At 69.9% G+C, this 56957-nt stretch carries 52 protein-coding genes (2 of these 52 only partly in view); 23 read left to right on the top strand and 29 right to left on the bottom strand.

Going from position 1 to position 56957, the window contains the following annotated elements:
- The 9 genes from carA to AC0IW9_RS01340 all read left to right on the top strand — a co-directional run.
- Positions 1–955: the 3' portion of a glutamine-hydrolyzing carbamoyl-phosphate synthase small subunit gene (gene carA / locus AC0IW9_RS01380; RefSeq protein ID WP_471646469.1), read on the top strand. Its footprint begins 476 nt before the window's first position; 955 of the gene's 1431 nt are visible here — the last part of the coding sequence; its start codon lies beyond the left edge, outside the window; it ends in the stop codon at positions 953–955.
- Positions 952–2061 carry a hypothetical protein gene (locus AC0IW9_RS01375; protein ID WP_471646407.1) on the top strand — a complete coding sequence of 370 codons (1110 nt, stop codon included), beginning with the start codon at positions 952–954 and terminating at the stop codon, positions 2059–2061. The genes carA and AC0IW9_RS01375 overlap by 4 nt, the downstream gene beginning before the upstream one ends.
- A gap of 32 nt (positions 2062–2093) precedes the next feature.
- Positions 2094–2861 carry an SDR family NAD(P)-dependent oxidoreductase gene (locus tag AC0IW9_RS01370; protein ID WP_471646406.1) on the top strand — a complete coding sequence of 256 codons (768 nt, stop codon included), beginning with the start codon at positions 2094–2096 and terminating at the stop codon, positions 2859–2861.
- Between the two features lie 3 nt (positions 2862–2864).
- Entirely contained in the window at positions 2865–3497 is a 633-nt protein-coding gene (locus AC0IW9_RS01365; RefSeq protein ID WP_471646405.1) for a LysE family translocator, read from the top strand.
- Positions 3497–3757, top strand: coding sequence for a hypothetical protein (locus AC0IW9_RS01360; RefSeq protein ID WP_471646404.1), 261 nt, complete (start codon positions 3497–3499; stop codon positions 3755–3757). Before AC0IW9_RS01365 ends, AC0IW9_RS01360 begins: the two co-directional genes overlap by 1 nt.
- On the top strand, positions 3754–4044 hold the full coding sequence (locus AC0IW9_RS01355) for a hypothetical protein (RefSeq protein ID WP_471646403.1): 291 nt from the start codon (positions 3754–3756) through the stop codon (positions 4042–4044). Before AC0IW9_RS01360 ends, AC0IW9_RS01355 begins: the two co-directional genes overlap by 4 nt.
- A gap of 13 nt (positions 4045–4057) precedes the next feature.
- Complete coding sequence (gene carB / locus AC0IW9_RS01350; protein WP_471646402.1) at positions 4058–7303, top strand: carbamoyl-phosphate synthase large subunit; 3246 nt, start codon at positions 4058–4060, stop codon at positions 7301–7303.
- 212 nt (positions 7304–7515) lie between these two features.
- Positions 7516–7989 (top strand): transcription elongation factor GreA, encoded by a 474-nt coding sequence (gene greA, locus AC0IW9_RS01345; RefSeq protein ID WP_290318916.1) that lies wholly within the window; start codon positions 7516–7518, stop codon positions 7987–7989.
- A 125-nt stretch (positions 7990–8114) separates the two neighbouring features.
- Complete coding sequence (locus AC0IW9_RS01340; RefSeq protein WP_471646401.1) at positions 8115–9347, top strand: threonine ammonia-lyase; 1233 nt, start codon at positions 8115–8117, stop codon at positions 9345–9347.
- A 1968-nt stretch (positions 9348–11315) separates the two neighbouring features.
- On the opposite strand, the gene AC0IW9_RS01335 is transcribed toward AC0IW9_RS01340, so the two are convergent.
- Entirely contained in the window at positions 11316–11795 is a 480-nt protein-coding gene (locus AC0IW9_RS01335; RefSeq protein ID WP_471646400.1) for an Lrp/AsnC family transcriptional regulator, read from the bottom strand.
- 168 nt (positions 11796–11963) lie between these two features.
- Here AC0IW9_RS01335 and trxB point away from each other — a divergent pair, with 168 nt between their 5' ends.
- Together trxB and AC0IW9_RS01325 are read left to right on the top strand one after the other, a co-directional pair.
- Positions 11964–12941 (top strand): thioredoxin-disulfide reductase, encoded by a 978-nt coding sequence (trxB, locus tag AC0IW9_RS01330; RefSeq protein WP_471646399.1) that lies wholly within the window; start codon positions 11964–11966, stop codon positions 12939–12941.
- Between the two features lie 8 nt (positions 12942–12949).
- On the top strand, positions 12950–13831 hold the full coding sequence (locus AC0IW9_RS01325) for a LysR family transcriptional regulator (RefSeq protein WP_471646468.1): 882 nt from the start codon (positions 12950–12952) through the stop codon (positions 13829–13831).
- Positions 13832–14052: 221 nt separating this feature from the next.
- Here AC0IW9_RS01325 and AC0IW9_RS01320 read toward each other — a convergent pair whose 3' ends face one another.
- On the bottom strand, positions 14053–15033 hold the full coding sequence (locus AC0IW9_RS01320) for a Bug family tripartite tricarboxylate transporter substrate binding protein (protein WP_471646398.1): 981 nt from the start codon (positions 15031–15033) through the stop codon (positions 14053–14055).
- A gap of 217 nt (positions 15034–15250) precedes the next feature.
- Between AC0IW9_RS01320 and AC0IW9_RS01315 the strand changes: the two genes are divergently transcribed.
- From AC0IW9_RS01315 to AC0IW9_RS01305, 3 genes are all read left to right on the top strand, one after another.
- The gene (locus AC0IW9_RS01315) at positions 15251–16243 is read left to right on the top strand and encodes an SH3 domain-containing protein (RefSeq protein WP_471646397.1); all 993 of its coding nucleotides are present in this window, start codon (positions 15251–15253) and stop codon (positions 16241–16243) included.
- Positions 16243–19197: a caspase family protein gene (locus AC0IW9_RS01310; protein ID WP_471646396.1), complete on the top strand. Its 2955-nt coding sequence runs from the start codon at positions 16243–16245 to the stop codon at positions 19195–19197. Before AC0IW9_RS01315 ends, AC0IW9_RS01310 begins: the two co-directional genes overlap by 1 nt.
- Before the next feature lie 410 nt (positions 19198–19607).
- Positions 19608–20582 (top strand): tripartite tricarboxylate transporter substrate-binding protein, encoded by a 975-nt coding sequence (locus AC0IW9_RS01305; protein ID WP_471646395.1) that lies wholly within the window; start codon positions 19608–19610, stop codon positions 20580–20582.
- 9 nt (positions 20583–20591) lie between these two features.
- On the opposite strand, the gene AC0IW9_RS01300 is transcribed toward AC0IW9_RS01305, so the two are convergent.
- From AC0IW9_RS01300 to AC0IW9_RS01260, 9 genes are all read right to left on the bottom strand, one after another.
- Positions 20592–21410, bottom strand: a complete 819-nt coding sequence (locus AC0IW9_RS01300) for an amidohydrolase family protein (RefSeq protein ID WP_471646394.1) — start codon at positions 21408–21410, stop codon at positions 20592–20594.
- A 32-nt stretch (positions 21411–21442) separates the two neighbouring features.
- Positions 21443–23119 (bottom strand): M3 family oligoendopeptidase, encoded by a 1677-nt coding sequence (locus tag AC0IW9_RS01295; protein ID WP_471646393.1) that lies wholly within the window; start codon positions 23117–23119, stop codon positions 21443–21445.
- The gene (locus AC0IW9_RS01290; protein WP_471646392.1) at positions 23116–23634 is read right to left on the bottom strand and encodes a HutD/Ves family protein; all 519 of its coding nucleotides are present in this window, start codon (positions 23632–23634) and stop codon (positions 23116–23118) included. Before AC0IW9_RS01290 ends, AC0IW9_RS01295 begins: the two co-directional genes overlap by 4 nt.
- Before the next feature lie 5 nt (positions 23635–23639).
- Positions 23640–24233 (bottom strand): glutathione S-transferase family protein, encoded by a 594-nt coding sequence (locus tag AC0IW9_RS01285; protein ID WP_471646391.1) that lies wholly within the window; start codon positions 24231–24233, stop codon positions 23640–23642.
- A gap of 42 nt (positions 24234–24275) precedes the next feature.
- Entirely contained in the window at positions 24276–25991 is a 1716-nt protein-coding gene (locus AC0IW9_RS01280; RefSeq protein WP_471646390.1) for a DEAD/DEAH box helicase, read from the bottom strand.
- A 58-nt stretch (positions 25992–26049) separates the two neighbouring features.
- Positions 26050–28377, bottom strand: a complete 2328-nt coding sequence (locus AC0IW9_RS01275; RefSeq protein ID WP_471646467.1) for a helicase-related protein — start codon at positions 28375–28377, stop codon at positions 26050–26052.
- A 276-nt stretch (positions 28378–28653) separates the two neighbouring features.
- Positions 28654–30963 carry an ATP-binding protein gene (locus tag AC0IW9_RS01270; protein ID WP_471646389.1) on the bottom strand — a complete coding sequence of 770 codons (2310 nt, stop codon included), beginning with the start codon at positions 30961–30963 and terminating at the stop codon, positions 28654–28656.
- A gap of 239 nt (positions 30964–31202) precedes the next feature.
- The gene (locus AC0IW9_RS01265; RefSeq protein WP_471646388.1) at positions 31203–31916 is read right to left on the bottom strand and encodes a metallophosphoesterase; all 714 of its coding nucleotides are present in this window, start codon (positions 31914–31916) and stop codon (positions 31203–31205) included.
- 11 nt (positions 31917–31927) lie between these two features.
- Positions 31928–33505, bottom strand: coding sequence for an ABC transporter substrate-binding protein (locus tag AC0IW9_RS01260; RefSeq protein ID WP_471646387.1), 1578 nt, complete (start codon positions 33503–33505; stop codon positions 31928–31930).
- Positions 33506–33597: 92 nt separating this feature from the next.
- Here AC0IW9_RS01260 and AC0IW9_RS01255 point away from each other — a divergent pair, with 92 nt between their 5' ends.
- The 3 genes from AC0IW9_RS01255 to AC0IW9_RS01245 all read left to right on the top strand — a co-directional run bounded on the left by AC0IW9_RS01255 (position 33598) and on the right by AC0IW9_RS01245 (position 36066).
- Positions 33598–34053 carry a MaoC family dehydratase gene (locus tag AC0IW9_RS01255; RefSeq protein WP_471646386.1) on the top strand — a complete coding sequence of 152 codons (456 nt, stop codon included), beginning with the start codon at positions 33598–33600 and terminating at the stop codon, positions 34051–34053.
- Positions 34054–34061: 8 nt separating this feature from the next.
- A complete protein-coding gene (gene argH, locus AC0IW9_RS01250) occupies positions 34062–35591 on the top strand; it encodes an argininosuccinate lyase (RefSeq protein WP_471646385.1) in 1530 nt (509 codons plus the stop codon).
- A 67-nt stretch (positions 35592–35658) separates the two neighbouring features.
- A complete protein-coding gene (locus tag AC0IW9_RS01245; protein ID WP_471646384.1) occupies positions 35659–36066 on the top strand; it encodes a hypothetical protein in 408 nt (135 codons plus the stop codon).
- 61 nt (positions 36067–36127) lie between these two features.
- On the opposite strand, the gene AC0IW9_RS01240 is transcribed toward AC0IW9_RS01245, so the two are convergent.
- The 17 genes from AC0IW9_RS01240 to rpmB all read right to left on the bottom strand — a co-directional run bounded on the left by AC0IW9_RS01240 (position 36128) and on the right by rpmB (position 50497).
- Positions 36128–36454, bottom strand: a complete 327-nt coding sequence (locus tag AC0IW9_RS01240) for an NIPSNAP family protein (protein WP_471646383.1) — start codon at positions 36452–36454, stop codon at positions 36128–36130.
- Positions 36455–36557: 103 nt separating this feature from the next.
- A complete protein-coding gene (locus tag AC0IW9_RS01235) occupies positions 36558–36962 on the bottom strand; it encodes a hypothetical protein (RefSeq protein ID WP_471646382.1) in 405 nt (134 codons plus the stop codon).
- Positions 36962–37330 (bottom strand): nuclear transport factor 2 family protein, encoded by a 369-nt coding sequence (locus AC0IW9_RS01230; protein ID WP_471646381.1) that lies wholly within the window; start codon positions 37328–37330, stop codon positions 36962–36964. Before AC0IW9_RS01230 ends, AC0IW9_RS01235 begins: the two co-directional genes overlap by 1 nt.
- Positions 37331–37381: 51 nt before the next feature.
- Complete coding sequence (locus AC0IW9_RS01225; protein WP_471646380.1) at positions 37382–38521, bottom strand: CaiB/BaiF CoA transferase family protein; 1140 nt, start codon at positions 38519–38521, stop codon at positions 37382–37384.
- The gene (gene hmgA / locus AC0IW9_RS01220; protein ID WP_471646379.1) at positions 38518–39822 is read right to left on the bottom strand and encodes a homogentisate 1,2-dioxygenase; all 1305 of its coding nucleotides are present in this window, start codon (positions 39820–39822) and stop codon (positions 38518–38520) included. Before hmgA ends, AC0IW9_RS01225 begins: the two co-directional genes overlap by 4 nt.
- Positions 39823–39882: 60 nt before the next feature.
- Positions 39883–40746, bottom strand: coding sequence for an HpcH/HpaI aldolase/citrate lyase family protein (locus AC0IW9_RS01215; RefSeq protein WP_471646378.1), 864 nt, complete (start codon positions 40744–40746; stop codon positions 39883–39885).
- 8 nt (positions 40747–40754) lie between these two features.
- Positions 40755–41948, bottom strand: coding sequence for a CaiB/BaiF CoA transferase family protein (locus tag AC0IW9_RS01210; protein ID WP_471646377.1), 1194 nt, complete (start codon positions 41946–41948; stop codon positions 40755–40757).
- Positions 41948–42805 (bottom strand): HTD2 family dehydratase, encoded by an 858-nt coding sequence (locus tag AC0IW9_RS01205; RefSeq protein WP_471646376.1) that lies wholly within the window; start codon positions 42803–42805, stop codon positions 41948–41950. Before AC0IW9_RS01205 ends, AC0IW9_RS01210 begins: the two co-directional genes overlap by 1 nt.
- 10 nt (positions 42806–42815) lie before the next feature.
- The gene (locus AC0IW9_RS01200; RefSeq protein ID WP_471646375.1) at positions 42816–43778 is read right to left on the bottom strand and encodes a Bug family tripartite tricarboxylate transporter substrate binding protein; all 963 of its coding nucleotides are present in this window, start codon (positions 43776–43778) and stop codon (positions 42816–42818) included.
- Positions 43775–44890 (bottom strand): aminotransferase class V-fold PLP-dependent enzyme, encoded by a 1116-nt coding sequence (locus tag AC0IW9_RS01195; RefSeq protein ID WP_471646374.1) that lies wholly within the window; start codon positions 44888–44890, stop codon positions 43775–43777. The genes AC0IW9_RS01200 and AC0IW9_RS01195 overlap by 4 nt, the downstream gene beginning before the upstream one ends.
- 2 nt (positions 44891–44892) lie before the next feature.
- On the bottom strand, positions 44893–46173 hold the full coding sequence (locus AC0IW9_RS01190; RefSeq protein WP_471646373.1) for a TRAP transporter large permease: 1281 nt from the start codon (positions 46171–46173) through the stop codon (positions 44893–44895).
- Positions 46170–46649 (bottom strand): TRAP transporter small permease, encoded by a 480-nt coding sequence (locus tag AC0IW9_RS01185; protein WP_471646372.1) that lies wholly within the window; start codon positions 46647–46649, stop codon positions 46170–46172. The genes AC0IW9_RS01190 and AC0IW9_RS01185 overlap by 4 nt, the downstream gene beginning before the upstream one ends.
- Complete coding sequence (locus tag AC0IW9_RS01180; protein WP_471646371.1) at positions 46649–47641, bottom strand: TRAP transporter substrate-binding protein; 993 nt, start codon at positions 47639–47641, stop codon at positions 46649–46651. Before AC0IW9_RS01180 ends, AC0IW9_RS01185 begins: the two co-directional genes overlap by 1 nt.
- 60 nt (positions 47642–47701) lie before the next feature.
- On the bottom strand, positions 47702–48415 hold the full coding sequence (locus AC0IW9_RS01175) for a maleate cis-trans isomerase family protein (protein WP_471646370.1): 714 nt from the start codon (positions 48413–48415) through the stop codon (positions 47702–47704).
- Positions 48412–49314 carry an ABC transporter substrate-binding protein gene (locus AC0IW9_RS01170; RefSeq protein WP_471646369.1) on the bottom strand — a complete coding sequence of 301 codons (903 nt, stop codon included), beginning with the start codon at positions 49312–49314 and terminating at the stop codon, positions 48412–48414. The genes AC0IW9_RS01175 and AC0IW9_RS01170 overlap by 4 nt, the downstream gene beginning before the upstream one ends.
- A 99-nt stretch (positions 49315–49413) precedes the next feature.
- Entirely contained in the window at positions 49414–50154 is a 741-nt protein-coding gene (locus tag AC0IW9_RS01165; protein WP_471646368.1) for a sensor histidine kinase, read from the bottom strand.
- 37 nt (positions 50155–50191) lie between these two features.
- The gene (gene rpmB, locus AC0IW9_RS01160; RefSeq protein ID WP_471646367.1) at positions 50192–50497 is read right to left on the bottom strand and encodes a 50S ribosomal protein L28; all 306 of its coding nucleotides are present in this window, start codon (positions 50495–50497) and stop codon (positions 50192–50194) included.
- Positions 50498–50646: 149 nt separating this feature from the next.
- Here rpmB and AC0IW9_RS01155 point away from each other — a divergent pair, with 149 nt between their 5' ends.
- From AC0IW9_RS01155 to AC0IW9_RS01130, 6 genes are all read left to right on the top strand, one after another.
- Positions 50647–51399: an SDR family NAD(P)-dependent oxidoreductase gene (locus tag AC0IW9_RS01155; RefSeq protein WP_471646366.1), complete on the top strand. Its 753-nt coding sequence runs from the start codon at positions 50647–50649 to the stop codon at positions 51397–51399.
- 104 nt (positions 51400–51503) lie between these two features.
- The gene (locus tag AC0IW9_RS01150) at positions 51504–52508 is read left to right on the top strand and encodes an ABC transporter substrate-binding protein (protein WP_471646365.1); all 1005 of its coding nucleotides are present in this window, start codon (positions 51504–51506) and stop codon (positions 52506–52508) included.
- Positions 52505–53272 carry an ABC transporter ATP-binding protein gene (locus tag AC0IW9_RS01145; protein WP_471646364.1) on the top strand — a complete coding sequence of 256 codons (768 nt, stop codon included), beginning with the start codon at positions 52505–52507 and terminating at the stop codon, positions 53270–53272. The genes AC0IW9_RS01150 and AC0IW9_RS01145 overlap by 4 nt, the downstream gene beginning before the upstream one ends.
- Positions 53262–54032 (top strand): ABC transporter permease, encoded by a 771-nt coding sequence (locus AC0IW9_RS01140; RefSeq protein WP_471646363.1) that lies wholly within the window; start codon positions 53262–53264, stop codon positions 54030–54032. The genes AC0IW9_RS01145 and AC0IW9_RS01140 overlap by 11 nt, the downstream gene beginning before the upstream one ends.
- Before the next feature lie 67 nt (positions 54033–54099).
- The gene (locus AC0IW9_RS01135) at positions 54100–55608 is read left to right on the top strand and encodes an amidohydrolase family protein (RefSeq protein ID WP_471646362.1); all 1509 of its coding nucleotides are present in this window, start codon (positions 54100–54102) and stop codon (positions 55606–55608) included.
- Positions 55609–55670: 62 nt separating this feature from the next.
- Positions 55671–56030 (top strand): SnoaL-like domain-containing protein, encoded by a 360-nt coding sequence (locus tag AC0IW9_RS01130; protein ID WP_471646361.1) that lies wholly within the window; start codon positions 55671–55673, stop codon positions 56028–56030.
- Positions 56031–56129: 99 nt separating this feature from the next.
- Here the strand turns inward: AC0IW9_RS01130 and ilvD are convergent, their stop codons facing one another.
- Positions 56130–56957: the 3' portion of a dihydroxy-acid dehydratase gene (ilvD, locus tag AC0IW9_RS01125; protein WP_471646360.1), read on the bottom strand. It continues 1029 nt past the right edge of the window; only the last 828 of its 1857 coding nucleotides appear in the window; the start codon falls outside the window, past its right edge; it ends in the stop codon at positions 56130–56132.

Below are 56957 nucleotides of genomic sequence, written 5' to 3'. Positions count from 1 at the left end.
CGTCGGCGCCAATGCTGAGGACCTCGAGGCGACGACACCCGCGGCGCGCGGGCTGGTGGTGAAGCAGGACCTGACGGAGCCGGCGAATTACCGGGCCACGCGGCATCTGGACGATTGGCTGAAATCACACGCGATCCCCGGCATCTCGGGCCTCGATACCCGCGCGCTGACGCTTCGCATCCGTGACGGCGGGGCGCCGAATGGCGTGCTGTGCTTCCCTGCCGACGGCACCTTCGACCTCGTGGCGCTGCGTGCCCAGGCCGCCGGCTGGTCCGGGCTGGAAGGCATGGATCTGGCCAAGGAGGTGTCCTGCCGCCAGGCCTATGGCTGGAACGAGACCACCTGGGCCTGGCCCGAAGGCTTCGGCCGGCAGACGGCGCCGAAGCACAAGGTGGTCGCGGTCGATTACGGCGCGAAGCGGAATATCCTGCGCTGCCTCGCGGCGGCCGGCCTCGACGTGACAGTGGTCCCGGCGACGGCGACGGCGGAGGAGATCCTCCGGCATGCGCCGGATGGCGTTTTCCTCTCGAATGGCCCCGGCGATCCGGCGGCGACCGGCGCCTATGCGGTACCCGCCATCCAGGGCGTGCTGGACAAGGGCGTGCCGATCTTCGGCATCTGCCTCGGCCATCAGCTGCTGGGCCTGGCGCTGGGCGGCAGCACCTACAAGCTGGAACGCGGCCACCGGGGCGCCAATCAGCCGGTGAAGGACCTGACCACCGGGAAGGTCGAGATCACCAGCCAGAATCACGGCTTCGCGGTGGATGGCAAGACCCTGCCGGATACCGTCAGGATCACCCATGTCTCGCTCTTCGACGGCTCGAACGAAGGGCTTGCGGCAACCGACAAGCCGGCCTTCTCGGTGCAGTACCACCCGGAAGCATCGCCGGGGCCGAGCGACAGCCATTACCTGTTCCACCGCTTCGTCGACCTGATCGAACAGCACAAGGCATGAGCGGTCGGCAGCCCCGCGCGCTGCTGGCCAATGCCGAATTCGCGGTGGTGGCCGGCTCGGAGCTGGTCCTGCTGGAACTGGCGGAGGAGCTGCTCGGCCGTGGCTGGGCCTGCGACCTCCTGGCGTGGTCGATGGCCGACCCGATGCAGGCCATGGCCCGGCAGGCCGGGCTGGGCCTGCTGCACGACCCCGCCGCGGCGCGTCCGCTGGACTACGACCTGGTCTGGATCCAGAACCGCATGGAAGCGGTGATGGACTACGCCCCGGCGCCGGAGGAAGCGCCGCGCACCCTGTTCGCCTTCGCCCATCTTGACCGCGACTGGAGCTTCGCCCAGCCCGGCGTGCTGGCCGAGGGGCTGCTGGGCGGCGCGTTCCTGGTAACCTCGGAACGCGCGGTCGAGCGGGTCGCCGCCGGCGGCCTGCCGCGCGGGCGCATCCGGATGTTCCGCAACGCCGCCCCGGCCGCCTTCGAGCAGCCGGCCCCGCCCCCCGTCGCCACGCCGGCCCGCATCCTGCTCGTCAGCAACCACGCCCCGCCCGAGTTGCTGGAGGCCTGCTCCCTGCTGCGGGCCGCCGGCACCGAGGTCAGCCATCGCGGGCTCGGCGGCGATGTCGAGGACAGCCGCGTCACCCCCGTCGACCTGGCCTGGGCGGATGCCGTCGTCAGCATCGGCAAGACCGTGCCCTATGCCCTGCGCGCGCGCCGGGCCGCCTATGTCTACGACCATTTCGGCGGCCCGGGCTGGCTGCTGGATGCCAATTTCGCGGCCGTGGCCGAACGCAATTTCAGCGGCCTCTGCTGCGGCCGCCGGCTCGACGCCGCCGCCATCCAGGCCGAGATCCTGACCGGCTACCCGGCGGCGGCCGCCGCCGCCGCCGCGCATCCGCCGGAGCGGCTGGTGGCCTTCCACCTTGAGCGGATCGTCGATGAGGTGCTGGCGCTGGCCGCCGCGGCGCCGACGCCGGCCGAGCACCGCGCCGCCCTGGCGCCGCATGCGGTGATGCTGCGGGCGGAACGCCACCTGGCCCATGCGGCCGGCAGCTACTTCGCCGGCTGGCGCCATGCCCACCGGATCCTGCACGCCCCCCGGGCCGCAGCACCATGACGACGAACCACCAGGGCGGGAGCACACCAGCCATGCCGAGCAGCTTCGACCTCACCGGCCGTGTCGGCCTCGTCACCGGCGGCAACGGCGGCATCGGTCTCGGCTTCGCCCGCGGCCTGGCCAAGGCCGGCGCCGCGGTCATGGTCGCCGGCCGCGACGCGGCGAAGAATGCCGCCGCCGTCGCCGAGCTACGGGCACTCGGCGCCGAGGCCGATGCCGTGGTCGTGGACGTCACCGAGGAGGCCAGCATCAAGGCCATGGTCGCGGCCACCGTCACCCGCTTCGGCCGGCTCGACGTGCTGGTGAACAATGCCGGGATCAACATCCGCAACCGGCCGGAGGCCTACGACCTCGCCGACTGGCACAAGGTCATCGCCACCAACCTGACCAGCGCCATGCTGGCGGCCAAGGCGGCGCATCCGCACCTCAAGGCCGGCGGCCATGGGCGCGTCATCAACAACGGCTCCATGCTGTCGATCTTCGGCCTGCCGCTGCACATCGCCTATGCCTCCTCGAAGGGCGGCGTGGTGCAGCTGACCAAGTCGCTCGCCGTTGCTTGGGCGGCCGACGGCATCACCGTGAACTGCATCCTGCCGGGCTGGATCGACACCGACCTGACCCGCAAGGCCCGCAGCGACATGCCCGGGCTGAACGACAACGTCATGGCCCGCACGCCCAAGGGCCGCTGGGGCAGCCCGGCGGATTTCGAGGGCATCGCCGCCTTCCTCGGGTCGGATGCCAGCGCCTTCGTCACCGGCGTCGCCATCCCGGTGGATGGCGGCTTCTCGGTCCACGGCTGAGCCGTGCCCACCGTCGACGCCCTGCTGGTCTTCGCTGCCCTGTCGCTCGGCCTCGCCCTGACGCCGGGGCCGAACATGCTCTACCTCGTCTCCCGCTCGCTGGCGCAGGGGACCGGGGCGGGGATGGTCTCGCTGCTCGGCTGCCAGGCGGGCTCGCTCACCATCATGCTGGCGGCGGCGGCCGGCATCACCGCGGCGCTGCTCGCCATCCCCCATGCCTGGGACATCCTGCGGCTGGGCGGCGCGGCCTATCTGCTGTTCCTCGCCTGGCAATGCGTACGTACCGGCGGCCAACCGCTGTTTGCGCCGCGGGCGATGCCGCGCGAGCCGGCCGGGCGGCTGTTCGCGGTCGGCGCCGCCACCGCCGCGCTGAACCCCAAGGTGGCGCTGTTCTACATGGCGGTGCTGCCGCCCTTCCTCGACCCGGCGCGCGGCTCGCCCTTTCTCCAGGCGGCCATCCTCGGTGCGGTGCAGATCGCCATCTGCACGGCCTTCGACGCCGTCCTGGTCTGGGGCGCCGCCGGCACCGCCCGCTTCCTCGGCACCCGCCCGGGCTGGATGGCGGCGCAGCGCTGGGTGCTCGGCGCCGCGCTCGGGCTGCTGGCGCTGAAGCTGGCGACGGAGAGCCGGGCCTGATGCCCTTCCCCGCCCTCGTCATCCTTGCCCTCGCCTATTCCGGCCTGGTGCTGGCGACGCTCGCGCATGCGTTGCGGAAGGTCATGCCGGCACCGCGGGCGGTGCTGGTCGCCTTCGCCATCTCGGCGGTGGTGCATACCGCGAGCACCTTCCTCGGCACCGAACAGGACCGCTGGTTCACCCTCAGCCTGTTCTGGCTGCTGCCGCACCTGCTCTTCGTGCCGGTCCTGCTGCTGGCCGCCCGGTACCAGCGGCCATGATCCTGCACTCGGCGCTGATCACCGGGCTGATCGGCACGCTGCTGTCGCTGCTCGCCTGCGTCGCGCTGCGCCGGCGCGGCCGGCCGCGGCTGCTGGCGGCGCTGCTGGGCCCGGCCGTCTCGCTGGTCGCCCAGCTCGTGCTGGCCTCGCTCGCCATCGGCATCGCCGTCGCGCCGCGCGCCGCCATCGACGCAATGCTCTTCGCCGCCCCGCTGCAGCTCGCGCTGCACCTGCCCATCCTGCTGGCCCTGCTCGCCTGGGCCGCCCTCCCCCGCCGCGCCGCCTGACCTGGAGCTCCCCATGCCGAAACGCACCGACATCAAGTCCATCCTCATCATCGGCGCCGGCCCGATCGTCATCGGCCAGGCCTGCGAGTTCGACTATTCCGGCGCCCAGGCCTGCAAGGCGCTCCGGGCCGAGGGCTACCGCGTCATCCTGGTGAACTCGAACCCGGCGACGATCATGACCGACCCGGGCCTGGCGGACGCCACCTACATCGAGCCGATCACCGTCGAGATGGTCGAGAAGATCATCGCCAAGGAACGCCCCGACGCGCTGCTGCCGACCATGGGCGGGCAGACCGCGCTGAACACCTCGCTCAAGCTGGCCGAGGCCGGCACCCTGGCGAAATACGGCTGCGAGCTGATCGGCGCCAAGGCAGAGGTCATCGACAAGGCCGAGGATCGGCTGAAATTCCGCGATGCCATGACCAAGATCGGCATCGAGAGCCCGAAATCCGCCGTCGCCCACACGATGGACGAGGCCCGCGCCGCGCTCGAGCTGGTCAAGCTTCCCTGCGTCATCCGCCCCAGCTTCACCCTCGGCGGCACCGGCGGCGGCATCGCCTACAACCGCGAGGAATTTGAGCAGATCGTCGCCTCCGGCCTCGATGCCTCGATGACCACCGAAGTGTTGGTCGAGGAAAGCGTGCTCGGCTGGAAGGAGTACGAGATGGAGGTGGTCCGCGACACCGCGGACAACTGCATCATCATCTGCTCGATCGAGAACCTGGACGCCATGGGCGTCCATACCGGCGACAGCGTCACCATCGCCCCGGCCTTGACCCTGACGGACAAGGAATACCAGCGGATGCGCGATGCCAGCATCGCCTGCCTGCGGGAAATCGGCGTCGATACCGGCGGCTCCAACGTGCAGTTCGGCATCAACCCGGTCGATGGCCGCATGGTGGTCATCGAGATGAACCCGCGCGTCAGCCGTAGCAGCGCCCTGGCCTCCAAGGCGACCGGCTTCCCGATCGCCAAGGTCGCCGCCAAGCTCGCCGTCGGCTACACGCTGGATGAGCTCACCAATGACATCACCATGGTGACGCCGGCCAGCTTCGAGCCGACGATCGATTATGTCGTGGTGAAGATCCCCCGCTTCACCTTCGAGAAATTCCCCGGCACCCCGGCGACCCTGACCACCAGCATGAAGTCGGTGGGCGAGGCCATGGCCATCGGCCGTTCCTTCGCCGAGGCCCTGCAGAAGGGCCTGCGCAGCCTGGAGACGGGCCTCTCCGGCCTCGATGAGATCCCCGCCCCCGGCGACGGCAGCCACCAGGCCTTCCACGCGGCGCTGGCCACCCCCTGCCCCGACCGCATCGTCATGGCGGCGCAAGCCATGCGGGCCGGCATGACCGTCGAGGAGATCGCCGCGGCGACCCGCTTCGACCCCTGGTTCCTGCGCGAGGTCGAGAAGATCGTGGCCGCCGAGCGCGTGGTGCAGGCGGGAGGCCTGCCGAAGACGGCCAATGCGATGCGGGCGCTGAAGGCGCTCGGCTTCTCGGACAAGCGCCTGGCGCAGCTCGCGGCCGTCCCGGAGACGGCGGTGGAGGCACAGCGGCTGGCCCTGGACGTGCAGCCCGTCTTCAAGCGCATCGATACCTGCGCCGGCGAATTCGCGTCCGACACGCCGTATATGTACAGCACCTACGAAGGCAGCTTCGGCGTGCCGGATTGCGAGAGCCGTCCGACCGACCGCAACAAGATCATCATCCTCGGCGGCGGCCCGAACCGGATCGGCCAGGGCATCGAATTCGACTACTGCTGCGTCCATGCCTGCTACGCGCTGAAGGAAGCGGGCTTCGAGACCATCATGGTCAACTGCAACCCGGAAACGGTCAGCACCGACTACGATACGTCCGATCGGCTCTATTTCGAGCCGCTGACGGCGGAGGACGTGCTTTCCCTCATCCGCAAGGAACAGACCAAGGGCACGCTGCTCGGCTGCATCGTGCAATACGGCGGGCAGACGCCGCTGAAGCTCTCCCAGGCGCTGCACCGCGCCGGGGTGCCGATCCTCGGCACCTCGGCGGAGGCCATCGATATCGCCGAGGACCGCGAGCGCTTCCAGCATCTGCTGAAGGGCCTCGGCCTGCGCCAGCCGCAGAACGGCACCGCCCGCACCCTGGATGAGGCGGCGGTGGAGGCCGAGCGCATCGGCTATCCGGTCGTGGTGCGGCCCAGCTACGTCCTCGGCGGCCGCGCCATGGAGATCGCCTGGAACCGCGAGCAGCTCATGCGCTTCGGCCTGGAGGCGGTGAAGGTCTCGGGCGAGAACCCGATCCTGATCGACCAGTACCTGGCCGATGCCATCGAGGTGGATGTGGATTGCGTCGCCGATGAGGATGGCACGGTCTATGTGGCCGGCGTCATGGAGCATATCGAGGAAGCCGGAATCCATTCTGGCGACAGCGCATGCTCCCTGCCGCCCTACTCGCTGCCGCCCGCCATCGTGACGGAGCTGAAGGCGGAAACCGAGGCGATGGCCAAGGCCCTGAAGGTCAAGGGCCTGATGAATGTTCAATACGCGGTCAAGGACAACGAGATCTTCGTCCTCGAGGTGAATCCCCGCGCCTCCCGCACCGTGCCCTTCGTCGCCAAGGCGACCGGCGTGCCGGTGGCCAAGATCGGCGCCCTGGTCATGGCCGGCCGCCGGCTCGGCACCTTCGACCTCGACGACAGCGCCATCAACCGGCATGTCGCGGTGAAGGAGGCGGTCTTCCCCTTCAACCGCTTTCCCCATGTGGATGTCATCCTCGGCCCGGAGATGAAGTCCACCGGCGAGGTCATGGGGCTGGACAGCAGCTTCGAGCGTGCCTTCGCCAAGGCGCAGCTCGGCGCCGGGGTGAAGCTGCCGCTGGCCGGCACGGTCTTCCTTTCGGTCAAGGACAGCGACAAGGCGGCGGCGGTGGTGCTGGCGCGCCGGCTGACCGAGATGGGCTTCACCGTCCTGGCGACCCGCGGCACGGCATCGCGGATCCGGGACGCCGGCCTGACATGTCAGGTGGTGAACAAGGTGCTGGAAGGCCGGCCGCATTGCGTGGACAGCATCAAATCCGGTGACATCCAGCTCGTCATCAATACGACCGGCGGCGGCCAGTCCGTCGCGGATAGTTTCGACATCCGCCGTTCCGCCCTGACCCAGGGCGTGCCGCATTACACCACCGCGGCCGGCGCCCGGGCAGCGGTGCATGCCATTGCCGCTCTGCGGGCCGGCACCCTTGATGTCGCCCCTCTGCAGTCCTACTTTAACCGTTCTTTCTGACCCCGGCCGCGGATTCCAGCATGCTGCGTCTGCCACCTTGCTCTGGGGTGGCGGGCGGGCCGGAACCGCCGGCCGGGTCTTTGTGTTTGGTCTCGCTATCTGCGGCATGGCCCATCCGGGCGATGCCGCGCCAGCCGTGACGTTTTTATTCGCCTTTGCGGCGGCGGACCGCGCACACTCCGCATTCGATATGCTCAAGGGAAGGGCTAGCCGTGCAGAAGTTCCCCATGACCGCGGAAGGTCTGGCGAGACTGGAAGAAGAGCTGAAGGTGCTACGCGCTGAGGAGCGTCCCGCGGTCATCCGCGCGATCGCCGAGGCACGGGCACATGGCGACCTTTCCGAAAACGCCGAATACCATGCCGCACGGGAACGCCAGTCCTTCATCGAGGGCCGCATTGCCGAGCTCGAAACCATCATTCCGGCCGTCGAGGTGATCGACGTCTCCAAGCTGTCTGGCGATCAGGTGAAATTCGGTGCCCGGGTCACGGTGGTGGACGAGGAAACGGAGGAGCCGAAGACCTATCGCATCGTCGGCGCCTACGAAGCCGATATGAAGGTCCATTCGATCTCGATTTCCTCGCCGCTTGCCAAGGCGCTGATCGGCAAGAAGGTCGGGGACAGCGTGGAAGTGCCGGCGCCCGGCGGTGCCCGCGCCTATGAGATCACCGGCGTCCGCTATACCTGAGGTCGACCGAGGGCCGGCCCATCGGGCCGGCCTCTCAAGTCCGATATGAGGGCTGCGTCACGCCAAGGCGGGACGCTTTGCACGACAGGGTCGCCATGGGCAGGCCGGCACGCTATGGCGCTGCAATGACCCATCTTCCCCCAAGGTCCCCGGACAACGCCGTCACCCTTGCCGATGTCCGCGCCGCGGCGCAGCGGATCAAGGGTGCCGTATTGCGCACGCCGACCATCGAAGCCGATGCCGTCTCCCGCGCGACCGGTGCCCGCGTCTTCCTTAAGCTCGATAATCTTCAGGCGACCGGCGCCTTCAAGGAACGCGGTGCCGCCAATCGCATCGCACTGCTGACGGCAGGGGAAAGGGCCGCGGGCGTCATCGCCATGTCGGCCGGCAACCATGCGCAGGCGGTGGCGCGTCATGCCTCATTGGCCGGGATCGCCGCCACCATCGTCATGCCGCGCTTCACCCCGGTGACCAAAGTGGTCCGCACCGAATCCTGGGGCGCCCGCGTGGTTCTGCATGGCGAGACGCTGGCTGAATCGGCCGCCCATGCCCATCGCCTGGCATCGGCCGAAGGGTTCACCTTCATCCACCCCTATGACGACCCCGCCGTGATCGCCGGCCAGGGCACGCTGGCACTGGAGATGCTGGAAGACGCCCCTGCCCTGGAGGCCGCGATCTTCCCGGTAGGCGGCGGCGGCATGCTGGCGGGCTGTGCCGGGGCGATCCGCGAACTCCGCCCCGAAATCACTGTCTTCGGTGTCGAGGTCGAGGGCTATCCGGCCATGGCCCAGCGACTGGCCGGACAGCCGGTTTCGGTCGGCGGGCCCACCATCGCCGAGGGCATCGCCGTCCGCGACGTCGGCGAAGTACCGCTCAGCCAGCTCCGGCGCCTTGGCATCGAAGTGCTGGTGGTGCCGGAACGCGCGGTGGAACAGGCCATTGCTCTGCTGGCGGAAGGCGCCAAGCTGGTGGCGGAAGGCGCGGGCGCCGCCGGCCTTGCCGCCATCCTGGCCTTCCCCGAACGCTTCGCCGGGCTCGCCACCGGCACCGTCATCTGTGGCGGCAATATCGATGCCCGCATCCTGGCCAACGTGCTGTTGCGCAACCTGCTGCGGGATGGCCGGATCCTGAGGCTGCACCTGGATATTCCCGACCGGCCCGGCGTATTGGCGGATATCGCCATGCGGGTGGCGGCAGCGGGTGGCAATGTCATCGAGGTCAGCCATCAACGGCTTTTCGCCGCACCATCGGTGCAAAGCGCGGAGCTGGAATTGATGATCGAAGTGCGTGACACGGTGCAAGGCAATGCCATCGTCGCCGCCCTGGAAGCAGGTCATTACATCGTTCGCCGCGGCTAGAGCCTCATCGAGCGATTTCGCTTGAGTCGAAACGATTTCGCACGTAGATTATGCGTGTCAATTTCTGTTTTTATCTCATCAATCAGCAGCACTCCGGCCTGATATCAAAATAAGGTCGTTGCGAATGGCGATTTGGAGTCGGTCGGTTCCACCGTCGGACGAGCTTGATGAGGATGCCGCGGCTGCGCTGCAACTCGGCAGCGCAGCCGCGGCACGGCGTCGCCGGGCCGCTGCTGCGCTGCAACGGGAATTGCCGAAATTCGCCAGCGCAGCTGCAGAAAGTGTCGGACACCTTGACCGACGTGGAGATGCTGAGGCGGCAGCGCCCCCGCCTCGCCGGTTTCCCCGCCGGGCGGATCCGATCGTGGCTGAGGTGATGCAGCCGGCCGTACCGGAGCCCCTGGATCACCAGGCGTCACGGGCCGCGGAAGCCGCCTTGGACCTCCTGCCAGCGCCATCGCAGCGGCGGCAGTTTCCGAAACGGCCCGAGCCACACGCGGCGGCCCAGATCGAACAGCCCGCATCCCCCGTGGCTGAGGAGCCGTCACCAGCCCCCGCCACGCCGCCACGCCGTCTTACCCCTTCGCAGCGGCGGGCAATGGCGGCCGGTGAGCCGGGTACTGGACTCCTTGCCGAGATATGGCCCTGGCGACCGCAGCCTGGGGCACCCACCAAGCCGTTGGCACGGGCCGTGAAGGCACCGGTTGAGCCCGGGCCGCAGGCCGCGGCACCCCTCCCTGACCTCGCGGCTTTCCAGGTCGAACCGCAGACACCAAGCCATGGTCGGTCCCGACCGAAGCGGGTGCCGGATCTGCTGGGCGCACTGCTTGCAAAACGAGGGGCGGAGGCCCCGCCGGAGTCCCCTGCCCTGCCTCAGCTCCGGCCGCGCCCCAGCCTGCGCTATCCCCGCCCAACACCTCAGTCGCCAGGTCTGGAGCCGGAAGCACGCGCTCACCGGGTCGAAGCCGAGGTACCGGAGACATCCGAGCCTGAGGTGATCCCGGAACAGCCGACGCCAGAAGCATGGACACCCGAGCCGTCGACACCGGTGGAGCGACCGGCCGAACGGAAGGTCATTGCAGCGGCAGCTTCTCCAGCCCGTCAAAGGGCCGCCGATTTCCTCGCGCCTTTGCCTCTGCGTGAAGGACGGGGGCCATCTCTGCCGCTGCAGTCCTGGGTGCCGAAATTGCTCGGCTTGCTGCGACTGCCACCAAGGCCGGCAGCAGTCCCATCAGAGCCTGCAATGCATCAGGCTGCCTCGAAAGCGCCCCAACGTCCGGTAGCGGCCCCAATGGTAGCGCCCGTCGCGCCGCCAGTGCCGCCAGAACACCCACCACAACCGCTGGCCAAGCGCCTGCTGCACCTTGTCCGGCCGCCACGGCCATTGCCACCGCCTGCGATGGCGTCATCCGCCCCACAACGCGCGCCCGGCCGGGATCGGCTTGCGTCGATCAATCGGGGGACGCGACAGGACGCCAGGCCTCAGCCACCGGCGGATGACACGCTGCCACCACGCCCTGTCTCGCAACGCCCGCCCCCGCCACGCCCGCCGGGGGAGTCGGCACGAAAGCTGATGCCACGGGTCCTGGGCGCTTTGCAGCCGAAAGCCGTGATCAGGGCAGAATCGGCTCCGCGAATCGGGCCTGAATTCCTGCAGGGCTTGCGACCACATCACCAAGCCATGGCAGCCCCGTCCGAGGCTGCCGCAGGACCGGTGCAGCCGGCTGAAGAGGAGCTGCCGCTTTCGCTCGGGCCTTGGCTGCTGCGGTCGCCGCCATCGATCAGGCCGGAGGACAGCTCTCCGACCGAGGCTGCGGGTCAGCCGCCACCGATGGCCCAGGACAGCGCCAGCCAGGCCGCTACGCGGTTACGCGGAGACGCTCCTTAGGGTCGATTGGCAGTCCGCCAAACAATCCCTCAAGCGAAAGCGGCAACTCCGAAAGCATAAACCGCTTTGCGAACAAGGTGCTAGACCGCTACGGGAACGCCGCCCTCGTCTTTCGAGGTGCGGATGGTCTGCAGGGTCTGCACCCGCGCCACCGCCTCCACCGCGGTCAGCCGGGAGGTCAGCGCGTTCTCATGCGCGGTATCCCGCGCCACCAGGCGCAAGAGGAAGTCACCACCGCCGCGGATCATGTGGCATTCGCGCACCTCGGGCCAAGCGAGCACCATCTGCTCGAAGGCGCGCAGCACCGCATCCTTCTGGCTCTCGAGCCCGACCAGCGCGAAGAAGGTGATCTCGTAGCCGAGCGCCACCGGGTCGAGGTCCGCGTGGTAGCCGCGGATGATATGCTCCTCCTCCAGCCGGCGCACCCGGCGCAGGCAGGGCGGGGCGGAAAGGCCGACCCGCCGGGCGAGTTCCACATTCGTCATCCGGCCATCCGCCTGCAACTCGGCCAGGATCTGGCGGTCCACCTCGTCAAGGGATGTCTCGGTCTCGATGGTCATGGTCCCGTGATTCATTGCGGTCATCTGGCTCTTGGCGCAATATCATTGCAGCAGGCCGCCTCCGCAAGGCATGGAAGGTCATCCTCCTCACGCTTGCAAAGTTGAGCTTGTGGCGGCATCGCCCGGGCCAAATATGCCCCACCCTGTCCGACTGCCGGGAACCGATCCGTGTCCAGCACCCACCGTACGCGCCTGCTTATCCTCGGTGCCGGCCCTGCCGGCTATACCGCCGCCATCTATGCCGCCCGGGCCGGGCTGAAGCCCCTCCTCGTCGCAGGCATGCAGCCTGGCGGGCAGCTCACCATCACCACCGATGTCGAGAATTATCCGGGCTTCGCCGCTCCCATCCAAGGCCCCCGGTTGATGGACCAGTTCAAGGCCCAGGCGGAACATGTCGGCGCCACCATCATCCAGGACGTAGTCACCGGGATCGACCTCAGCGCCAAGCCGATCCGCGCCAGCGGCGATTCCGGCGATGCCTATGTGGCCGATTCGCTCATCATCGCCACCGGGGCCCAGGCGCGCTGGCTCGGTATCAAGGGGGAGCAGGCGCTTTCGGGCTTCGGTGTTTCCGCTTGCGCAACCTGCGACGGTTTCTTCTTCCGCAACAAGGCAGTGGCCGTAATCGGTGGCGGCAATACTGCGGTGGAGGAAGCGCTGTATCTTTCGAACCTGGCCAAGCATGTTACCGTTGTGCATCGACGGGATGCCTTCCGCGCCGAGCGAATCCTGCAGGAGCGGCTTTTTGCCAAGCCAAATGTTACCGTTTTGTGGGATACGGTGGTGGAGGAAGTGCTTGGCACCGAGGGCCGCTTCCCCGCAGTTCGCGCCATCGCCACCCGCAACGCCCGGAGCGGTGAGGCCGGGGAACTGGCGGTGGACGGTGTTTTCGTCGCCATCGGGCACGACCCGGCCACCGCGCTCTTCCGCGGCCAGCTCGGGATGGATGGGGAAGGCTATGTCGTGACGGAGCCAGGCAGTACCCGCACCAGCATCGCCGGTGTCTTTGCCGCCGGCGATGTGCAGGACCGGATCTACCGGCAGGCGGTGACCGCCGCCGGCACCGGCTGCATGGCAGCGCTCGAGGCCGAGAAATGGCTGGCGCATATGCCCCAGGACGCGCCTGCCGTCGAAGCCTGGACCTAGGGATGCCGCTGGACTGGGATAAGCTCCGCGTCTTCCACGCGGTCGCCGAGGCAGGCTCCTTCACCCATGCGGGGGAGACGCTGAACCTCAGCCAATCCGCCGTGTCCCGGCAGATCCAGGCCTTGGAGGAGGCCCTGCAGGTGCCGCTCTTCCATCGCCATGCCCGCGGCTTGATCCTGACCGAACCCGGCGAGACCCTGAATCGCACGGTGCGGGAGGTTTTCGCCAAGCTGGCAATGACCGAGGCCCTGCTGACCGAAAGCCGGGAACGCCCGGCCGGCCGGCTGAAGGTGACCAGCACCACCGGTTTCGGCAGCACCTGGCTGGCGCCGCGCCTGTCGCGCTTTCTCGCCCTATACCCGGATGTCAGCGTCACGCTGCTGCTGGACGACAGCGACCTGGACCTGGCGATGCGGGAGGCGGATGTCGCCATCCGCATGCATCCGCCGAAGCAGCCGGATCTGATCCAGCGCCATCTCGCCAGCTTCGGCTGGCGGGTCTGCGGCGCACCGGCCTATCTGAAGGGTGCCGGCATCCCGTCCCGTGCCGAGGAGCTGGATGCACATCGGATCATCTGTTGGGGTGACCACCGCCCCCCGATCGATGAGGTGAATTGGCTCGCCGAGGCGGGCCGACGCCAGGGCTCCGTGCGGCGGGCGGCGGTCGAGGTCAATAGCCTCACCGGCATGCTTCGGGCGGTACAAAGCGGCCTGGGGCTGGCAGCGCTGCCGGATTACATGGGGGCGGAGCTGGATGGGCTGCTGCAGGTGCTGCCGGAGTTGAAGGCGCCACGGCTGGATGCCTATTTCGTCTATCCGGAAGAGATGCGGCATTCGAAGCGCGTCTCGGTCTTTCGCGACTTTCTTGTGTCGGAATTGGCGGGCCACTAGTTTCATGCAACCTGCGCATGGGTGGCGGCAGGTTTCATCAATGCTGCATAGCGGCAGGAGGCATAAGCTTAGCCTCGTTCCGACGCACTTCGTCGGAAAAGGGTTTCAGGTCTCGGCCTGAACTCCTTCGTCTCCCAGACGTGAAGCCTCCCTGTTGACTTGGCCCGCTACCCCCTGGGTTAGCGGGCCTTCTTTTTGCCCGGACGAGTGCCGTCGGCCGATCAATCCAGGTGGACATCCGCCGCCTGGGCCACCGCGCGCAGCTTCACCAACTCGCTGCGAATGAAGCCGCCGAAGTCCTCCGGCCCCAGCGGGGCCGGGGTGGCGCCCAGCTCGATGATCCGCGTGGCCAAGGGGCCGGTGCGGACCAGGGCCAGGGTCTCCTCCGCCAATCGGGCGACGATGGGAGCAGGCGTGCCGGCCGGAGCGATGAGCCCGGCCCAGCCGAGCACCTCGAAGCCCGGCAGACCGGCGGCTTCCGCCACCGTCGGCAGATCCGGCACCTGCGGCATCCGCTGGGCGGAGGTCACGCCGAGCGCCTTCACCCGACCTCCCTGGATATGCGGCAGCGCCGCTGCCAGGCTGTCGAACATCAGCTTCACATTGCCGGCGATCAGGTCGGTCATCGCCGGGGCGCTGCCGCGATAGGGGATGTGGTTCAGCGTGATGCCGGCCTGCTGGCAGAAGGCCTCCGCCGCAAGGTGCAGCGAACTGCCCGGCCCGCCGGAGGCATAGTCGAGCCGGCCGGGCGCTGCCTTGGCCTTGGCGACCAGATCGGCGAGGGAGGTGAACCCCGCCCCCGGATGCACCACGGCGATCAGCGGCGTGGTGAAGACCAGGGCGATGGGGACGAAGTCGCGCTCCACGTCGTAGGGCAGCTTCGACATGACCGCCGGATTGATGCTGAGCGGACCGGAACTCGCCATGCCCAGGGTCTGGCCATCGGGAATGGATTTGGCGATCAGCTCCATCCCCGGCAGGGAGGCACCGCCGCCACGATTGTCGATGACGAAGGGCTGGCCGAGGCGCTGGGCAAGCTGCTCGGCGATCAGCCGCGCCATGATGTCGGTGGCCTGACCGGGTGGAAAGGGCACGATGACCCGGACCGGGCGGCTGGGCCAGGCGGCGGCGGTGGACTGGGCCTGGCTGCGGCCAGGGCCGGACAGGAACAGTGGACTGGCGAGCAGGAGGCGTCTGAGCATGCGCCATGGTCCCGTAACCAGGCGGCCCTGGCAATTCCCGCCTACTGCCGCCCCGATGCCAAAAGACGCGCAAACGTGACGAGCCCGGCCAGTAATGCGCGCCCTGGATGACGCTGCCCTGCTGACGCAGCCGATATCACGCTGTTACGATTTGCCTATGGTCCCTTCCTCTCTGCGTCCTGGTCCAACAACCCACGCGCCTGCCAAGCGGCGGCCGGTGCTCTTTCGCCAGGGGGTCGCTGTCACCGCCACGCTCGCCCTGCTGGCCGGCTGCGCCGGCCGGGCGGACCGGATCGGTGCCGATGACGGGCTGGATGGCTGCCGGCCACAACTCGTCGCGCTGGACTCGACCGGGAATTACTACGGGGAGGATATGCTGCGGGGGGCCGCGATCGGCGCCGCCACCGGCGGCGTATTGGGCGGCCTGGTCGGGCTGGCAGCGGGCGGCCGCGGGCGCGATGTCGCCATCGGCGCCGGCATCGGCATCCTGGCCGGCGGGGCCGTCGGTGCGGCGGGCGGCTATTACGCCGCGCGGCAGCGGCAGGCGCAGGACCAGGCCAGCCTGAGCGCGGCCATCGGCGGCGACCTCGCCAGCGAGAATGCCCAGATCGACCGAACCCAGCTGGCCTTCAACCAGCTCGTCGACTGCCGACTGATGGCGGCGGAGGCGATCCGCCAGGACGTCCGCAGCGGCCGCATCACGCCGCAGACCGGCCAGCTGATGATGGGCGAGCTGCGCCGCCGGGCGCAGCGCGACATCGCCGTCGCCCGCCAGATCAACGAGAAGATCGGCACCCGGGGCGCCGAATTCGATACCGCCATCGAGGCCGTCTCGCCCGGGGTGAAGCAGGAGGTCGCAGCCCGCGCCGCGACGCCGGCGACGCAGGCCCGAACCCGTGCCCCGGTGCCGCTGCGCATCCGGCCCGAGGCGACCGCCCCCGAGATCGGTCGCGTCGCAGCCAATGAGCCGGTCACGGTGAAGCCGGCGACCGGCAGCTTCGCCCTGGTCGAGACCGCCACCGGGATCCGCGGCTATGCGCCCGCGGCAAGCTTCCCGGTACGCCGGCCGGCGACGGCCAATGGCACCAACGGCGGTGGCAGCTTCCGCGAACTGGCAGCCTCGAATATCGCCCGGCGGGATAATTTCTCCGCCAGTGTCTCGGATGCCGAGAAGGCGACCCAGGGCCAGGGCTTCGAGCTGGCAAGCTGATGCCCCGGCTGCTGCTTCTGCTGGCGCTGATGGTCGCCGCCGCGGCCGCGGCGCAGCAACCGGCCGGCGAGCCACCGCAGCAGCCTTTCCTGCGGATCGAGGCCGGTGCCCATACCGCGCCGGTCGCGCGGCTGGCGGTGGATGCCGCAGGCCAGCTGCTTGCCAGCGCCTCGGACGACAAAACGCTGCGGCTGTGGAACCTGCCGGAGGGAACGCAGCGCCTGGTGATCCGACCACCGGTAGGCCTTGGCGAGGATGGCGAGCTTTATGCCGTCGCGCTGAGCCCGGATGGCAGCCGGGTCGCCGCCGCGGGCTTCACCGGGCGGGAATGGGACGGCGTCTTCTGCCTCTATCTCTACGACGCACGCAGCGGCCGGCTGCAGGCGCGGCTCTCCGGCCTGGCGGCACCGGTGCAGCATCTGGCCTTCTCGGCGGACGGGCTGCGGCTGGCGGCGGCGCTGGGCGGCCGGGCCGGGATCAAGGTTTGGGAGACGCGGGGCGGCCGGCTGGCCTTCGAGGATGCCGGCTATGGCGGACCCGCGCGGATGCTGGCCTTCGACCGTGACGGCCGGCTGGCGACGAGTTCCGCCGATGGGCATGTCAGGGTCTATGACCCGGCCGGGCGCAAGCTGGCCGACAAGGTGCCACTGCCGGGTGCGCGACCCTTCGGCCTCGCCTGGTCGCCGGATGCCGCATTGCTGGCCCTGGGCTACGAGGACCGGCTGCGGGTGGAGGTGCTGGCCGCCGGCGACCTTCGCAGCGTGATGCTGCCGGATCCGGCGGGGCTGGTCGGTGAAGGCCTGCCGGCCGTGGCCTGGGCCGCGGATGGTCGGGGCGGCGTGCAGCTTTATGCCGCCGGCTATGCGAGGCTGGCAGGGGCATCGCCTCCCACTGCCGCAGCCGCGCGCGGGATCGCCGTGCAACGCGGCGAAGCATCCCCGGAATTGGCCGCGCGCCGCGAATTCGTGGTGCGGCGCTGGAGCGACTTCGGCCTGGGCCCGTCCACGGACATCCCGGCGGCCCGGGACGCCATCGCCCATCTGCTGGCGCTGCCGGGCGGTGGCATCGCCTATGCGGCGGCCGATCCCGGCTGGGGGCGGATCACGCCCGAAGGGACACTGGCTTTCGCGCCCCGCCCACCAGGGGCGGATTTCCGTATGACCGGCCTCAGCCTCGCCGCAACCGAGGAAGGCACCAGGCTGCGCGTCACCCTGCGGCCGGGCGAGGCACCGATCGTCTTCGATGCGCTGGCCGGCCGGCTGGAGCCGGGCGGCGATGGCGCGGGCTTCCTGGCGGCCCGCACCGGCAGTGGCCGGCTGCCGGTGGTGGATTGGCGCAACTCGAATCGCCCGAAGCTCGGCCAGATTCCGCTGCGGCTCGGCGAGGGCGAGTATGCGCGCAGCCTGGCGATCCTGCTGCGGGAGGATGGCTTCCTGCTCGGGACCGATACGCATCTGCGGCTTTTCGATGCGGCAGGGCGGCAGGCGGATGCGCTGGCCGTGCCCGGCGCGGTCTGGGGCGTGACGGTCGCGGGCGACGTGGCGGTTGCGGCGCTCGGCGATGGGACCCTGCGCTGGTATCGCTTCACCGGTGGCGTCCTGGTCGAACAGGCCGCGCTGTTCATCCAGGCCGAGACGCGGCGCTGGGTGCTCTGGACGCCCGAGGGACTCTTCGACCATGCGCCGAATGGCGGGCAGGACTTGGTCGGGGTGCTGCTGAACCGTGGCCGCGCACAGAATACCGAGTGGGCCAGCTTCCAGCAGGCCTACCGGGCACTCTACGCACCACGGGCCGTGCACCAGCGCATCGCCGGCGACCAGGCCCCGGCACGGGAGAGGATGGCGCAGCTTGGCGAGGTGCGCGGACGGATCGGCCAATTGCCGGTGCTGACCGGCGCCACCGCCTGCGCCGTGGTGGCGGAGGAATGCCTGCCCCTGCCCTGGGACGCGCGGGCCCTGCCGGAGGGGACGACGGCACTGCGCCTGGGCTTCACCGTGACCGACCGCGGCCTGGGACTCGGGCCACTGGATGTGCTGGTGAACGACCGCATCGCCGCGCGGGCAGTACCGGGCGAGAGCAGGGTCGAGGTGCCGCTGGACCCCGGCCCCAACCGGGTCGTCACCCGGCTCTACGCCGAGGACCGGGTGCTGTTCGCGGATGGCCCCATGCTGACGCTGCGGCGGCCCGGGGAGCCGGAGCCGGCACCCGATTCCGGGCGGCTGCTCGTCCTGGCCATCGGCGTGAATCACTACGCCAATCCGGAGCTGAACCTGCGCTTTGCCGTGCCCGACGCCGAGGCGGTGGCGGAACTGCTGCGAGCCGGCGCCGGCACGATCTTCCGCGAAACCCGCATCACCCTGCTGCGCAATGCCGAGGCGACGCGGCGTGGCGTCCTGGATGCGCTGGCCAGGGCGGCGGAGGAGGCCGGGCCGGGCGACACCTTCATCCTCTACATCGCCGGGCACGGTATCCGGACGGAGCCGGACAACCGCTTCCTCTTCCTGCCGCAGGATACCCGGGATACCTCAGGTTGGGCGGCGCTGCGGGCGCAGGGGATCGACGACAGCACCCTGGTGGCGGCGCTGGCCCGCATCCGGGCGCGGGATGCGGTGCTCCTGCTGGATACCTGCCACGCCGGGCAGCTGACGATGGAGCAGCTCTCCGCCCTGGGGAACGAGACCGGGCGCTTCCTGCTGGCCGCCAGCAGCAGCGTGCAGGAGGCACTCGACAGCTACGACGACCGCAACGGCGTCTTCGCCTATGCCCTGCGGGAAGGATTACGGGGCAAGGCGGCGATGGATGCGGAGGGACGGGTCAGCGCCCTCGGCCTCGGCGAATGGGTGATGCGGCGGGTGCCGCAATTGGCGCGGGAGAAGCAGCATCATCAGGATGCGGTCTTCCGCACCGCCCAGCGGGATCTGCGCTCCTTCCCCATCGCGCAGGTGGCGCGATAGCCACCCATCCTGGCTGAAGATGCGATGCGGTATCTGCGGCCGTTCACGCAGTGCTGTACCCGCGATTGATCCAACGCAAGTCTGACGGCCACCCACCTTGGCACCCTGCCCGTGTCAGAGCGGGGATTGCGCCATGCCCAACCTCTTCCAAGAATTCGTCCGCCGTCACCTGGTGGATACCGTGCCCGATGCGCTGGACCAGTGCCTGAGCTGTGCCAGGCATGACTGCGGCGCAGCGGCATTCCGCCATTGCACGGCCAGGCTGGCGCGGGCCGCGGAGCTTCAGGGGATGGCGGCGGCACGGGACGCGGGCATCGGCCTGTCGCCTTGGCCTGGCGACGCCCTTGCGGCACGATGCAGCCAAGCCGGCGAGGCCCTGGATGGTCCCGCCCAATCAAGGGAGGAGCCGGATGCGCCATCCGTGGCCGATCACCGCCATGCTGTTGGCGGCGCTGCTTGCGGCATGCCCGGCGATGGCGCAGCGCTGGCCAGGCCAGCCCATCATGCTGGTGAACGGCTTCCCGCCCGGCGGCGGCGCCGACATCCTGGCGCGGCTGATCGCGGGCAAGCTGAGTGAGGCCCTCGGCCAGCCGATGTCGGTGGACAACCGCACCGGCGCCAATGGGCTGATCGCCGCCGCCGCGGTTGCCGCTGCCCGGCCGGATGGCCATACGCTGCTGCTGCAGACGATGAGCATCGCCAGCACCGCGATGGTCATGCCGGGCGTGACCCTGACCTTCGATCCCGACAAGGATCTGGCGCAGATCGTCGTCATCGCCGGTCTCGACAACCTGCTCTATGTCGCCAACCGGACCGGATTCCACACCCTGCAGGACGTCATCGATCATGCCCGGGCGCATCCGGATGCGCTCACCTACGGCTCCTCCGGCGTCGGCAGTTCCTACCAGCTCTGGGCGGCGCAATTCAGCACCATGGCCGGCATCCGCATGCTGCACGTGCCCTTCCGCGGCGGACCACCGGCCATCGCGGAAATCATCGCCGGGCGGGTGGACATGATGTTCGGCAACCTGGCCGAGATCCTGCCGCATATCCGCTCCGGCGCCGTCCGCGCCATCGCCTTCACCAGCACGCCGCCCTCCCCGGTCCTGCCCGGCGTGCCGACCATCGCGGCCTCGGGCCTGCCGGAATTCAGCGCGGACAACTGGTTCGGCCTCGCCGGACCGGCCGCCATGCCGCGGGAGGCGATCATGCGGCTGAACCAGGAGGTCAACCGCATCGTCGCCGATCCGCAGGTGGCCGAACGGCTGGTCTCACTGGGCTACCAGCCGCGCGGCGGCAGCGTGGAGGAGATGCAGCGCATCATCCTGCGCGACCGCGCCAAGTGGCAGGCGGTCATCGCCGCCAACAACATCCGCGCCGAATGACCGGCTGCCTCAGGCACCAAGGTCCCAGCCGATCCAGTCGCAGAGGCCACGGCCCATCACCAGCTCCAGGTCGCGGCCCTGCAGCCAGGGCAATTCCTCGGTGAAGAAGGTTACGCACTGGCGGTAGCTGCAGGGCATGCGGGTGATGTCGGTGCCCCAGAAGAAGCGCTGCGGGCCGAAGGCATCGAAGATCCGCTGCAGCCCGTCATGCAGGTTGCGATAGGGATAGGGCTGGGTCGAGTAATGCGGCGCGCCGGTCGCCTTGACCGCGACATTGGGCAGCTTCGCCAGCGCCACCAGATCATCCAACTGGGCGAAGGCCGCCGCGTCCTGGCCGGTGCGGACCAGGCCGCAATGATCGAGGATAAGCTTCAGGCCGGGCTGCGCCTCCGCGATCCGGCGGAAATCCGGCAGGAACAGGCCGCCCATGGTGGCGATCGGCAGGCCTTCCTGCTCGGCCGCAGGCCAGAGCCAGTCGAGCGTTCCGTCCCGCAGCCAGGCCTGCTGTTCCGGCGACAGCAGCGCCCAGCGCAGACCCATCATGCCGGGCTGGTCACGCCAGCCGTGGATCAGCCTGCGGTTCGCCGGGTCATCCGGCGGGAACTGGCCCATCACCGCGAAGCGGTCCGGATAGGCCTTGGCCGCGGCAATGGCCATCGCATTGGAGTCCGGATCCCAGCTGCCGGGCGGATGGATCAATGCCGCGTCGACGCCGGCGGCATCCATCTCGGCCAGCGCCTCCTCGGCGGTGAAGGAGGAAACCTTCCGGTGCAGGCCGGATGGCATGCCCTGCGACCAGATATGGATCTGCGCATCGACGATCTTCATCTTGGTTTCCTCCCGGGAAGTCCTGCCGTCGTTCAGCCGGCGAGCACCGCCTCCGCCTCCCGCACCACCGCTTCCAGCGCCCCCGGCGCGAAGGGCGAGATCAGCCCGGCCGAGGTGACCAGCGCCTGGAAGGGTGCCGCACCGCCGCGACCGCAGAGCGCGACGTAATCGGCCAGCGCGGCCGGCGCATCGGCGCGCGATTTCACCCAGAACTGCAGGGCGCAGCAAAGCGCGAGCGTATAGTCGATGTAGTAGAGCGGCGAGTTGTAGATGTGCTGCTTGGCCTGCCAGCGGCCACCCTTGGCCGGATAGGCAAGGTCGCCGTAGTCGGTCCAGGGCATGTAGCGCTGCTCCAGCCGCTGCCAGATGGCATGGCGCTCGGCGGGCGTCGCGGTCGGGTTGGCATAGACCTCGTGCTGGAAGTGGTCGACGCAGACGCCGTAGGGCAGGAAGGCGAGCGAGGACTCGAGGTGCATGCGGCGGAAGCGCTCCGCCGCCTCGGCGCCGACCAGCAGGTCCATATGCGGATGGGTCAGGAATTCGAGGCCCATGGAATGGATCTCGGCGGCCTCCATGGTGGGCCAGAGATAGTCGATGCCGGGCTGGAAGCGGCTTTCCCAATTCTGGAAGGCATGACCCATCTCATGCGTGAAGACGCCGATGTCGTGGTGGGTGCCGTTGAAATTGGCGAAGATGAAGGGCACGCCGGCCGTCGGGAAGCTGGTGCAGAAGCCGCCCCCCGCCTTGCCCGGGCGGTTCTTCATGTCGAGGAAGCCGCCCTCGTTCATCAGCCGGTAGAAGCTGGCGAGCCGCGGGTCCATCCGGTCGAACATCGCCTGCGCCGCGGCCACCAGCACGTCGTGGTCGCCGATCGGCCTGGGATTGCCGGCCGGGTCGATCAGTGCCTCGTCCCAGGCATGCAGCTTGTCCCAGCCCTGCTGCTGGCGGCGGGCCTCCAGCAGCTTCGCCACCAGCGGCACGACGTGTTCCGCCACCTGGTCGCGGTAGCGGGCGACATCGGTGGCGTCGTAGTCGACCCGGCGCATGCGGCGATAGCCGAGCGCGATGTAATTCTCATAGCCCAGCTTCACCGCCATGCCGTGGCGGAGGGCGACCAGCTTGTCGTAGATCTCGTCCAGTTCGTCGCCGTGTTCGGCGAAGAAGCCCCAGCGCAGCGCCTCGGCCTGATGGCGCCTGGCGCGGTCCGGGTCCTCGGCATAGGGGGCGAGGCCGGAGAGGTTGATGGTGCGACCATCGATCTCGAGCTTGGCCGAGGCCATCAACGCGGTATAGCGGGCGGTGAGCTTCGCCTCCTCCTCCAGATCCTCGGCGATGACGGGGTCGAAGGTGGTGATGTCCATCTCCCAGAGCCGCAGCGCATGGGCGCCGGCCACGGCATGGACGGTGGCGCGGTCCGGCAGCGCCAGCAGGCGGCGTTTCAGCGCCACCTCATGGCCGGTCGCCTCGGGGGAGAGAGCATCGCTGTATTCGCGGGCGGCCTTGGCATCCGCATCCGTGGTGTCCTGGGCGAAGCGGAGGTGGACCAGGGCCGACCAGCTATCGTAGTCGCGCCGCAGCGTGTCCCATTCGGCCAGGGCGGCGGCGACCTCCCCGGCGTCCAGCTTCGCATGCAGGTAGGCGTAGCTGGCCGCCAGGCCCTCCCGCGTCGGGGTGGCGAAGGAGAGCTCGTCGAAGCGGGGTTCGGTCATGCGGCGAATGGCTCCGGGATGCCGAGTGGGGTGAAGTGGAAGACGGCGCAGGTCACGTCGAGTGCCAGCGGCAGGGCGACGGTATCCAGCGGCTGGGCGATGCGGCCATCCGGCAGGGTGGCGCTGCCGGAGAGGAGCACGGCGAAGCCGGTATCCTCGGGGCGGGGAATGCGGATCTCGACGCGATGGCGGTAGCGGGCGCGGTCCGAGACGGCGTTGACCACGAGACAAGGCCCATCCAGCAGCCGGCAGCGGCAGGCGCGGCCGCCGTCGAAGGAGCTCGGCACCTGCGGCCGGTCCACCAGCAGCGGCGGGCCCTCGGCGAAGTCGAGTGCAAAGCCTTCGCCCTGCAGCAGGGTGATGGTGCGGTCCTGGCCCTCGTAATGCGAGAAATCCGCTGCGCCATCCAGCCAGGCGAAGCCGATGAACCAGCCCGGGCCGCTGACGACATCGGCCTTGCGGCCCGCGTCATTGCGCCAGCGGGTGATGGGCAGGTCGGCGTGGCGCAGCAGCATGAGGCTCAGATCCCGCTCAGGGGTGGAATTGTGGCCTGGAAGGACGGACGCTCCGCCAGGGTATCGAAGAAGCGGGCCAGCGCCGGCCGGCCCTCCCGCCAGGGCCAGGCGCGGTGGCGGCGCTCGGCATAGCCGAGGGCGCAGCCGAGCAGGATATCGGCGGCATCCGGCCGGGCGGGGGCGACCCAGGCCTGGGCCTCCAGCGTATCCGCCACCCGATTCACCCGCGTGGTCTCCAGCGCGATGACGCCGGGGGAGCGTTCGTGCTCCGGCCGGCGCAGTTCGCGGTTCCAGACCGCCATCCCCTCGACCAGCCCCAGCACCTGGCCGAAGCGGGAGAGCGCGGCGGGCGGCAGCAGCGGATAGGCGCCGCCGAGGGTATCGAGATAGGGCAGCAGCAGCGCCGTCTCGGTCAGCACCGTGCCATCGGCCAGCACCAGGGTCGGCACCCGGCCGACCGGGCTATGCGGCAGCACCACCGCCTTGGGGTCGCGGAGCGTCGTCTCCCGCTCCGCCACCCGGGCCAGCAGGCCGGTCTCGCGCAATGCGACCCGGAGGGCGCGGGCATAGGGGGAGCCGGAGGAATAGAAGAGCTGCATCGGCCGGACTCTCGCCCGGCCGATGCAGCGCGTCCAGGCCGCTTAGCGCGGACGGCGCGGCGGGCCGGAGGGACGCGCCGGGTAGGTCGGCCGCGGCCCGGCCGAACGCGGCCGCGGCGTATCGGCCAGCGGCGCCTCGGCCGGGATGATGCGGATATGCGCATCCTTCGCCTCGGTCGCCGGGCGGGCGGCGGCGGCGGCGAAGCGCTCGGCCGCCCAGGGGGCGACCTCGAAACGCGTCTCCCGCTCCTGCACCTGGATGCGGCCGATGTCCTGCCGCGTCACGTTGCCGCGGCGGCAGAGGAAGGGCAGCACCCAGCGCGGGTCGGCATTCCCGTTGGTCCGTCCGAGGTTCATCTTGAACCAGGCGCCGGGGGCGCTGGGGCCACCATTCGGCGGCCGCGGCGCACGGTCCTCGGTATAGGGGCGGGTCGGCCGGTCGGTGATCTCCGCGAGATCCTCGGGCGCCGGCAGCGGCCCGCGCATCACCCGCATCAGGGCGACGGCGATGGCCTCCGGCGTCTGGCTCTCCAGCAGGGAGCGGGCCAGGACGAGATCGCCCTCCCCGGCTTCCTCGGCCGCCAGCTCGCCGGCCTGGACCAGGATGCGGGCATCGTCCTGCGCCTTGATGGCGGCGGCGGAAGGCGCCGGGCCCCAGGCGGCCTGGACCCGGGCCTCGTTCAGCAGCCGCTCGGCGGCACGGCGGCGGTTGTGCGGGACCAGCAGCGCGCTGATGCCCTTGCGCCCGGCACGGCCGGTGCGACCGCTCCGGTGCAGCAGCGTCTCCGGGTCGTTCGGCAGCTCGGCATGGATGACCAGGCCGAGGTCGGGCAGGTCGATGCCGCGCGCGGCGACATCGGTCGCCACGCAGACCCGGGCGCGGCCATCGCGCAGGCTCTGCATGGCGCGGTTGCGCTCGGCCTGGGACAGCTCGCCCGAAAGCGCCACGGCGGCGAAGCCGCGTTCGGCGAGGTTGCCGTGCAGCCGCGTGACGGTGGCACGGGTCCGGCAGAAGACCAGGGCGGAGCGGGCCTCGAAGAAGCGCAGGCAGTTCACCACCGCCCGCTCGATCTCATGCGGGGCGATCAGCAGCCCGCGGTACTCGATGTCGCCGTGCTGGGCGCCCTCGTCGCCGGCGGCGATCCGCAGCGCATCCTTCTGATAGGTCCGGGCGATGGCGGCGATGCCGTTCGGTACCGTGGCCGAGAAGAGGAAGGTGCGGCGCTCGGCCGGCGTGGTCTCGAGGATCGCCTCGAGCTCCTCGCGGAAGCCGAGGTCGAGCATCTCGTCGGCCTCGTCCAGCACCACGGCGCGCAGCGCGGCCGGACGCAGGTTGCCGCGCTCCAGATGGTCCCGCAGCCGCCCGGGCGTGCCGACGACGATATGCGCGCCGCGTTCCAGCGCCCGGCGCTCGGCGATCGGATCGGTGCCGCCGACGCAGGTGACGACGCGGCCGCCGGCCTTGGCATAGAGCCAGGCCAGCTCGCCCTGGACCTGCAGGGCCAGCTCGCGGGTCGGCGCCACCACCAGGGCCAGCGGGTTGCCGGGATTGGGCAGGCGGTCGGTATCGCCCATCAGGGTATGGGCCATGGCCAGGCCATAGGCGACGGTCTTGCCGGATCCGGTCTGGGCGGAGACCAGCAGGTCGCGACCTTCGGTCTCCGGCTGCAGCACGGCGGCCTGGACGGGAGTTGGCTCGGCATAGCCGCGCTCGGCAAGGGCGACCTGGAGGGGGGCGGGCAGCGGGGGAAAGGGCATGCGGGACTTTACAACAAGATGACCGGGCCGGGCCCGGTCATGACAATCAGGAAACGCATCAGGAAACGAGCTTGGACCGGCGCTGCTGGCGCAGCACATCCTCGATCCAGCGGTCGAGCCGGGTGGTCTCGGCCTCCGCCTCGGCACGCTCGGGATAGGCGCGTTCGAAGCGGAGCGAAAGCCAACGCCAGGCGACCAGGCGCTTGTGGACCTTCTCGGCCCGTTCCAGCTCCTCCCGCGCAGCACGCTCGGGCGCCGGCAGGCGGCCGGCCATGGGCGGCGGGACGGGACGGCCGGCGCCATGCTCGATCGCCCAGCGGGCCAGGCGGGAGACGCCGTTGTCCCGCTCATCGACGGGACACAGCGCGTAGGTCCAGCGGTCGAGCAAGGTGAGGCCGCTGACGCCATCGACGGCGGTGGCCACGGCCATCGCCTGGGTCAGGTCGGCGAGACGGTAATTCGGGTCATCGGTGCGGAGCACGGCCCGCTTGATGCGGGCCAGGACGCCGAAGAGGCTGTCCGAGTTGATCTCGGCGGCGACGGCGGCGACGATATCGGCATCGGGCTGGACCTGTGGGCGCAGATCCTCCGGCACGCCGGGGGCGGCATTCAGCATCAGCTTGATGAAGTCGGGGCTGCCGCCGCCGGCGAGCACGGCGACGATCCCCTCCTCATGCTGGCCGAAGCGGCCGGCGCGGCCGCCGATCTGCTTCACTTCCTGGCTGTTCAGCTCGCGCCGGCCCTCGCCGTCGAATTTGCGCAGGGTCGAGAAGACCACCCGGCGGATCGGCAGGTTGAGGCCCATGCCGATCGCATCCGTGGCGACGATCACGTCGGCATCGCCATTGCGGAAGCGGGCAGCCTCGGCGCGGCGGACCTCGGGGCTCAGCGCGCCATAGACCACGGCGACGCGCTTGCCGCGCTTCACCAGCTCGGCCCGGAGGTCGAGCACGTCTCGGCGGGAGAAGGCGACCAGGGCATCGCCAGTCTTGAGGTCGCCCAGGCCGACCGGGGCGCGGGCGGCGGTGAGCGGATTCTTCCGCTCCAGCTTCACCTCGTCCATGTCGTCGTCGCAAAGCCGGGCGATGCGGCGGACCAACGTCGCGCATTCCGGGGCACCGAGGACGAAAACCTCCCGTGCCGGGGCGCCCATGATGGCGGCGGTCCAGGCGGCGCCGCGGTCGCGGTCGCCGAGCATCTGCGCCTCGTCGATCATCGCCACGTCCACCGGGTTGTGGAAGGGGCACATCTCGACGGTGGCCGCGAGGTGGCGGCTGCCGGGGACCGGCATGCGCTCCTCCCCGGTCGAAAGCGAGGCCGCCACGCCGCGGCTGGCCAGGGCCTCGCGGAATTCATGCGCCAGCAGGCGAAGCGGGGCGAGCGCCATGCCGCTGTCGGAGGTGGCGAGGCGGTCCAGCGCGGTGTGGCTCTTGCCGGAATTGGTCGGGCCGGTGACCAGGGTGATGCGGCGGTTCAGCGCCCGGGCGGTGGCGAAGTGGCCGGCATAGCGGTCGAGCGCGGCGACCCGGGCGACGGCGGCATTGGCACCGCGGCCGAGCTTCAAGGCCGGGGCAGCGGTGCCCGGGCGCTTCTTCTGCTCGCGGGTCTCGACGTCCCTCCAGGCCGGGATGTTCACCCGGAGGGCAGTGATCTCCGTGGGATCGAATTCCCACTTCTCCTGGCCATTGCCGCGGGCCGGAATCCGCCGGGCGACGGGGATGAGCCCGCTGCCGATCCATTTCAGGACTTCCTTGTCGGTGGCCCCGAGCAGGCCGGGCAGCGCGCGGAAATCGACCAGGCTGCGTTCCCAGTCGCGCAGCCGCTGGACTTCCTCCCGGCGCTTGGCGCGGGAGGCGGCCTCGGCATCCCGGACTTCGCGCCGGCGGCGGGATTCGAGGGCGCTGACCTGATCGAGGAAGCCGACCGCAGCATCGCCGGCGAGGCCGAAGGCGGCCGCCGCCTCCCGCGCCAGGGCCGCATGGCGATCGGCGGAAAGGGCGCCCCCCCCGGCTTCCAGCAACTCGGCGGCAATGCCCTCGAGCGCCGCGGCCGGGGTCGGGCCCAGGCCGCGCAGCCTGGCGGCGACGGCAGTATCCAGGGCGGCGAGCAAGGTCGCATCATCCGGATCGAGCAGGGTGATGGTCCCGGCGGCGGTCTCCGCCTCGTTGCGGCGGACCCAGATACGGCCGGCGCGATTGGCAAGGTCGTTCATCCGGGCAACCCAGCCACGGCGGCGGACCTCGATGAGGGCGGCCCGCACGGTCTCGGCATCGGCCGGCATGCGGCGCTCGACGCGGCGGATCAGGCCCGGCATCTCGCGCGGGTCCACCGGGATGCCGGCGGCGAGGATGGCAGCCTCGGCCGGGGATGCGCTGAGCCGGCGGATTGGGCGTGCCTCCAGGTCCAGGCTTTCGGCCGGGCCATCGGGGGCACCATCGTATTCGGTCAAATCAGAAACTCCGCAACCGCGGATCGGGTCGCGCAAAAGAACAAAGCCGGGGATCGGACCTGCTGGCGCCCTTCTAGGCGCTCCGGTGGCGTTTTGGCAGCCCCCTCGGTCACATGCCTCATATAGGTGCAACGGAGGCAAAAGCAATGGGCCGGCACGATGCCGCGCCGGGCTGACAGTCGGACATGGGGATGGATGCCGCAGCGGGCAGCGCTATTCCGCCGCCACGGCCGGTATGGCACGGGCCAGGATCGCCGCCAGGGCATTCTGCAGTTCCCAGGCGCGCAGAGGCTTTTCCACATGCGCATCCATGCCGGCGGTCAGGCAGGCGGCAACCTCGGCCGGGGTGGCGCTGGCGGTGATGGCCAGGATCGGCACCCGGCCACGTCGGCCAGGGGCGGCCCGGATGCGACTGGCGGCGGTCAGCCCATCCATCACCGGCATATGGACATCGAGCAGCACGGCATCCCAATCCTCGGCCAGGGCGGCATCCACCGCCTGAGCACCGTCCGGGACAACCTCCACCGTATGTCCGGCGCCGTTCAGAAGGGCGCGGGCAACCTCCCGGTTGACCAGCACGTCATCGGCCAGCAGCAGCCGCAGGGGCTGACCGAGCGGCAGGATGGGACGTGGGCCGGTTTCGAGCTCCTCCCCGGCCGGGGTCGCCGGCAGGGGCAATTCGACCCAGAACAGACTGCCGCGGCCGAGGTCGCTTTCGACGCCGATGGTCCCACCCATCAGTGCCACCAGCCGCGCCGTGATGGCGAGGCCGAGGCCGCTGCCTTCGGATTGGGCGGCGCCGGGCAGGCGCATGAATTCCTGGAAGAGCAGGCCTCGCTCCGCCTCGTCCATGCCGGGACCGGTATCGCTGACCTCGAAGCGGGTCCGGCCTTCCGATGAGGACTGGATGCGCAGCACGACCTCCCCGCGGAGGGTGAATTTCACCGCATTGGCCAGCAGGTTCAGCAGCACCTGGCGCAGCCGCAGCGCATCGGCGGCAACCCAGGCCGGGACACCCGGGGCCAATTCCACGCCGAAGCCGAGGCCCTTGCCACTGGCCGCCGGATGGATCAGCGCGGCGCAGGCCTCGACCACGCCGGCGAGGCGAACCGGAACGGGCGCGAGCGCGACCTTGCCGGCCTCGATCGCCGCCAGGTCCAGCAACTCGCGCACCATCGACATCAGATGCTCCCCGCTGGCGGTGATCTGCTCGGCGCAACGGCGCTGCATCGGGGTAAGCGACGGGTCGGCGACAAGCAATTGCGCATGGCCGAAGATGCCGTTCAGCGGGGTGCGCAGCTCATAGCTGAGCATCCCGACGAAACGCGTCTTGGCCGCGCTCGCTGCCTCGGCGGTATCCCGCGCGGCGGTCAGGGCCGTGGCGAGCCGGGCCATTTCCCGGTGCTTGGCCTTCAATGCGGCCTGATGCTCGGCGAGCCGGGCGGCCATGCCATTGACCTCCCGCGCCAGGGCGCCGAGTTCGCCGCCAAGGCGACCCGTCCTGGCCCGGGCACCAAGGTTGCCCTGGGCGATCTGCCTCACGGCGTCGGCGAAGCGCGCCATGGGGCGCAGCACCATCCAATGGCCCGCGGCCAGGGCCAGCAGCACGGCGAGCAATGCGGCACCGCCTGCCAGCAGCAGGACCTGGCGCTGCAGCGCCCGCACCGACGCAAGGATGCCGGCCGGATCGCGGCCCACCACAAGTACGGCGCGGGTACCGGGAATCGGGGCGAAGCCGAAGATCCGCTCACCGCCCAGCAGCCCGGTGCCTCGGGCATGGCCCGGCTCACCCTGCATCGCCGGGGCGAGCCCGGTGCCGTGGAGGCTGCGGCCGACCATATCGGGCGCCGCAGGATAGCGGGCGACGACGGTGCCGGCGGCATCGGCCAGCAACATCACCTCGGCCCCTGCGGGTACCTGCGGCCGGGTCAGGTCGCCGAGCTGCGCGATATCGATGCCCGCCACCACCAGCCGGTGAATCGCGCCATCCACGTCGAGGATCGGCTGGACCGCCATGACCATGGGCAGCGGCACCAGCCGGCCGATGACGAGATCCGAAAGGACGAAGCGACCGCTGGCGAGAGCCGTGCGGAACCAAGCCTGGTCGGCGAGGCCGATGCGGGATGGAAGGCCCGGCTGATCGGTGCAGATGGGCTGGCCATCCGGCGCATAGACACCCAGCGAATGGCGCCAGGCGGCATTGGCGCCCAGGCTGGCGAGGACGGGTTGGCAATCATCCGGCGCGCCGTCGCTCAGTGCCGGCAGACGGGCGATCGCGGCCAGGAACGTCTGCGCATGGCCGATGAGGGCGGCCTGCTCGCGGGCGGTATTCGATGCCAGGGTGGCGAGGTCGCCGGCGGCATCGGCCAGCCGGGCCTCGACGGTCCGGTGCTGTTCCCAGATGGTGAGCACGGCAGAGGGCAGGACGGCCAGCAGGACCAGGACCAGCAGCCTGAGGCGCCAGCCGCCAAGATGTCTGGTCCAGCCGCTTGGCTGGCCCTGCAAGGGTGGCCCAGGACGCACGCAGGATGCCTTCTCGCCGCAGATCAATCTGCTGAGGCGGCAAGGATAGTCAGGTTACCAACGAGATCAACCGAAAGTTAATATTACTTTGTATAATTCACGTTCTGGTAGTCAACATTCCGGAATGCTCGCTCCCGGATGATAGCAGGACCGGAAAATGTCCCGGCCGGGGTGGCAGTATCCACCAACTCTGCAACCTTCAGGCTTGTGCCGCAACACCCATGCCATGGGCGGCGACATCAGGCCTGGAGCAGCGCAAGCCCCTTCCCCTCCAGCACCAGGCAGGTCAGTTCCCGCCCGAAGACCGCGCCGGTATCGATGCCTATTCGGTTGTGCCGCAGCACCGGCCCGCGCGTCGGCGAATGGCCATGCACGACCACCACGCCGAAATCCGCCTCCGAGGTCAGAAAGGGACCGCGGATGCGGATGAGGTCGTCGGGGCTCTGCGCCTCCAGCGGCACGCCCGGGCGAATGCCGGCATGGACGAAGACGTATCCGCCGAGACGATGCGACAGGGCGAGGCCCTCGACGAAGCGGCGATGGGCTTCCGGGATGGCGCTGCGCCACCCGGCGGGATCGCCATCGGGGTCGATGCCCCAGCTCGCCAGGGCTTCACGGCCACCGTGGAAACGCCAATCGGTGATCGAGGCACGCTCCCCGGCAAGGGCATCCAGCATGGAGCGTTCGTGGTTGCCGATCAGGTTGACCATCGGCACCCCCGGCAGCGGCGGCGCGCCGCAAAGCCGGGCAATGACCCCGGCACTGTCCGGACCACGGTCGATGTAATCGCCGAGATGGAGCAGCAGCGGCGCGGCGATGGGCCGGGCGGCCAGGTCGGCGGCGATCAGGCCGTGCAAGCGGGCCAGCTTCTCGTCGCAGCCGTGGATATCGCCGATGGCATAGACGCGGTGGCCCGGAGGCAAGTCCGCGGGGGCGGGTTGGAATTCCAGCATGATGCTCCGGGTCACTCCGCGCGCCGCAGCCCCATCGCCAGGCTTCGTTCATCCATCCGCGCATCGTAGCGCAGGCCGGCCCGGGCCGCCCAGGCGTTCACCAGGTGGAACAGCGGGATGAGTGCGACATCCTCGCTGGCAAGGTGCACGGCCTGGCGCAGCAGCGCCTCGCGCTCCACCGCGTCGAGGGTGGCGATGGCCCGGTCGGTCAGGACATCCAGCGCCAGGTTGGAATAGCGGCCGGCATTGGCGGCGCCGCGGCGGGCGGCCGGATCATAGGTGCCGAGCACATTGGCGAGGAGGTAGCTCGCCTCCCCGGTGCTGCTGCCCCAGCCGGACAGGCGCATGGCGAATTCCTGCCGCGCCGCCCGGGCGGAGAAGCTGGCCCAGGGCAATGCCGCGACCTCCGTGCGGATGCCGATCCGGCTCCACATCTGCGCCACCGCCTGGGCGATACGGGCATCGTTGGGGTAACGGTCGTTGGGGGTATGGAGGGTGACGCGGAAGCCGTCGGGGAAGCCGGCCTCGGCCAGCAGGCGGCGGGCCGTCGCCGGCTCGAAGGGCGGCACCGGGGTGCCGGGGTCATGCGAATAGACGCCGGGCGGCAGCCATTGGCCGGCCGGCTGGGCAGCCCCCTGCATCACCTGCTCGGCCAGCGCAGTCCGGTTGATGCCGAGCGAAAGGGCGCGGCGCACCCGCAGATCCTGGAAGGGATTGGCCGCGAGCGGCTGGCCGGCCTGATCCGTGACGAAGGGCAGCGGGCCGCTGCGCGAGAAATCCGCCTGCAGGAACATCAGCCGCAGGCCCTGGATCTCGAAGACGCCGATGCGGGCATCCTGCTTCAGCCGGGCAAGATCGGCCGAGGGCACCTGGTCGATGAGGTCCACGTCGCCCGCCAGCACCGCGGCGGTGCGCGCGGCATCATTGCCGATGAAACGGAGGCTGATCCGGGCCCAGGGCTCGCGCGGGCCGAAATAGCCCTCGTTGCGGGCCAGCTCGGTCCGGTCATTGGCGGCATGGGACAGGAGGCGATAGGGGCCGGTGCCGATGGCGGCCTTGCCGCTGTTGAAATCCTCCGTCGTGGCGCCCTGCGCGGCATGCCGGGCGATGATCGCGATATAGCCCAGCTCCGTCGGCAGCAGGGAATCGGGCTGTTTCGTGTGCAGGCGGAGGGTGAGTGGATCGACCACCTCCACCTGCTTCACCATGCGGAGGAAGCCGCCATAGCCGGCCGGGCTATTCGGCACATTGGGCGCCCGGGCCAGGGAAAAGGCGACGTCATCCGCGGTGAAGGGCCGGCCGTCATGCCAGAGCACGCCTGGGCGGAGGCGGAATTCCCAAAGCATGGGACCCAGGGCACGCCAGCTTTCGGCCAGCCCGGGCTGAAGCTGGACCCGGGCATCGCGCTCGACCAGGCGCGAGAAGACATGCGCGGCGAGCTGGGCATTCGGCGCCGCATTGAAGAAATGCGGGTCCACCGAGGTGGCGGGCGCGGCCAAACCGAGAATGGCGGTGTCTTGCGCACGTTGCGCCAGGGCGGGGCCGGCGATGGCACCCAGCAGCATGAAGGCCCAGGCGATGGGCGGCACGCGAATCTCCTCGAGGCAGGGCGAGGTTATGGCCAAGCCGGCCTGGGTATGCCAGGAATTCAACCAAGTCGAACAGAATGGGGAAGAGACGCATGCTGGAAGTCGAGAGCATCGAAGCGCTGCGCGCGCATATCGGCCACAAGCTGGGCAGCAGCGAATGGCTGGTCGTGGACCAGAAGATGATCGACCAATTCGCCGAGGCGACCGGCGACCATCAATGGATCCATATCGACGTGGAGCGGGCGAAGAAGGAGATGCCGGGCGGCAAGACCATCGCCCATGGCTACCTGACCCTTTCGCTGCTGCCCAAGCTCAACCAGGGCATCTTCAGGATCAAGCAGCGCAGCCGCGGGGTGAACTACGGCTCCAACAAGGTGCGCTTCACCGCGCCGGTGCCGGCGGGCTCGCGGGTGCGCGGCCACCTGACCCTGAAGGCGATCGACCCGATCGAGGGCGGTGCCCGGCTGACCATGGAGGCGAGCGTGGAGGTGGAGGGCAATAGCCGGCCTGCGCTGGTCGCCGAGACGCTGTCCCTGGTCTACGCGTAGCCGGTCCGATGGCCGAGGAAATTTCGCTCCGCGCGGGGGAGGTTTCGCTCCGCGAGCGGGTCAAGGAGCCACCCTCGGCCCTGCTGGTCGAAAGCTACTACCGCGGCTCCGTGGCCCGGGCGCAGCGGGACGTCTTCGACCATGAGATGTGGGTGCATCTGGCGCATGGGCTGATGCTCGAGCGCCAGGGAATCGTCGCCCGGCCGGCGATCGCCGCCTGCCTGGCGGAGGTCCTGGCCATGGCCGGCGAAGGCCCCGCCGGCGTGCCGGTCGATTTCCGCCAGGAGGATCTCTATTCCTATGTCGAGCGGCGGATCGTGCTCGCGCTAGGCCCCGATACCGGTGGCCGGCTGCATACCGGGCGCAGCCGCAACGACCTGAACGTGACGACCTGGCGCATGGCGCTGCGGGAGACCCTGCTGGCGGTGCAGATGGCACTGCTGGCGCTGCGCGGCACCCTGCTGCGGTTGGCAGGCGAGCATGCCGAGGTGGTCATGCCCGGCTATACCCATACCCAGCATGCCCAGCCCATCACCTTCGGCTATTGGCTGCTTTCGGCCGCGGATGTGCTGGCACGGGACCAGACGCGGCTGGCGGGCGCGCTGGCGCATGCGGACCTCTGCCCCCTCGGCGCCGGGGCGCTGACGACCACGGCCTTCCCGCTGGACCGGATGTTCACGACCGAGCTGCTCGGCTTCGGCGCACCACTGGAATCGGCCTATGACGCGGTGTCCTCGCGCGACGATGCGTTGGAGGCGGCTTCGGCCATGGCGGTGCTGATGACCTTCCTCAGCCGCCTGGCGACCGATCTGCAGGCCTGGAGCACCTGGGAATACGGCTTCCTGGAACTGGCGGACCGGCATAGCGCGGTCTCCTCCATCATGCCGCAGAAGAAGAATCCGGTGGCGCTGGAACATGCCCGCGCCGCGGCGGCCGTGGTGCAGGGAGCCCTGCTGGCGGCACTGGCCGCGACGAAGAACACCGCCTTCGCCGATGTAAACGATGCGGTGACGTCGGTGAACGAGCCGGTGCTGGACGCGGCACTCAGGACCCTGCGCATCCTGGCCCTGCTGGAGGAAGTCTTCGCGGGGCTGACCCTGCGCCCGGCGCGCATGGCCCAGGCGGCCGCAGAAGGCTTCGGCACCGCCACCGAACTGGCGGATGTGATCGTACGGGAGGCCGGGCTGTCCTTCCGCATGGCGCATAACGTGGTCGCCGTGGTGGTCCGGGATGCGCTGGCGGCAGGACGCAGCGCCGATGCCATCACCGCAGCGGACCTCGATGCGGCGGCGCAGGGGCTGTTTGGCCGCCCGCTGGGCATCCAGCCCGCGGCGGTGGCGCAGGCGCTCGATCCAGCGGAAAACATTCGCACCCGAACCGTGCTCGGCGGCCCGGCACCGGTGGAGATGACCCGGATGCTGGCTTCCCGGGGCGCAGCGCTGGCACAGGACAAGGCTGCGGTCGAGGCGGTGGCGACGCGAATCCGGACCGCCCGGTCCCGCTGCTTCCAGCAGGCCATGGCGATGACCAAGGCTTGAAGGCAGCAATCATCGCTCGATCGCGGGCCGGCCACGGCGCATGATGCCGGGTGGAGGAGGACCCAGCATGTCCAGGCGCTTCATGCTTCTTGCCACGGGACTGGCCGCCGCCCTTGCCTGGCCGATGCCGGAAGCCGCAGCCCGGGGCGGCCATCCGCACGGCGGGGGATACCGCGGAGGCTACGGCGGCTACCATGGTGGCTATGGCGGCGGATACCGGGGCGGCTTCGGCGCCTTCATCGGTCCGCCGGCACCCTACTACCGGCCGCGCGCCTATGGGTATGGCTACGGCCGTCCCTATGGCTATTACGCGCCGCCGATCTATGCCCCGCCGCCGGTCGTTTATGCGCCGCCGCCGATCTATGCGGTGCCGCCACCCGGCGTGATCTATGCGCCGCCGCCGGTGGCCTTCGGTGCTCCGGCGGGAAACTACCTCCCCCCGGCCTATGGCGCGGATGGCGGCTACAAGCGATAGGGCAGGCTTCGTCGGGGCAGCCCGGGGCGTGAATTCCTGGCTGTGCGGATAGGCCAAGCCCTCAAAGGTGCGGCGAATACTCCACCGGGATCAGCACGCGATCCTCGATCATGCCGACCATCGGACCCTGCTCCTCCGGGGTTTCACGCTTGATGCGGATCCACTCCTCGTCGGCCAGGAAGCTGGCCCAGGCGGCGCGCAGGCTCGGCTCATCCGGCCATTCGAGGAGGTAGCTGAATTCCAGGCCCAGCTCGGACCGGGATTCCCAGATGGCCAGGATGTGGAAGCCGTGCCGGGCCATGATGCGCATGGCGTGGTCGCGGAAGCGGGCCAGGAAAGCGGCCCGGCTGGGCTCGAAGATCTCGTAGATGCGGAGTTGTTCGATCATGCGGCGGCGCCTCCGGAGGTGTCTCCGGCAGCAACGCGCCAGGGGCGGCCAGCGGTTCCTCCGGGATGATGTGCCGGCCGGATGAACCCGCTGGCCGCAGTGATCAGGCCCTGGCGGCACGGGCGGAGCGTTGCAGCCCGACGTATTCCAGCTCCGCCAGGGCGGCGACGACCACGGCCTGGGCCAGGATGAAGCCGCCGCCGAGCCAGTTCGGCGCGATCCAGCCCGGCAGCAGCAGCAACACGCTATCGATCGCCCAGAGCGCATTGCCGATGATGACGCCGAGCACCGCCCAGCGCGGCACCGCGGATCGGGTGCCGAGCCAGGCCAGCGCCGCGGCGAAGGCCAGCAGGAAGAGGCCGGATTCCCGTAGCAGCGCCTCCGGCAGATGGAACCACCAGCCCAGCGGGGCGGCCGCCACCGCCAGCAGCAGGCCCATGGCGCCGCTGCAGGCCGCATCCAGCAGCAGCGCGCGGCGCAGGAAGACGGAGGGCAGGATCACATCCATCACGCCGCCTCCCGCACCGCATCGAGAAAGCCGGTCACGCTGGCGAGCCTGCCATCCGGCGCCAGGGTAGCGAAATCGGTGCCGGCCGCGGCAGGCGCGGCACCCGGGACGCCGAGGCTCCAGGCGAAGCGGAGATGGTCGTTGTGGCGATCCACCGTCCCGCGCCGGCTGAAGCGCAGGCCGGGAAACTGTGCCTGGGCGGCACCTATCATGGCGGCGATGCCGGGCTGGCCCTCACCCTGCATCATCGGGTCACGGTAGCTGGCCTCGGCGGCGAAGGTCTCGGCCACCAGCGCGGCGCGGCGACCTGCATCGGCCTCGTTCCAGCAGGCGATGTAGCGGTCGATCAGGCGGTCATGGTCGCTCATCCGAAGTGTCTCCCCTCTCGCGGCGAGAAAGTCCCGCCGGCGACCGGAAGATCACCCCTTCGGCGGCTCGGAAGCGATTACCTGCCGGGTCATATCGCCCAGCCTCGGAGCGCCATGCCGGATCTGCGGCCGCTCGCCATCGAAGGAAAGCGGCATGGCGACAAGCGAGAAATCCTCGCCCGGCACCGGCTGCAGCATCCGCATCGCCGCGGCCTGCGGCTCGGCGAGCACCTCGGGGATGGTATTCACCGGGGCGCAGGGGACGCCGGCGGCGACCAGCGCCTCGGCCAGCGCGGCACGCGGGCGGTCGCGCAGCAGGTCCGCGATCTGCGGCAACAGGGCGCCCTGGTGGGCGATGCGCTGGCGGTTGGTGGCGAAATGTGGATCCTCCGGCCAGTCGGGCCGCCCGAGATGCACCGCCAGCTTGCGGAACAGCCGGTCGTTGCCGCAGCAGATGAGCAGCGGTCCATCGGCGGTCTCGAAGGCCTGGTAGGGGACGAAGTTGGGATGGCCGGAGGCATGGCGTTCCGGCAGCTTGCCCATGTTCACATAGGCGCTGATCTTCTGCCCCGCCCACATCAGCGCCGTCTCGAACAGCGAGGTATTCACCACGCAGCCACGGCCGGTGGCATGGCGCTGCTGCAGCGCCGCCAGGGCGCCGATGACGGTCCACATGCCGGTGCCCTGGTCCACCACGCTGGCGCCCATCCGCACCGGCGGCCCGCCGGGTTCGCCGGTGATGGAGGAAAGGCCGCAGAAGGCCTGGAACAGCGGCTCATAGCCCGGGCGCTGCGCCAGCGGGCCGAGGTGGCCGAAAGCGCCCATGGCGCAGTAGATCAGCCGCGGGTGGCGGGCGGTGACCGGCTCGGGGCCGATGCCAAGCGCTTCCGCCACACCGGGGCGGAGGTTGTGGACCAGGATATCCGCATCCTCGAGCATCGCATGCAGCGCGGCGACGCCATCGGGGGATTTCAGGTCCAGCGCGACGCTGCGCTTGCCGCGGTTGAACTCGTGGAAGTTCAGCGCATCGCCATGGCGGAAGGCAGGGCCCATCTGCCTTGCATCGTCGCCGCCATCGGGCTTCTCCACCTTCCAGACCTCGGCACCGAGGTCGGCGAAGATCGCGCCGGCGAAGGGTCCGGCGAGGACCTGGCCGAGCTCCACCACCTTGATGCCGGCGAGCACGCTCATGGCGTGCCAGCGAGAGGCGCGCCGGTGAAGCGCTTCGGCAGCCCGTCCCAGCAGGCATCGTAGCCGGGCTGGAGCTGCGGCGCCGCCATGGCGAAGGCGCTGGGGCGGATCACCTGGCTGGTCTCGAACATGAAGGCCAGCGTGCCCTCCAGCTTGTGCGGCGCCAGTTCCGCGGCGATGGCGCGTTCGGTCGTCGCCGCATCCGGGCCATGGCCGCTGAGCCGCGGATGCAGCGAGACGCCGCCGGGGGCGAAGCCCTGGGCCTTGCCGTCATAGACGCCATGCACCAGCCCCATGCATTCGTTCATCACGTTGCGATGGAACCAGGGCGGCCGGAAGGTCGCCTCGGCCACCATCCAGCGCGGCGGGAAGATGACGAAGTCCATGTTGGCGACGCCGGCCGCGGTCCCGGGGCTGGTCAGCACGGTGAAGATCGACGGATCCGGGTGGTCGAAGCTGACCGTGTTGATGACCATGAAGTGGCGCGTGTCGTAGACATAGGGCGCGTTGTTGCCGTGCCAGGCGACGACATCGAGCGGCGAATGCCCGAGCGTCGCCGCCCAGAGGCTACCCTGGAATTTCTGCACCAGCTCGGTCGGCTCGTCGCGGTCCTCGTACCAGGCGGTGGGAGAGAGGAAATCGCGCGGATTGGCCAGGCCATTGGCGCCGATCGGGCCGAGGTCCGGCAGGCGCAGCGCCGCGCCATGGTTCTCCGCCACATAGCCGCGGGCGGCACCATCCGGCAGCTCGACGCGGAACTTCATCCCGACCGGGATGACGGCGATCTGCCCGGGCGCGACCAGCAGCCGGCCGCATTCGGTCACCAGCAGCAGGCGGCCCTGTTCCGGCACCAGCAGCAGCTCGCCATCGCTGTCCATGAAGACCCGCTCCATCGACATGGTGGCGCGGTAGATGTGGATGGTGACGCCCGACAGCGCCTCCCCCGGCGCGGTGGCGCCGAGGGTGACGAGGCCGGCGACGAAGTCGGTGGGGACATCGGGGATTGGCAGCGGGTCCCAACGCAGGCGATTGGGCGTCGGCGGCGCCAGCGGACCGCAGAGCAGGCCCTGGTCGATCGGGCGGAAGGCGCCATGCCCGGCCGAGGGACGGATGCGGTAGAGCCAGGTCCGCCGGGCCTCGGCCCGGGGGACGGTGAAGGCGGTGCCGCTGAACTGCTCCGCATAGAGGCCGTATGGGACCGTCTGCGGGCTGTTGCGGCCGGGCGGCAAGGCTCCGGGCAGGGCCTCGGTGGCGAATTCATTGCCGAAGCCGGACATCATCGGCGGGGTGGTCTGGTCCATGGGTGCCTCCCTCTTGCCGCCTGATTGCACCTGCCCGCTTATGGTTTCAAGTGAAACCGTCTAGCGCACCCGGGCCAGCAGCCGCCGGGCACGCTCCACCACCGGCAGGTCGATCATCGCGCCCTCGAAGGCCACGGCGCCCGAACCCTGGGCCAGCGCCTCGTCGAAGGCGGCGATGAGGCGGCGGGCGCGATCGGCCTCGGCCGGGGCGACGCCGTATTCCTCGTTGATGATCGGCACATGCAGCGGATGGATGCAGGCGGTGCAGGCGAAGCCGAGCCGGCGGGACCGCTTCAGCGCGGTGCGATAGCCCTCGAGGTCGTTGAAATCGGCAAAGGCGCCGACCGAGCCGAGCGGCAGGATCCCTGCCCCACGCGCCGCGGCCACCGCCATCATGCCGAAGTGGTAGAGCATGTCGGCGCCGGGCACGGCCTCGAGCTCGGTCGAGAGATCCTCCGAGCCGACGCCGAGGGCTGCCATGCGCGGATCGGCGCCGGCGATGGCGACCAGGTTGGGCAGCGCCTGCGGCGTCTCGACGATGCCGATGAAGCGGGTATGGCCGATCGGCAGGCCGAGCGCCGCCTCGCGCACCGCGACCACCTCGGACAGCAGCTTCACGTGCTCCCCGCCCATCACCTTCGGCAGCATCAGCGCGGTGACCTGCGGCATGATGGCGGCGGCGATATCGGGGATCGCCAGTTCCAGCGCCCGATTGATGCGGACCGCGACCTCGTTGCCGGCGCCATGGACCTGCGCCGCGGCCGCGGGCAGCGCGGCGCGCGCGGCCGCCTTCTCCGCCGGCGGGATGCTGTCCTCGAGGTCGAGGATGATGACGTCGGCGCCGCGGGTATGCGCCTTGGCGACGAAGCGCTCGGCGGTGGCGGGGACGAAGAGGAGCGAGCGCCAGGTGGGGAGGGTCATCATGGTCTCCTTCAGGCAGCCGCGCCGGACTGCAGCATGGTGGCGATCTCATCCGCGGTATAGCCGGCCTCCGCCAGGATCTCGGCGGTCTGGGCGCCGAGCCGCGGGGCGGGCAGCACCTCCTCCCGCATGCCGCCGCGGAAGGTGACGGGGGTGCGGGTGCGGCGGATGCGGCCCTCGGTCGGGTGCTCGTCGAAATTCCAGAAGCCGACGTCGCCGAGGTGCGGGTCCTCCAGCAGATCGTCGATGGTATTGTACGGCCCGGCCGGGACATCGGCCTTGGCGAAGATCTCCAGCCACTCCGCGGTCTTCTTCTGCGCCAGCGCCTCGACCTGCACGGTGAAGTAGTCGGCGGCATTCTGGGTGCGGCTGATCGGCGTGGCGTAGCGCGGGTCGGTCTTCAGCTCCGGCCGGCCGATGGCGTCGAAGAAGGCGAAGGCCTGGCGGTTGTCGTTGGGGCGGACGGTGATGTAGCCGTCGAGCGTCGGCAGCGGCCGGTAGTCGGGCGAGAGCAGCCGGGCATCGCCGGTCGGCCCCTCCGGCGGCTCGAAGGTGGCGGCGCCGAGATGCTCGGAGGTGACGAAGCTCGCCATGGTCTCGAACATCGGCACCTCGATCGACTCGCCGTGCCCGGTCTTCTCCCGCCGATACAGTGCGAAGCCGATGCTCTGCGCCGAGACCAGGCCGGTGATGTGGTCGGTCATCACCATCGGCACGAAGCGCGGCTCGCCGATGGCGCGGTCGAAGGTGCCGGCGACGCCGGACAGCGACTGGATGATCGGATCATAGGCCGGGCGATTGGCATAGCGGCCATCGGTGCCGAAGGCGACGATGCCGCAGTGGATCAGCCGCGGATTGCCGGGCGCGAGCGAGGCATAGTCCAGCCCGGCACGGGCCAGCGCCGCCGGGCGCACGTTGGAGACGAAGACATCCGCCGTGGCGATGAGCGCCTTCAGCGCCGCGATGCCGGCCGGCTGCTTGATATCCAGCACGATCGACCGCTTGTTGCGGTTGAAGTTGATGAACTTGCCCGACATGGCCGGCGAACGCGACCCGGCCGCCAGGTAGCGCAGGATATCGCCGCCCGGCGCTTCGACCTTGATGACCTCGGCGCCCTGGTCGGCGAGCGTGCGCGTCGTGATCGGCCCGACCACCACCGTGGTCAGGTCGATGACGCGAACGCCTTCGAGCGGTCCTCCCGCCATCAGGCGAACTCGCAATCGAGCTGGGCATTCTGGTTGCCGTCGCGGTCCTGCACCCAGGCCAGGACCTTGCCGCCCTCAGCGGCGCGGCCGCACAGCGTGATGGTCTCGCCGACATAAATCGGCCGCGTCAATCGGGCGGAGAAGCCGACCAGCCTGCCCGGTGTATGGGCCACCGCGGCATCGAGCAGCAGCTGCATCGTCAGCCCGCCGTTCTGCACCGTATTCGGATAGCCCTCCTCCGCCCGCGCGTAATCCGCGTCGTAGTGGATGCGATGCGCATTCCAGGTGACGGCGGAATAGCGGAAGACCAGCGGCGGGGTCAGCGTCTTCTCCAGGCTCCAGGCCGCGCCGGTCGGCGCCGGCGCGGGCGGGGCGACGGTGCTCTTCTCGCCGGGCTTCACCGCTTCCCGGTAGACCGCATCGAATTCATCGACGGCCACCACCTCGTCCCGCACCCGCAGCGTATGGCGCATGGTGAGCACGGTGATGAAGCCGGTGCGGGCCTGCTTCGGGACGATGGCGGCGACCTCGGCGGTCTTCACCGCCACGTCGCCGATCCGCAGCTCGCCGGGGATGGTCACGCGGCGCCCGGCCCCCATGCGGCGCGGCAGCGGGATCGGCGGCAGCACCACGCCGGGCTTCGGATGCCCATCGATCCCGATATCGGAATGCCGCGGCGTCTCGGCGCAGAACAGGGTGAACCAATGCGGCGGCAGCACGTCGCCGCGGTGAAAGCTCTCGGGGTCGAAATCCAGCATGCCGGCGATGCGGCGGACGGCGCCGAGGCTGATATCCTCCTCGACGGTCCGGGTGCGGCCCACCCAGGATTGCAGTTCCTCGCTCAGGGTCAGCGACATGTTCAGGGTCCTATTCGGCGACGAGGTTGAGGCGACGGATCAGGGGCGACCAGCGTGCACCCTCGGCGCGGGCCATGGCGCTGAATTCCGCCGGCGTATTGGCCGGGGCGACATCGGCGCCGACCTTGGCATAGGCGGCGCGCACCCGCTCATCGGCCAGGGCCTCGTTCAGCGCGGCATTCAGCCGGGCGACGACCTCGGGCGGGGTGCGGGCGGGGGCGGAGAGGCCGAAGTAGCCGCCGGCCTCGAAGCCGGGAATGGTCTCGGCAACGGCCGGCACACCGGGCCATTCCGGGCGCCGGGCCGGCGTCGTCAGCGCCACGGCACGCAAGGTCGGCTGGTCCTTCACCGTGGCACCCTCCGGCAGGCCCATGCAGCGCGCATGGATGCGGCCCGAGAGCAGGTCGGTCATCGCCTGGGTGCTCTGCCGATAGGGCACATGCACCATCTCGAGCCCCAGGCGGGCGCCGATATCCTCCATGATGAGATGGGTATTCGCCCCGACGCCGGCCGAGGCGAAGGTGAAGCGGCCGGGATTGGCGCGGATCCAGGCCGCGACCTCGGTGAAGGTCGCGCCGGGGATGGAGTTGTGGACCAGCAGCACGTTGAAGGTGGAGCAGAAATGCCCGACCGGGGTGAAGTCCGTCTGCCAGTCGTAGCCCATCTGCTTGTAGAGCAGCGCATTCAACCCGCTATTGGTGCCGGCGGTCGCCACCAGCAGCGTATGGCCATCGGCCGGTGCGCGGGCGACCGCTTCGGCGGCGGTATTGCCGGCGCCGCCCGGGCGGTTGTCCGCCAGCACCGGCTGGCCCAGAACTCGGGTCAGCGCATCGGCCGTCACCCGGCTGACGATATCGGTCTGGCCGCCGCCGCCATAGGGTACCACCAGGCGGATCGGCCGGTCGGGGAAGGCCGCGCGGGCGATCGCGGGCATGGCAAGCCCGGCCAGCAGCGTGCGACGGGCGAGGTTCATGGCCGCCATTCCGCCAGCAGCGCCGTCATGATGCGGTCGACATCGGCCATGGCGTTGTAGCCATGGAAGCTGAAGCGGATGCGGCCGCGCCCGTTCCAGGCCCAGACGCCGTGCCGGACCAGGGCCTCGGTCAGCGCCGCGGCCCCGGGCAGCGCGATGCAGACGCTGGCACCATGCCGGGCCGGGTCGGCGGGCGTGGTGCTGGCGATGCCGGCTTCGGCCAGCCGGGTATGCAGGGCCGTCGTCAGGGACTGCACATGCGCCAGGGCCGCGCCCTGCGGGACGCCACCGAGGTAGTCCAGCGCCGAGGCCAGCACATAGACCGCGGCATGGCCGGGGTTGCCCCGGGCGAAGCGCATGGCATCGGGGACCAATCGCAGCCCCGCGGCGTAATCCGGCGCGCCGAGGCCCTCGATGGAATTCCACCCCGCCGTGCTCGGCGCCCAATCCGGCTGCCGCGCGCGGTTCCAATAGGCGATGGCGGTGCCGGTCATGCCGAGCAGCCATTTGTAGGTGGCGGCGAAGGCGAAATCGGCGATGCGCGGGTCGATCGGCAGGTAGCCTGCGGCCTGGGTATGATCCACGACCAGCAGCGCGCCGACCCGGTCCGCCACCTGCCGCATGGCCGCGAGGTCGTAGCGTTCGCCAGTCAGGTAGGAGACATGGGAGATGGCGAGCATGCGGGTCCGCGCATCCACCACCTTGGCCAGTGCGGCAGCATCGCCGGCCCGGGCATAGCGGATGCCGATATGCGGATGGCGCTGCAAGGCGACCGGCGCCACCAGCGACGGGTATTCATCCGGGTCGACGACGATGTTGTCGCCCGGCTTCCAGTCGATGCTCTCGACCAGCATCGACATGCCTTCCGCGACATTGGCGACGAGCCCGATATCGCCGCGATCGACGCCCCAGCTTGCGGCCAGCAGGCTGCGGGCGCGCAGCACCTCGGCATCCTGGGCGTGGCGGCCGTGGATGCCGTTGCTCTTGTCGGCGGCATAGCGGGACATCGCCGCATCGTGGCGATGCAGGAAGGCGGTCTCGCCCCCGGCGCAGACATGGGTGATGCCCACGGGGATGCGGAAGTCGGCGGGATCGAAGAGGGGATGGTTCATGCTCAGCGTCCCGCCGGTTGCAGCATCAGGGCGAAGCCCGGGATATAGGTGGTGAGGAACAGCACGGCGAGCATGAGCAGGATCTGCGGCCATATGGCACGGGAGATCTGCCCGAGCGTGAGCTTGCTGATCGCCATGCCGATGAACAGGCAATAGCCGATCGGCGGCGCCGCCATGCCGATCGAGACATTGGTCACGATGATCGCCCCGAAGTGGATCGGGTCCACGCCGAAGCGATTGGCGATGGCGATCAGCATCGGGCCGAGGATGACCATGATGGCGATCTCATCCATCACCGCCGCCAGCAGGAAGAAGGCGAGGTTGAGCGAGGCGAGCGCCAGCCAGCGCTGCTCGATGCTGTCGGCCATCCAATGGGCGAAGCGCGTGGCGATCTGTTCCTGGGCGACCAGGATGCCGAAGCCGGTGGAGACGGCGATGATGGCGCAGACGATGCCGCTGGTGCGCATGGCGCTGGCGACGATGCCGGGCAAGGCCGGGATGGTCAGCTTGCGTTCCACGAAAAGGCCGATGACCAAGGCATAGACGCAGGAGACGGCGGCGGCCTCGGTCGGGGTGAAGATGCCGCCGTAGATCCCGCCCAGCACGACCAGCGGCGAGGCCAGGGCCCATTTGCCCTGGTGGAAGGCGGCCCAGGTCTCGGCCAGGCTGGCGCGCGGCAGCCTCGGCACCTTGTTCCGCTTGGCATGGACCCAGCAGATCACCAGCAGGCCGATGGCCAGGGTGATGCCGGGCACGATGCCCGAGAGGAAAAGCCGGCTGATCGATTGCTCGGCGATGATGCCCCAGATGACGAAGGCGATGGAGGGCGGGATCAGCGGACCGAGCACGCCGGCGCTGACCGCGATGCTGGCGGCGAAGGCGCGGCTATAGCCGGCCGCGGCCATGGCCGGGATGAGGATGGTGCCGATCGCCGCCGTAGTGGCCGGCGCCGAGCCGGAAATGGCGGAGAAGACCAGCGCCGCCAGCACCGCGACCATGGCGAGGCCGCCGGTGCGGTGGCGCACCAGCGTGCCGGCGAGGTCGACCAGCCGCTGCGACAGGCCGCCCGCGGTCATCAGCTCCCCGGCCAGCATGAACAGCGGAATGGCGAGCAGGCTGAACTGCTGGCTGCCGCTGATGAGCGCCTGGGCCAGGAAGGCCGGCTCGATATCGGCCAGCAGCAGCGCCGCGGTGACCGCCAGCGCGATGGCGATGGCAAAGGGGAAGCCGAGCACGACCAGCCCGGCGAAGCCCGCGGTAAGGCACCAGGAAATGGCCGTCACGCGAGATCACCCCGCGGGCCGCGCAAGACCCGGTCCAGCGCGAAAAGCGCCACTAGCGCGCCGCAGACCGGCGCCAGGGCATTGAGGATCTCGATCGGATAGCCGATGGCGGCCGAGGTGCTGCCGGAGGTGAGGTCGAGGAAGCGCCAGCCGGACCAGGCGAGGAAGACGCCGAGCGCGGCGGTGACCAGCTCGGTCAGCCGCTCGGTCCAGGCGCGGATGCCGGCCGGCAACAGGTCCGGCAGCAGGGTCAGCCGCACATGCCAGCCCTCGTGCACGCCGAGCGCCAGCCCGCCGAGGACCGACCAGCTGAACAGCAGCACGGCCAGTTCCTCGGACCAGGACGGCGTGTCGCCGAAGACGTAGCGCATCACGACCTGATAGCTGATGGCGATCAGCATCAGCACCGCCGCGATGCCGATGCTGGCACGGGTCGCCCAGGCGACCACGCCGGTGAAGGCGCCGAATGCCCGCACTACTGCACCGCCGCCAGGGCTTCCTTGATGATGTCGGTGCCGATCTGGCCGCGGAAGCTCTCGTACATCGGCATCACGCCGCGGCGGAAGGCGGCCTTGTCCGGCACCTCGTTCACCTGCATGCCGTTCTTCGCCAAGCTGTCGCGGAAGACGGCCTGGGCGGCGGCATTGGCGGCGCGCTGCGCCCTGGTGGCCTCGACCCCGGCCTCGAGCACCGCCGCCTTGAGGTCGGCCGGCAGCTTGTCGAGGCTGCGCTTGGCGATGAGCAGCCCGATCATCGAATAGATATGGCCGGTCAGCGAAAGGTACTTGGTCACCTCGAAGTACTTGTTCTGCTCGATGATGCCGAGCGGGACCTCGAGCCCGTCGATCGCCCCCTGCTGGACCGCGGTGAAGGTCTCGCCCCAGGCCATCGGCACGGCGTTGCCGCCGAGGCTGCGATACATCTCGATGTAGATCGGGCTCTGCAGGACGCGGAACTTGATGCCGCGCAGGTCGGCCGGCTGCACGATCGGCCGGACGTTGTTGATCATGTGGCGGAAGCCGCCTTCCATGTAGCCGAGCGGGACGATGCCCTTGGCCTCCAGCCGCTGCTTCAGCTGGGCGCCGACGGTGCCGTCCAGCACGCGGTGGCCCTGCTCCTCGGAGCTGAACAGGAAGGGCATGTCGTTGACCTGGAAGGCCGGCTCGACCTGGGCGATCACCGCATTGGTGATGACCCCCATGTCGACGGTGCCGAGCCGCATGCCGTCCACCAGCGGCCGCTCATCGCCGATGGCGCGGTTGGGGTAGAGCTGCACCTCGATCCGCTCACCCACACGGGCACCGAGCGCCTTCTGGAATTCCCGGGCGCCGAGCGCGTAGGGGTCCTGGGCGCCGTCGCCGCTGGTCCAGCCGATCCGCAGGATGGTCTTCGTCTGGGCCCGTGCCAGGGCCGGGGCGGCGAGCAACGCGGTGACCGCGGCGAGGCCGCGCCGGGTGAGCTTGGACATGGTTCGGTTTCCTCCGGGATTGCGGCGGATGATACGGGGCCGCCGCCCGGGGGCAAGCCGTCACATGGCCATCAGGCGGCCAAAGCCGGGCACCGCGTCACGCAGGCCGAGGCGGCGGGTGGCGTGCCAGGCCATGGCTTGGTTGCTGGTGAGGACCGGCATGCCCAGCTCCGCCTCCAGCCCGGCGATCAGCCCGGCCGAGCGGATGGCGGTGCAGCTGATGAAACAGGCTTCCGCCCCCGGCACCGCAGCCGCACGGACCCGGTCGGCGATGACGGCCGGCGGGATACGGGCCATCTCCGCATTGGTGTCGATCCCCATGCGGTCGCCGCCCACCACCGTGATGCCATGCCCGGCCAGGAAGCCGATCTCGCGCTCATGGACCGCGTCGATATAGGGGGTGACCAGCAGGATGCGCCGGGCCCCGAGCAGGGCCAGGGCGGCGAGGATGCCATCCGCGGTGGCGCAGGCGGGGATGCCGGAGGCCGCCTCGATCCGGTCGCGGATACCGGCGGCCATCGCCGGGGCGAAGGTTGAGACGGCGGTGCAATGGAAGGCGATCAGGTCCGGCCGGGCATCGCCCAGCAGCTTCGCCGCCGGCTCCAGCGCGCCGATCATGTTCCGCAATTCCGGCTCCGAGCTGCCGCGCAGCTCGAGGCGGGTGACCAGGGCGGTGACGCCGGGCGGCAGCATGGCATGCAGCTCGGGCTCCGCCACGCTATTGCCGGAAGGGACCAGCAGCCCGAGCCGGGCGCGGTCGCCATAGTCGATCACCGCAGGGACTCGCGGGCGGCGGCCAGCCAGCTGCGGTCGATGTAGTCGGCCGCCCGGCGCGGCCGGCTGGGCAATTCGCGGATCAGGGCGCTGATCTCGATCAGCGCCTGGACCCCGGCCTCGCTCGCCTCCCCGTCGCGGGGGAAGATGGCCTCACGGGTGTAATCGGCCCAGGCCTGCCCAGCGTAGCGGGGGGCGATCCCGGCTTCCTGTTCGGCCAGCCGCACGGTCAGCGCCCGGTCGGCATAGAAGCGTTCATGCGCGCGCAGGAAGCCGCGGCAGAAGCGCAGCATCGGGTCCGGATTCGCCTGGGCCCAGCCGGCATCGACATCGAGGCTGGTGAACTGGAAATCCGGGACCAGGTCGCGCGGGTTGCCGAGGCTGACGAACCCCTCGTCCAGCGCGATGCTGTCGAGTGGGGCGCCCTGCAGCCCTGCATCGATGCCGCCGGAGCGCAGCAGGTCCCATCGCGCCAGGATCGGGCCGCAGGGGACCAGCTCATAATCCTGCGGCCAGTGCAGGCCATGGGCCGCGAGCAGCTTGATGATGAGGGAGGAGCTGCCGGCCCGCAGCGAGGAGACGCCGATGCGCCTGCCCCGCAACCCGGCATAGTCCGCGATGCCGGCCCGGGCGATGAAGGAGAAGGGCAGCCGGTTGACGTTGCCGCCGATGATGCGCTGCGCACCGCCCGCCTCGGCATCGAGGATGACATGTTCGGTCACCCCATAGGCGAGCTGCGCCCGGCCATCCCGCAGGCGGTCGTTCACCTCCTCGATGCCCTCGATATGGTCGATGCGGAGGTCGATGCCTTCCGCCGCGAAAAGGCCGGCATGCAGGCCGATCCAGACGGGCAGGTTGAAGTAGTTGCGGGAGACGACGGCGATCGTCAGCGGCTGCATGGCAGGGGATCCCGGAGGCGGATTGGGGTGCGTTTCCAGGTCCCAGGGAAGCACAGCATCGGCGGCCTCGCCATCACCCGGGGGCAGCAACGCCCCCCGTCAGCCTGTCAGCCTTTCCCGCGGCAGGGTCATCCAGGCGCGGGTGCCGATGCCGGGCACCGCTTCCAGCCGCAGCGCGCCCCCATGGGCCTCCAGCAGCGAGCGGGCCAGGGCAAGGCCGAGGCCGATGCCGCGCGTGCCATCGGGCCTGGCACCGGACAGGTCGCCGGCCGGGATGCCGGCCCCCTCATCCTCGATGACGATGGCCAGGCTGTCGTGGCTCAGCACCGGGCGCAGGTCGATCCATTCGTCGTGCCGGGTCATCCGGGCAGCACGGCTGAGTACCTGAACCAGCGCGCCATGCAGGGCGCGGCGGTCGGCCTCCAACGCCAGCGGCGCGAAGTCCGGCGAAAGCCGCCACTGCCGCCGGCAAGGTTCGAGCTGCAGGGTCAGGGTGGCGACCACCTCCTCGAGCAAGGGGGCGAGCGGCACGAGTCCCTGGTCGAGGCGGCGCGGTGCGGCCTCGGCGGCCAGGGAATCGTTGACGTCATCGGCCAGGGCCAGCAGCCGCTGCGCCGCGGCGGCAGCCGGGCCCGGCAGCGCCAGCAGGGCGAAGCCGGAGGTCTGGAGCTCATGCGCGACCATGCCAAGGCAACGGCCCCGGATTGCGGCCTGGCACCGGGCGGCGGCGGCGGCGGCCTGGGCGGCGCGCAGCCGGCGGTCCAACCGCAGGGCCAGGCCAGCGGTGAGCATCGCCAGGCCCAGGGCCAGTCCGATCAGGGCATAAAAAAAGCCGGGCATGGGCCCGGCTTTTCGCAGCAGCGCGTGAAGCGGCAGTTTACGCCGCGGCGCTGACGGCCTTCTTCGCCTGGGCGCGCAGGATGCGGCGCTTCAGGACCAGGGCTTCGGCCGGAAGGTTCCGGTTCGGCGTGCCGATCAGGAAGGCATCGAGGCCACCATTGTGCTCGATGGTGCGGATGCCATTGGTGGTCAGCCGCAGCTGGATGCTGGAGGCCAGCACATCCGAGAAGAAGGAGGTGTCCTGCAGGTTGGGCAGGAAGCGCCGGCGGGACTTGTTGTTGGCGTGGCTGACGTTGTTACCCGTCAAGACGCCTTTGCCGGTGATGCCGCAGCGGCGGGCCATGATGCAAATCCTGAAAGCAGGGTACGCGGCAATAGCCACGCACGGAGGTGGTGAAGAAGGTGGGGTCCTATGCCGTGCGCCGGGGGTGGCGTCAAGGCCGGGGTTGCGCGAGGCTCCGCCCCAAGCAGACCAAGGGGAAGGGAAACGCCATGCGTCTCGCCAACAAGACCGCCCTCGTCACCGGGGCCGCCTCCGGCATGGGGGCCGCAACCGCCCGGCTTTTCGCCCGGGAGGGGGCCAAGGTGGCCGTTGCCGATATGCTCGAGGGGGATGGCCAGGCCGTGGCCGCCGCCATCACCGCCGCCGGCGGCACCGCGCAATTCGTCAAGCTGGACGTGGCCGAGGAAGACCAGTGGGAAGCCGCCGTCGCCGCGGTGACCGGGGCCTGGGGCGGACTCGACATACTGGTCAACAATGCCGGCATCTCCGGCAGCGCAACCAACAACCTGTACGACACCGCCCTGTGGGACCGGATCATGGCGGTGAATGCCCGCGGCGTCTTCCTCGGCGTGAAGCATGCCGTCGCCGCGATGCGGGCCCGGGGCGGCGGGTCGATCGTCAACCTTTCCTCCATCTCGGGCAACGTGGGGCAGGAGAGGATCCATTGCGCCTACAACGCCTCCAAGGCTGCGGTGCGGCTGCTGACCAAGTCGGTCGCGGTGCAGGAAGGCCCGGCGAAGATCAGGCTCAATACCGTCCACCCCGGGTTGATGCCGCCGATGCGGACCTCGGGCGCCACGGCGGACCCGGTGTTCCGGGCCAAGATGCTCGGGCATGTGCCGCTGGCGCGGTCGGGCGAGGTGGACGAGGTGGCCTATGCCATCCTCTTCCTCGCCTCGGACGAAAGTTCCTACATGACGGGGTCCGAGCTGCATGTGGATGGCGGCTACCTCGCCTCCTGACGCCGCCCTGCCCCCGACCTGGCTTGCCAGGGGGGCGGAAACCGAGTCTCATTCCGCCCGGGACGGCTCGCGACGCGGCACCACAACGATGATCGGAGACGACGATGGTGCTCAAGACCATCGCGGCCGGCGTCTGCGCGCTCCTGCTCGCCGCCGCCCCCGCGCAAGCCCAGACACCCGCGCCCGGGACAGCGCCCGACCGGGCGCTGCTGCAGCTCGACTGGATCCCGACCGGCGAGCACGCGGCCTATTTCGCCGGCGTCGGCCGCGGCTTCTGGCGGGAGCAGGGGATAGAGCTGGCACTGGCCCGCGGCTATGGCTCGGGCGATACGGTGAACAAGCTGGCGGCCGGCGCGGCGCAGTTCGGCGTGGCCGATCTCGGCGCCGTGCTGGCGGCCCGGGCGCGGCAGAGCGTGCCGGTGCGGTCCATCTCGGCGATCTATACCCATTCGCCGCATTCGCTCTTCGTCCTGCGCAGCAGCGGCATCACCACCTTCCGCGGGCTGGAAGGCAAGCGGATCGCCGTCACCCCCGGCAATAGCCACCGGCTGTATTTCCCCGAGGTCGCCCGCCGCGCCGGGACCGACCCGGATCGCATCACCTGGGTCAATACCGATGCCTCCGCCATGGCGGCGCTGCTGATCACCCGGCGGGTGGATGCGGCACCCTTCTATTCGATCCACCACTACTACACGAACAAGGCGGCGCTCGCGGCCGGGGAGGAAATCGTCGTCCTGCCCTTCGTCGAGACCGGCTTCGCCATCTACGCCGCCTCCATCGCCACCACCGACGACATGCTGGCCAAGAACCCGGAGCTGGTCCGGCGCTTCCTGCGCGGGTTGCAGCGCAGCCTCGAATGGTCGCGCGACAACCAGGCGGAGGCCTGCAAGCTGCACGTCGCCCGCAACCCGGAAGTGGCGCAGGACGACTGCGAAGGCTCGCTGAAGGCGGTGATGAGCTTCGTCTTCACCGACCATGCGCGGGAGACCGGGCTCGGCCGCTTCGGCGCCGAGCGCCTGGCCAATACCTGGCGGGTGGTGGCGGAAAGCCTGCAACTGCCCCCCGCCTGGGACCCCACCCAGGCGGTGGATACAAGCCTGCTGCCGTGATCCGGCTCGACCGGGTGAGCAAGAGCTTCGGCAGCGTCGAGGCCTTGCAGGACGTCTCGCTGACCGTCGGCGCCGGCGAATTCGTCGCCATCGTCGGCGCCTCCGGCTGCGGCAAATCCACCCTGCTGCGGCTGGTGGCGGGGCTGGTGCCCGTCACCGCCGGGCATGTGGTGCTGGGCGGCACGGCGGTGACCGAGCCGCGCGCCGATACCGCCATGGTCTTCCAGGCGGCGACCCTGCTGCCCTGGGCCGATGTGCTGCGCAACGTGACCTTCCCGTTGCGGCTGATGCGGAAGGCCAAAGGGAAGATGCTTGGCGATACGGAAGCCCGCGCCCGCACCCTGCTGGCGACGGCCGGCCTCGCCGGCTTCGAGCACCGGTTGCCGCGCGAGCTTTCGGGCGGCATGCAGCAGCGCGTCGCCATCTGCCGCGCCCTGCTGCAGGACCCCCGCGTGCTGCTGATGGATGAGCCCTTCGGCGCGCTGGATGCGCTGACGCGGGAGGAGATGAGCCTCGAGCTGCTGCGGATCTGGCAGGGCCGGGAAATGGCGGTGGTCTTCGTCACCCATTCCATCCCGGAGGCGGTGCTGCTGGCCGACCGGGTGGTGGTCATGTCCCCCCGCCCCGGCCGCATCGCCGAGATCATCGAGGTCGGCCTGCCGCGGCCGCGCAGCTTCGACCAGGAAGGTACGCCGGAATTCCAGCGGGCGGCGCAGCGCATCCGGGCGCTGATCTATGGCGGGAGGACGGCGCATGCGGCTTAGCATCCGGGGCGCCCTGCCCTCCCTGGTCGCGGTGGTGGCACTGTTCGCCATCTGGGAAGGCGCCTGCCGCGCCTTCGGCATCCGCCCCTTCATCCTGCCGATGCCGAGCCTGATCGCCGCCGAGACCTGGGGCGCCTGGCCGGTGGTGCTGAACCATACGCTGGCCACCTTCGGCACCGTGATGTGGGGCTTCGCCGCCTCGGTGCTGATCTCGCTGCCGCTGGCCATGCTGATCGCCTCCTCGCCGGCGATCTCGGCGGCGATCTATCCGCTGCTGGTCATCACCCAGTCCATCCCGAAGGTGGCCCTCGCGCCGATCCTGATCGTGGCCCTCGGCGCCAACGAGCTGCCGCGGATCATCGTGACCTTCCTGGTGGCCTTCTTCCCGCTGGTGGTGGGCACCGTCGCCGGGCTGCTGGCGACGCCGCCGGAGCTGATCGAACTGGGCCGCGCCTGCCGGGCGGGCAAGCTGCAGGAGTTGCTGCGGATCCGGCTGCCCTTCGCGGTGCCCTTCGTCTTCGGCGGGCTGAAGGTGGCGGCTGCCCTGGCAGTGGTCGGCGCGGTGGTCGCGGAATTCGTCGGCGCCGATGCCGGCCTCGGCTACCTGATCCAGACCTCGATGGCCTTCTTCCGCACGCCGCTGGCCTTCGGTGCCGTGGTGCTGCTGGCGGTGATGGGGATCGTGCTGTTCCAGGCCGTCTCGATCGCCGAGCGGGTACTCTTCCCATGGTCCAGCGGCGTCGACCGCCCGGTAGCCTGACTCAGAAAAATAGAAGGAGGCTTGGAGGAATACCTTCCTCCAACCTTGCTTCCTTGGGAGACCCAAGATGGCCATACCCGAAAAAGGCTTTCTCCTCATCCGTGGCGCCCTGCTGACGGATCCGTCCCGGCGCCGCGGCGAGCCGACCGACGTCCTGATCCAGGATGGCGTGATCCAGTCCATGGGCACCGGCCTCACGGCCCCCGAGGGCACCCCGGTCTTCGACGCGACCGGCCTGCTGATGCACCCCGGCCTGATCAACGCCCATACCCATGGCCATACCGGCCTCGCCAAGGGCATGGGCGACAAATGGACGCTGGAGCTGCTGCTGGCCGCGGCCCCCTGGATCGGCGGCAACCGCACCACCGAGGACAAAAAGCTCACCACCCTGATCTGCGCCGCCGAGATGGTGGCCAAGGGCTGCACCGCCGCCTACGACCTCTACTACGAATTCCCGCTGCCGACGCGGGACGGGCTGGATGCCGCCGCCGCGGCCTATGCCGAGGCCGGGATGCGCGCGGTGATCGCGCCGATGGTCGCCGACCGCAACATGTACGAGGCGATCCCCGGGCTGATGGATGCCCTGCCGAATGCGCTGCAAAGCCAAGTCGCGCGGCTGAAGATGATGCCCTTCCAGCAAACGCTGAGTGCCATCGGCGAGGTCCTCAAGCACTGGCGCTGGTCGGGCCAGGACATCCTGCCGGCGGTCGCGCCGACCATCCCGCTGCATTGCGCCGATGAGTTCATGTGCGGCTGCGCCCGGCTGGCGCGGGAACACGGCGTCGGCCTGCATAGCCATGTCGGCGAGAGCAAGGTCCAGGCCGTCGTCGGCCGGAAGAAATACGGCAAGACGCTGGTGGCGCATCTGGATGGGCTCGGCCTTCTCGGCCCGGACTTCACCGCCGCGCATGCGGTCTGGCTGGACGACGACGACTTCAAGCGCCTGGCCGACCACGGCGCCTCCATGGCGCATAACCCGGGGTCCAACATGCGGCTCGGCAATGGCATGTTCCGACTGCGCCAGGCGCTCGATGCCGGCTGCAACGTCGGCATCGGCACCGATGGCGCGAGCTGCGCCGACAATCAGAACATGTACGAGGCGATGCGCTACGCCTCGATGCTGTCCAAGGTGCAGACGCCGGACCCGCGCTTCTGGGCGACCAGCGACGAGGTCTACAAGGCGGCGACGCTGGGCTCGGCCAGGGCGCTGGGCTTCAAGGACCTCGGCCTCCTCGCCCCGGGCTACAAGGCCGATATCGTTTTCCTCGACCTCGGCAGCATCAACTGGATTCCGCACAATTGGTCGACCAACCAGATCGTCCATACCGAGGACGGCGGCGGGGTGAGGCACGTGATGACCGGCGGCCGCTTCATCTTCAAGGACGGCCGCCACACCACGCTCGACCTGGCGAAGCTGGCGGTCGAGGCCGAGGCGGCGCGGGCGCGGCTGGAGGCGCTGAATGCCGAATGGGCCGAGCTCTACACGAAGCTGGAGCCGGTGGTCGCCAGCTTCTGCCCCGCCATCGCGGCCCAGCCCTATCACCTGAAACGTTATCTTTGCGATTCGCCTGCTTGAACTTCGGCATCGGTTCTTGATACGTTCCCTTCGGCGCCAGGATGCGCCGGAGGGCTCCAAGAATGGACACGCAAGCGATCGCCAGGGAATTCGTGGCGCTGTGCCAGGCCGGCCAATTCGCCGAGGCCGGCGAGCGCTTCTGGGCCGATGACGTGGTGAGCATCGAAGCCATGGGACCGGTGCCGGTCTCCACCGGCATCGCCGCCGTGCGCGGCAAGTCCGAATGGTGGTACGCCAACCACGAGATCCACAGCGCCACCGCCGCCGGCCCCTACGTGAATGGCGACCAATTCGCGGTGCGCTTCAGCATCGACGTCACCATGCGCGCCTCCGGCCAGCGGATGGCGATGGAGGAGGTCGGGCTCTATACGCTCCGCGACGGCAAGATCGTCGAGGAGCGCTTCTTCTTCGGTATCGGCTAGAGAGCGATCCGCGCCAAAAGAAGCGCGCATCGCTCTCTAGCTTATTGTTGTGTCGCCTGATTCACGTCCTTCGGCGGGTCCGCCTCGGACGATCACGCTCTAACCCCGCCGCAACCCCTTCAGGTCCCGCACCGCACCGCGCGCGGCGCTGGTGACCATGGCGCCATAGGCCCTGAGCGCAGTCGAGACCTGGCGCGCGCGGGGCTCGGCCGGCTGCCAGGCGGCATCGCCCTTGGCCTCCATGGCGGCACGGCGGGTGGCGATCACGTCATCGGCCACCGCGAGGTGGATGGTGCGGTTCGGGATGTCGATCTCGATCCGGTCGCCGCTCTCGACCAGCCCGACCAGCCCGCCCTCCGCCGCTTCCGGCGACAGATGGCCGATCGACAGGCCGGAGGACCCGCCGGAGAAGCGGCCATCGGTCACCAGCGCGCAGACCTTCCCGAGGCCCTTCGACTTCAGGTAGCTGGTCGGATAGAGCATCTCCTGCATGCCGGGCCCGCCGCGCGGCCCCTCGTAGCGCACCAGCACGATGTCGCCCGGCACCACCTTGCCGCCGAGGATGCCCTCCACCGCCGCATCCTGGCTCTCGAAGACCTTGGCCGGCCCGGCGAAGACCAGGATCGAGCTGTCGACGCCCGCGGTCTTCACGATGCAGCCGTCGAGCGCGAGGTTGCCGTAGAGCACCGCCAGGCCGCCATCCTGCGAGAAGGCATGCGCCTTGTCGCGGATCACGCCGCCGGCGCGGTCGGTATCCAGGCTTTCCCAGCGCATGTCCTGGCTGAAGGCGACCGTGGTCGGGATGCCGCCCGGCGCCGCCTGGAAGAAGTGGCGCACCTTGTCGTCCGCCGTCCGCTGCACGTCCCAGCGCGCCAGCGCCTCGGCCAGGGAGGGCGCATCGACGCGGCTGCAGCTGGCATCGATCAG

It is taken from the genome of Belnapia sp. AC561, from assembly GCF_979252845.1.
This window is presented reverse-complemented; position numbering and strand designations above follow the sequence as displayed.

Bases quoted from the DNA above. Each gene is read 5' to 3' on its own strand.
- AC0IW9_RS01285 (WP_471646391.1), bottom strand. From the start codon at position 24,233: ATGCAGCTCTTCTATTCCTCCGGCTCCCCCTATGCCCGCGCCCTCCGG.
- AC0IW9_RS01370 (WP_471646406.1), top strand. From the start codon at position 2,094: ATGCCGAGCAGCTTCGACCTCACCGGCCGTGTCGGCCTCGTCACCGGC.
- AC0IW9_RS01170 (WP_471646369.1), bottom strand. From the start codon at position 49,314: ATGCAGCCGCTGACGATCGCCGTCGTCTCCCGCAACTACTTCAACCTG.
- AC0IW9_RS01300 (WP_471646394.1), bottom strand. From the start codon at position 21,410: ATGAAGATCGTCGATGCGCAGATCCATATCTGGTCGCAGGGCATGCCA.
- AC0IW9_RS01155 (WP_471646366.1), top strand. From the start codon at position 50,647: ATGCGTCTCGCCAACAAGACCGCCCTCGTCACCGGGGCCGCCTCCGGC.
- hmgA (WP_471646379.1), bottom strand. From the start codon at position 39,822: ATGGACCAGACCACCCCGCCGATGATGTCCGGCTTCGGCAATGAATTC.
- AC0IW9_RS01355 (WP_471646403.1), top strand. From the start codon at position 3,754: ATGATCCTGCACTCGGCGCTGATCACCGGGCTGATCGGCACGCTGCTG.
- AC0IW9_RS01195 (WP_471646374.1), bottom strand. From the start codon at position 44,890: ATGAACCATCCCCTCTTCGATCCCGCCGACTTCCGCATCCCCGTGGGC.
- AC0IW9_RS01245 (WP_471646384.1), top strand. From the start codon at position 35,659: ATGTCCAGGCGCTTCATGCTTCTTGCCACGGGACTGGCCGCCGCCCTT.
- AC0IW9_RS01360 (WP_471646404.1), top strand. From the start codon at position 3,497: ATGCCCTTCCCCGCCCTCGTCATCCTTGCCCTCGCCTATTCCGGCCTG.
- AC0IW9_RS01210 (WP_471646377.1), bottom strand. From the start codon at position 41,948: ATGGCGGGAGGACCGCTCGAAGGCGTTCGCGTCATCGACCTGACCACG.
- AC0IW9_RS01305 (WP_471646395.1), top strand. From the start codon at position 19,608: ATGCGCCATCCGTGGCCGATCACCGCCATGCTGTTGGCGGCGCTGCTT.
- rpmB (WP_471646367.1), bottom strand. From the start codon at position 50,497: ATGGCCCGCCGCTGCGGCATCACCGGCAAAGGCGTCTTGACGGGTAAC.
- AC0IW9_RS01215 (WP_471646378.1), bottom strand. From the start codon at position 40,746: ATGATGACCCTCCCCACCTGGCGCTCGCTCCTCTTCGTCCCCGCCACC.
- AC0IW9_RS01290 (WP_471646392.1), bottom strand. From the start codon at position 23,634: ATGCTGCTGCGCCACGCCGACCTGCCCATCACCCGCTGGCGCAATGAC.
- AC0IW9_RS01340 (WP_471646401.1), top strand. From the start codon at position 8,115: ATGACCCATCTTCCCCCAAGGTCCCCGGACAACGCCGTCACCCTTGCC.
- AC0IW9_RS01240 (WP_471646383.1), bottom strand. From the start codon at position 36,454: ATGATCGAACAACTCCGCATCTACGAGATCTTCGAGCCCAGCCGGGCC.
- AC0IW9_RS01225 (WP_471646380.1), bottom strand. From the start codon at position 38,521: ATGAGCGTGCTCGCCGGCATCAAGGTGGTGGAGCTCGGCCAGGTCCTC.
- argH (WP_471646385.1), top strand. From the start codon at position 34,062: ATGGCCGAGGAAATTTCGCTCCGCGCGGGGGAGGTTTCGCTCCGCGAG.
- AC0IW9_RS01130 (WP_471646361.1), top strand. From the start codon at position 55,671: ATGGACACGCAAGCGATCGCCAGGGAATTCGTGGCGCTGTGCCAGGCC.
- AC0IW9_RS01200 (WP_471646375.1), bottom strand. From the start codon at position 43,778: ATGAACCTCGCCCGTCGCACGCTGCTGGCCGGGCTTGCCATGCCCGCG.
- carB (WP_471646402.1), top strand. From the start codon at position 4,058: ATGCCGAAACGCACCGACATCAAGTCCATCCTCATCATCGGCGCCGGC.
- AC0IW9_RS01135 (WP_471646362.1), top strand. From the start codon at position 54,100: ATGGCCATACCCGAAAAAGGCTTTCTCCTCATCCGTGGCGCCCTGCTG.
- AC0IW9_RS01265 (WP_471646388.1), bottom strand. From the start codon at position 31,916: ATGCTGGAATTCCAACCCGCCCCCGCGGACTTGCCTCCGGGCCACCGC.
- AC0IW9_RS01235 (WP_471646382.1), bottom strand. From the start codon at position 36,962: ATGGATGTGATCCTGCCCTCCGTCTTCCTGCGCCGCGCGCTGCTGCTG.
- AC0IW9_RS01230 (WP_471646381.1), bottom strand. From the start codon at position 37,330: ATGAGCGACCATGACCGCCTGATCGACCGCTACATCGCCTGCTGGAAC.
- AC0IW9_RS01335 (WP_471646400.1), bottom strand. From the start codon at position 11,795: ATGACCATCGAGACCGAGACATCCCTTGACGAGGTGGACCGCCAGATC.
- AC0IW9_RS01375 (WP_471646407.1), top strand. From the start codon at position 952: ATGAGCGGTCGGCAGCCCCGCGCGCTGCTGGCCAATGCCGAATTCGCG.
- AC0IW9_RS01180 (WP_471646371.1), bottom strand. From the start codon at position 47,641: ATGTCCAAGCTCACCCGGCGCGGCCTCGCCGCGGTCACCGCGTTGCTC.
- AC0IW9_RS01150 (WP_471646365.1), top strand. From the start codon at position 51,504: ATGGTGCTCAAGACCATCGCGGCCGGCGTCTGCGCGCTCCTGCTCGCC.
- AC0IW9_RS01165 (WP_471646368.1), bottom strand. From the start codon at position 50,154: ATGCCCGGCTTTTTTTATGCCCTGATCGGACTGGCCCTGGGCCTGGCG.
- AC0IW9_RS01310 (WP_471646396.1), top strand. From the start codon at position 16,243: ATGCCCCGGCTGCTGCTTCTGCTGGCGCTGATGGTCGCCGCCGCGGCC.
- AC0IW9_RS01295 (WP_471646393.1), bottom strand. From the start codon at position 23,119: ATGACCGAACCCCGCTTCGACGAGCTCTCCTTCGCCACCCCGACGCGG.
- AC0IW9_RS01255 (WP_471646386.1), top strand. From the start codon at position 33,598: ATGCTGGAAGTCGAGAGCATCGAAGCGCTGCGCGCGCATATCGGCCAC.
- AC0IW9_RS01320 (WP_471646398.1), bottom strand. From the start codon at position 15,033: ATGCTCAGACGCCTCCTGCTCGCCAGTCCACTGTTCCTGTCCGGCCCT.
- AC0IW9_RS01140 (WP_471646363.1), top strand. From the start codon at position 53,262: ATGCGGCTTAGCATCCGGGGCGCCCTGCCCTCCCTGGTCGCGGTGGTG.
- AC0IW9_RS01280 (WP_471646390.1), bottom strand. From the start codon at position 25,991: ATGCCCTTTCCCCCGCTGCCCGCCCCCCTCCAGGTCGCCCTTGCCGAG.
- AC0IW9_RS01205 (WP_471646376.1), bottom strand. From the start codon at position 42,805: ATGTCGCTGACCCTGAGCGAGGAACTGCAATCCTGGGTGGGCCGCACC.